At 47.2% G+C, this 57671-nt stretch carries 53 protein-coding genes and 1 pseudogene (1 of these 54 running past the window's edge); 39 read left to right on the top strand and 15 right to left on the bottom strand.

Features of this window, described 5'->3' with window-relative positions; genetic code table 11:
* On the bottom strand, nt 1-362 hold the start of the coding sequence (locus C792_RS0112715) for a TRAP transporter substrate-binding protein (protein WP_017549838.1). The gene continues 649 nt to the left of window position 1, outside the view; 362 of the gene's 1011 nt are visible here — the first part of the coding sequence; it begins with the start codon at nt 360-362; its stop codon lies off the left edge, out of view.
* 22 nt (nt 363-384) lie between these two features.
* Nucleotides 385-1059 (bottom strand): GntR family transcriptional regulator, encoded by a 675-nt coding sequence (locus tag C792_RS0112710; RefSeq protein WP_017549837.1) that lies wholly within the window; start codon nt 1057-1059, stop codon nt 385-387.
* A gap of 87 nt (nt 1060-1146) precedes the next feature.
* Between C792_RS0112710 and allD the strand changes: the two genes are divergently transcribed.
* The 8 genes from allD to C792_RS0112670 all read left to right on the top strand — a co-directional run bounded on the left by allD (nt 1147) and on the right by C792_RS0112670 (nt 10694).
* Nucleotides 1147-2160, top strand: coding sequence for an ureidoglycolate dehydrogenase (allD, locus tag C792_RS0112705; RefSeq protein WP_017549836.1), 1014 nt, complete (start codon nt 1147-1149; stop codon nt 2158-2160).
* Between the two features lie 188 nt (nt 2161-2348).
* Nucleotides 2349-3485 carry a 5-methyltetrahydropteroyltriglutamate--homocysteine S-methyltransferase gene (locus tag C792_RS0112700; protein ID WP_017549835.1) on the top strand — a complete coding sequence of 379 codons (1137 nt, stop codon included), beginning with the start codon at nt 2349-2351 and terminating at the stop codon, nt 3483-3485.
* Between the two features lie 137 nt (nt 3486-3622).
* Complete coding sequence (locus C792_RS0112695) at nt 3623-4663, top strand: M42 family metallopeptidase (protein WP_017549834.1); 1041 nt, start codon at nt 3623-3625, stop codon at nt 4661-4663.
* A 718-nt stretch (nt 4664-5381) separates the two neighbouring features.
* Nucleotides 5382-6734, top strand: a complete 1353-nt coding sequence (locus C792_RS0112690; protein ID WP_017549833.1) for a sodium/glutamate symporter — start codon at nt 5382-5384, stop codon at nt 6732-6734.
* Nucleotides 6735-6750: 16 nt separating this feature from the next.
* A complete protein-coding gene (locus C792_RS0112685) occupies nt 6751-7488 on the top strand; it encodes a FadR/GntR family transcriptional regulator (protein WP_026090357.1) in 738 nt (245 codons plus the stop codon).
* The gene (locus tag C792_RS0112680) at nt 7460-8380 is read left to right on the top strand and encodes an alpha/beta hydrolase (protein ID WP_017549831.1); all 921 of its coding nucleotides are present in this window, start codon (nt 7460-7462) and stop codon (nt 8378-8380) included. The genes C792_RS0112685 and C792_RS0112680 overlap by 29 nt, the downstream gene beginning before the upstream one ends.
* The gene (locus C792_RS0112675; RefSeq protein ID WP_017549830.1) at nt 8380-9258 is read left to right on the top strand and encodes a DUF6282 family protein; all 879 of its coding nucleotides are present in this window, start codon (nt 8380-8382) and stop codon (nt 9256-9258) included. Before C792_RS0112680 ends, C792_RS0112675 begins: the two co-directional genes overlap by 1 nt.
* Nucleotides 9259-9278: 20 nt before the next feature.
* On the top strand, nt 9279-10694 hold the full coding sequence (locus C792_RS0112670) for an FAD-binding oxidoreductase (protein WP_017549829.1): 1416 nt from the start codon (nt 9279-9281) through the stop codon (nt 10692-10694).
* 183 nt (nt 10695-10877) lie between these two features.
* Here C792_RS0112670 and C792_RS0112665 read toward each other — a convergent pair whose 3' ends face one another.
* From C792_RS0112665 to C792_RS0112645, 4 genes are all read right to left on the bottom strand, one after another.
* Nucleotides 10878-12260 (bottom strand): MFS transporter, encoded by a 1383-nt coding sequence (locus tag C792_RS0112665; RefSeq protein WP_017549828.1) that lies wholly within the window; start codon nt 12258-12260, stop codon nt 10878-10880.
* 166 nt (nt 12261-12426) lie between these two features.
* Nucleotides 12427-13614: a cation:proton antiporter gene (locus tag C792_RS0112660; RefSeq protein WP_017549827.1), complete on the bottom strand. Its 1188-nt coding sequence runs from the start codon at nt 13612-13614 to the stop codon at nt 12427-12429.
* 33 nt (nt 13615-13647) lie between these two features.
* Nucleotides 13648-14565, bottom strand: a complete 918-nt coding sequence (locus C792_RS0112655) for a DUF5996 family protein (RefSeq protein WP_017549826.1) — start codon at nt 14563-14565, stop codon at nt 13648-13650.
* A gap of 205 nt (nt 14566-14770) precedes the next feature.
* Entirely contained in the window at nt 14771-15946 is a 1176-nt protein-coding gene (locus C792_RS0112645) for an amidohydrolase (RefSeq protein ID WP_017549824.1), read from the bottom strand.
* A gap of 203 nt (nt 15947-16149) precedes the next feature.
* Here C792_RS0112645 and C792_RS0112640 point away from each other — a divergent pair, with 203 nt between their 5' ends.
* The 7 genes from C792_RS0112640 to C792_RS0112610 all read left to right on the top strand — a co-directional run bounded on the left by C792_RS0112640 (nt 16150) and on the right by C792_RS0112610 (nt 24333).
* The gene (locus C792_RS0112640) at nt 16150-16689 is read left to right on the top strand and encodes a helix-turn-helix domain-containing protein (protein WP_017549823.1); all 540 of its coding nucleotides are present in this window, start codon (nt 16150-16152) and stop codon (nt 16687-16689) included.
* A 12-nt stretch (nt 16690-16701) separates the two neighbouring features.
* A complete protein-coding gene (locus C792_RS0112635; RefSeq protein ID WP_017549822.1) occupies nt 16702-18750 on the top strand; it encodes a hydantoinase/oxoprolinase family protein in 2049 nt (682 codons plus the stop codon).
* The gene (locus C792_RS0112630) at nt 18740-20422 is read left to right on the top strand and encodes a hydantoinase B/oxoprolinase family protein (RefSeq protein ID WP_017549821.1); all 1683 of its coding nucleotides are present in this window, start codon (nt 18740-18742) and stop codon (nt 20420-20422) included. Before C792_RS0112635 ends, C792_RS0112630 begins: the two co-directional genes overlap by 11 nt.
* A 1-nt stretch (nt 20423) precedes the next feature.
* Nucleotides 20424-20750 carry a cupin domain-containing protein gene (locus tag C792_RS14530; protein ID WP_017549820.1) on the top strand — a complete coding sequence of 109 codons (327 nt, stop codon included), beginning with the start codon at nt 20424-20426 and terminating at the stop codon, nt 20748-20750.
* Between the two features lie 11 nt (nt 20751-20761).
* Nucleotides 20762-22078, top strand: a complete 1317-nt coding sequence (locus C792_RS0112620) for a cytosine permease (protein ID WP_017549819.1) — start codon at nt 20762-20764, stop codon at nt 22076-22078.
* Between the two features lie 215 nt (nt 22079-22293).
* Nucleotides 22294-23784: an aldehyde dehydrogenase family protein gene (locus C792_RS0112615; RefSeq protein WP_017549818.1), complete on the top strand. Its 1491-nt coding sequence runs from the start codon at nt 22294-22296 to the stop codon at nt 23782-23784.
* A gap of 18 nt (nt 23785-23802) precedes the next feature.
* On the top strand, nt 23803-24333 hold the full coding sequence (locus C792_RS0112610) for a helix-turn-helix domain-containing protein (RefSeq protein ID WP_017549817.1): 531 nt from the start codon (nt 23803-23805) through the stop codon (nt 24331-24333).
* 32 nt (nt 24334-24365) lie between these two features.
* On the opposite strand, the gene C792_RS0112605 is transcribed toward C792_RS0112610, so the two are convergent.
* Genes C792_RS0112605 through C792_RS0112585 form a run of 5 tightly spaced genes read right to left on the bottom strand, consistent with a single transcriptional unit; the run spans nt 24366 to nt 28692 of the window.
* Nucleotides 24366-25484 carry a M24 family metallopeptidase gene (locus C792_RS0112605; RefSeq protein ID WP_017549816.1) on the bottom strand — a complete coding sequence of 373 codons (1119 nt, stop codon included), beginning with the start codon at nt 25482-25484 and terminating at the stop codon, nt 24366-24368.
* Between the two features lie 9 nt (nt 25485-25493).
* Nucleotides 25494-26678 (bottom strand): NAD(P)/FAD-dependent oxidoreductase, encoded by a 1185-nt coding sequence (locus C792_RS0112600; protein ID WP_017549815.1) that lies wholly within the window; start codon nt 26676-26678, stop codon nt 25494-25496.
* On the bottom strand, nt 26671-27003 hold the full coding sequence (locus C792_RS0112595) for a (2Fe-2S)-binding protein (RefSeq protein WP_017549814.1): 333 nt from the start codon (nt 27001-27003) through the stop codon (nt 26671-26673). Before C792_RS0112595 ends, C792_RS0112600 begins: the two co-directional genes overlap by 8 nt.
* Nucleotides 27000-27275, bottom strand: coding sequence for a (2Fe-2S)-binding protein (locus tag C792_RS0112590; protein WP_017549813.1), 276 nt, complete (start codon nt 27273-27275; stop codon nt 27000-27002). The genes C792_RS0112595 and C792_RS0112590 overlap by 4 nt, the downstream gene beginning before the upstream one ends.
* A 52-nt stretch (nt 27276-27327) precedes the next feature.
* Nucleotides 27328-28692 (bottom strand): sigma-54 interaction domain-containing protein, encoded by a 1365-nt coding sequence (locus tag C792_RS0112585; RefSeq protein ID WP_017549812.1) that lies wholly within the window; start codon nt 28690-28692, stop codon nt 27328-27330.
* Nucleotides 28693-28832: 140 nt separating this feature from the next.
* On the opposite strand from C792_RS0112585, the gene C792_RS0112580 reads away from it, so the two are divergent.
* From C792_RS0112580 to C792_RS0112560, 5 genes are read left to right on the top strand one after another with little or no spacing between them, the layout of a single operon-like run.
* Nucleotides 28833-30011 carry an NAD(P)/FAD-dependent oxidoreductase gene (locus C792_RS0112580; RefSeq protein WP_017549811.1) on the top strand — a complete coding sequence of 393 codons (1179 nt, stop codon included), beginning with the start codon at nt 28833-28835 and terminating at the stop codon, nt 30009-30011.
* Entirely contained in the window at nt 30008-31024 is a 1017-nt protein-coding gene (locus tag C792_RS0112575) for a proline racemase family protein (RefSeq protein ID WP_017549810.1), read from the top strand. The genes C792_RS0112580 and C792_RS0112575 overlap by 4 nt, the downstream gene beginning before the upstream one ends.
* Nucleotides 31021-31767: a hypothetical protein gene (locus C792_RS0112570; RefSeq protein ID WP_017549809.1), complete on the top strand. Its 747-nt coding sequence runs from the start codon at nt 31021-31023 to the stop codon at nt 31765-31767. The genes C792_RS0112575 and C792_RS0112570 overlap by 4 nt, the downstream gene beginning before the upstream one ends.
* Nucleotides 31768-31782: 15 nt before the next feature.
* Complete coding sequence (nhaC, locus tag C792_RS0112565; RefSeq protein ID WP_017549808.1) at nt 31783-33243, top strand: Na+/H+ antiporter NhaC; 1461 nt, start codon at nt 31783-31785, stop codon at nt 33241-33243.
* Nucleotides 33227-34108 (top strand): dihydrodipicolinate synthase family protein, encoded by an 882-nt coding sequence (locus C792_RS0112560; protein WP_017549807.1) that lies wholly within the window; start codon nt 33227-33229, stop codon nt 34106-34108. The genes nhaC and C792_RS0112560 overlap by 17 nt, the downstream gene beginning before the upstream one ends.
* A gap of 57 nt (nt 34109-34165) precedes the next feature.
* Here C792_RS0112560 and C792_RS0112555 read toward each other — a convergent pair whose 3' ends face one another.
* Entirely contained in the window at nt 34166-35362 is a 1197-nt protein-coding gene (locus C792_RS0112555; RefSeq protein ID WP_017549806.1) for an RNA polymerase factor sigma-54, read from the bottom strand.
* A gap of 233 nt (nt 35363-35595) precedes the next feature.
* Here C792_RS0112555 and C792_RS0112550 point away from each other — a divergent pair, with 233 nt between their 5' ends.
* The 8 genes from C792_RS0112550 (at nt 35596) to C792_RS0112515 (ending at nt 43097) form a co-directional block, all read left to right on the top strand.
* Nucleotides 35596-36912: a short-chain fatty acid transporter gene (locus tag C792_RS0112550; protein WP_017549805.1), complete on the top strand. Its 1317-nt coding sequence runs from the start codon at nt 35596-35598 to the stop codon at nt 36910-36912.
* Nucleotides 36913-36934: 22 nt separating this feature from the next.
* Nucleotides 36935-38113, top strand: coding sequence for an acetyl-CoA C-acetyltransferase (locus C792_RS0112545; protein WP_017549804.1), 1179 nt, complete (start codon nt 36935-36937; stop codon nt 38111-38113).
* Between the two features lie 15 nt (nt 38114-38128).
* A complete protein-coding gene (locus C792_RS0112540; protein WP_017549803.1) occupies nt 38129-38827 on the top strand; it encodes a CoA transferase subunit A in 699 nt (232 codons plus the stop codon).
* Complete coding sequence (locus C792_RS0112535; protein ID WP_017549802.1) at nt 38827-39465, top strand: 3-oxoacid CoA-transferase subunit B; 639 nt, start codon at nt 38827-38829, stop codon at nt 39463-39465. Before C792_RS0112540 ends, C792_RS0112535 begins: the two co-directional genes overlap by 1 nt.
* Before the next feature lie 14 nt (nt 39466-39479).
* Entirely contained in the window at nt 39480-40256 is a 777-nt protein-coding gene (locus C792_RS0112530) for a 3-hydroxybutyrate dehydrogenase (protein WP_017549801.1), read from the top strand.
* A gap of 15 nt (nt 40257-40271) precedes the next feature.
* Nucleotides 40272-41555: a GntP family permease gene (locus tag C792_RS0112525; RefSeq protein ID WP_017549800.1), complete on the top strand. Its 1284-nt coding sequence runs from the start codon at nt 40272-40274 to the stop codon at nt 41553-41555.
* A gap of 131 nt (nt 41556-41686) precedes the next feature.
* Nucleotides 41687-42193 carry a helix-turn-helix domain-containing protein gene (locus tag C792_RS0112520; protein ID WP_017549799.1) on the top strand — a complete coding sequence of 169 codons (507 nt, stop codon included), beginning with the start codon at nt 41687-41689 and terminating at the stop codon, nt 42191-42193.
* Nucleotides 42165-43097 (top strand): IS3 family transposase, encoded by a 933-nt coding sequence (locus C792_RS0112515; protein ID WP_017549798.1) that lies wholly within the window; start codon nt 42165-42167, stop codon nt 43095-43097. Before C792_RS0112520 ends, C792_RS0112515 begins: the two co-directional genes overlap by 29 nt.
* 57 nt (nt 43098-43154) lie before the next feature.
* Here the strand turns inward: C792_RS0112515 and C792_RS14525 are convergent, their stop codons facing one another.
* The gene (locus tag C792_RS14525; protein WP_017549797.1) at nt 43155-44336 is read right to left on the bottom strand and encodes an acyl-CoA dehydrogenase family protein; all 1182 of its coding nucleotides are present in this window, start codon (nt 44334-44336) and stop codon (nt 43155-43157) included.
* A 178-nt stretch (nt 44337-44514) separates the two neighbouring features.
* Between C792_RS14525 and C792_RS0112505 the strand changes: the two genes are divergently transcribed.
* From C792_RS0112505 to C792_RS0112490, 4 genes are read left to right on the top strand one after another with little or no spacing between them, the layout of a single operon-like run.
* Nucleotides 44515-45258 (top strand): amino acid ABC transporter ATP-binding protein, encoded by a 744-nt coding sequence (locus C792_RS0112505; protein WP_026090354.1) that lies wholly within the window; start codon nt 44515-44517, stop codon nt 45256-45258.
* 17 nt (nt 45259-45275) lie between these two features.
* Nucleotides 45276-46100 carry a transporter substrate-binding domain-containing protein gene (locus C792_RS0112500; protein WP_017549795.1) on the top strand — a complete coding sequence of 275 codons (825 nt, stop codon included), beginning with the start codon at nt 45276-45278 and terminating at the stop codon, nt 46098-46100.
* Between the two features lie 33 nt (nt 46101-46133).
* Entirely contained in the window at nt 46134-46856 is a 723-nt protein-coding gene (locus tag C792_RS0112495) for an amino acid ABC transporter permease (RefSeq protein WP_017549794.1), read from the top strand.
* Nucleotides 46849-47544 carry an amino acid ABC transporter permease gene (locus tag C792_RS0112490; RefSeq protein WP_017549793.1) on the top strand — a complete coding sequence of 232 codons (696 nt, stop codon included), beginning with the start codon at nt 46849-46851 and terminating at the stop codon, nt 47542-47544. Before C792_RS0112495 ends, C792_RS0112490 begins: the two co-directional genes overlap by 8 nt.
* A gap of 381 nt (nt 47545-47925) precedes the next feature.
* Here the strand turns inward: C792_RS0112490 and C792_RS0112485 are convergent, their stop codons facing one another.
* Nucleotides 47926-49107, bottom strand: a complete 1182-nt coding sequence (locus C792_RS0112485) for a hypothetical protein (protein ID WP_017549792.1) — start codon at nt 49105-49107, stop codon at nt 47926-47928.
* A gap of 218 nt (nt 49108-49325) precedes the next feature.
* Between C792_RS0112485 and C792_RS0112480 the strand changes: the two genes are divergently transcribed.
* The 4 genes from C792_RS0112480 to C792_RS0112465 all read left to right on the top strand — a co-directional run bounded on the left by C792_RS0112480 (nt 49326) and on the right by C792_RS0112465 (nt 53805).
* The gene (locus tag C792_RS0112480; RefSeq protein WP_017549791.1) at nt 49326-50198 is read left to right on the top strand and encodes a hypothetical protein; all 873 of its coding nucleotides are present in this window, start codon (nt 49326-49328) and stop codon (nt 50196-50198) included.
* 390 nt (nt 50199-50588) lie between these two features.
* Nucleotides 50589-51794, top strand: a complete 1206-nt coding sequence (locus C792_RS0112475; RefSeq protein ID WP_017549790.1) for an acyl-CoA dehydrogenase family protein — start codon at nt 50589-50591, stop codon at nt 51792-51794.
* A 67-nt stretch (nt 51795-51861) separates the two neighbouring features.
* Nucleotides 51862-52914: a catechol 2,3-dioxygenase gene (locus C792_RS0112470; protein WP_017549789.1), complete on the top strand. Its 1053-nt coding sequence runs from the start codon at nt 51862-51864 to the stop codon at nt 52912-52914.
* A gap of 78 nt (nt 52915-52992) precedes the next feature.
* Nucleotides 52993-53805: an alpha/beta fold hydrolase gene (locus tag C792_RS0112465; RefSeq protein WP_040608926.1), complete on the top strand. Its 813-nt coding sequence runs from the start codon at nt 52993-52995 to the stop codon at nt 53803-53805.
* A gap of 64 nt (nt 53806-53869) precedes the next feature.
* On the opposite strand, the gene C792_RS0112460 is transcribed toward C792_RS0112465, so the two are convergent.
* Nucleotides 53870-55705, bottom strand: coding sequence for a XylR N-terminal domain-containing protein (locus C792_RS0112460; protein WP_017549787.1), 1836 nt, complete (start codon nt 55703-55705; stop codon nt 53870-53872).
* 348 nt (nt 55706-56053) lie between these two features.
* Here C792_RS0112460 and C792_RS0112455 point away from each other — a divergent pair, with 348 nt between their 5' ends.
* The 3 genes and pseudogenes from C792_RS0112455 to C792_RS0112445 all read left to right on the top strand — a co-directional run.
* Complete coding sequence (locus C792_RS0112455) at nt 56054-56533, top strand: flavin reductase family protein (protein ID WP_026090353.1); 480 nt, start codon at nt 56054-56056, stop codon at nt 56531-56533.
* 41 nt (nt 56534-56574) lie between these two features.
* Entirely contained in the window at nt 56575-57402 is an 828-nt protein-coding gene (locus tag C792_RS0112450) for an FAD synthetase family protein (protein WP_040608908.1), read from the top strand.
* Nucleotides 57403-57413: 11 nt separating this feature from the next.
* Nucleotides 57414-57671 (top strand): annotated as a pseudogene (locus tag C792_RS0112445) (2-keto-4-pentenoate hydratase); the annotation flags it as partial.

The following is a 57671-nucleotide window of genomic DNA, read 5'->3' as shown; positions in this document are numbered from 1 at the left end:
ATATGTTGCTGGTTGTCAAAAGCGTAAGGAACAGCCAGCATGACGGCATTCGGTGACCATACTTCCATGGATTCACCTGTGATGGTAAGATCCGTCGCGCCATAACGTATGGAATTGATGTTATCGACTTCACTGCCCAACTGGCTGTTGGGATAAATTTCAATTTTCACTTTACCGTCTGTCTTCTCTTCAACACGTTCTGCGAACTCGACTGCTGTTCTGTGCCACAGATGGTTGGAATCGGAAATATGCGTCATTTTCCAGGTGGTGACATCCTCTTCATCTGCTGTGGCATCGTCTTGTGAGCAACCGCTTACAAAAATGAGACATAGCAGAACGAATAAAGACCATTTTTTAACCATTCATCTAAACCTCCAGTTCCTATTAATTGAAATAATCAGGATATGATTCCTTCAGTGCTTGCTGGTCGTATATCAAAAGAGCAAGGTGTTCTCTCATGAGCTGTTCAGCCTGATCAGGATCTTTTGCTTTGATGGCTGTAACCATCTCTTCATGCTGATTGACAAGTTTCTTCCAGTTAAGTTTCATTGCCAGGCTGAGTTTTCTCAGACGATTGGAGTGAGTATCCATTTTCTGAATCACTTCCCATACCCTCGTCTTTCCGGCACCTTCAGCAATCAGACGGTGAAATTCCTTGTCCAGTATGAATAATTCGTTTTCATCATCGTTGTCTCTTGCAAATTTCTGGTACTTCACGTTTTTTTCAAGTTTTGATATGTATGCCTCAGAGAAAGATTCACATGCGAGACGGATTATGCCCGCTTCCGCCTGTTCTCTCAGAAAGCGTGCATCTTCAACATGATCCAGATCGATCAAAGATATATATGAGCCTCTCTGTGGGAGAACAGTCAGCAATTCATCCTCAGTCAATCTAAGAAAAGCTTCCCTTACAGGTGTTCTGCTTACCTCCAGTTCTTCTGAGATCTCTTTTTCAGAAATAGTCGCCCCGGGAGGAAGTTCAAGGGATACAATAGCTTCCCGCAATGCTTCATATACAAAATCCCGTGTAGAATTTTTATGTTTGTTCCGATTTAACATGGCGTTGCCCCTTTCTGAAAATTCATTCTACCACACTACCATACAAGTATGCTAGTATAAATTAAAACGCTTACAGGAGGCACGATTATGATCAAAGCTGAAGAACTGCAGGAAATGACCCGCAGTGTATTTGAGGGACATGGCCTATCGAGGGAGATTTCTGAGACAATAGCAGATGTCCTGGTGCATGCAAATTTAAGAGGGGTGGACTCCCACGGGGTACTCAGGGTTGAGCATTACATCAAGAGGATGAAAGAAGGCGGTATAAATCTTGCTCCCGACTTGAAAGAGACGGACAGTTCAGCCTCGACCAGCACCTTTGATGGGGATAACGGCTTTGGCCATCACATATCGAAAAAGGCAATGGAAAGTGCAATAGCTAAAGCGAAAACGGAAGGCATAGGGGCAGTCGCTGTCAAAAACAGCAGTCATTGCGGTGCGCTGTCTTATTTTGTTTCGCAGGCGACAGATGAGAACCTGATAGGGGTGGCAATGACTCACGCAGACAAGATAGTAGTGCCTTTTGGCGGTTCGGAGTCGTTTTTTGGAACAAACCCCATCGCTTTCGGCTTTCCCGCAGATAGGGAAGAACCGGTGATTCTCGATTTTGCGACAAGTACAGTGGCGCTCGGAAAGGTGCTTGATGCAAAAGAAAAGGGAAAGAGTATACCCGGCGGCTGGGGAGTGGATGAGAATGGTGATGACACGAACAATCCTGATGAGGTCGCTGCGCTTACGCCATTCGGGGGGCCGAAGGGTTACGGCCTTGCGATGGTAGTGGAGATCTTCACCGCATTATTGACTGGTGCGGCATTCGGCCCGCATATTTCCAGGATGTATGGAGATTACGATAAAAACCGGGAGCTTGGACATTTCTTCATGGCCATCGATCCAGATAAGTTCGTAGCAATTGAGACATTCACTTCACGGCTGGATCAGATGATCAGAGAGTTGAGGGAGGCGCCCCCTGCAGAAAACGTGGAAAGGATATATGTGCCCGGGGAGATTGAAATGATGACCGTCAAAGACCGGAAAGCCAACGGCATTCCGGTTTCAGATTCCATTATTGAATATTTGAGAAAGGAATCGGGTGGAAAGTGACAACAGGGAAACATTCTTAAAATATGCATGTTTAGACAACGATAAAGAAAAAGTAAGATGTCCAGCCAGTGGATGAACTTTTGCCATAGCCAAAAGCTATAGCGGACCATGAATAATAACAGTTATCTAATGCTTCCGCTTCTGTGCTAGTCTGTAGCTATATCAAATTTCCGAAGGAGTGGTTGGTTATGACAGTAGCTTACGGGGCAGGCAGGCGGACTGAAACGCCATTTAGGTTTGATAACGTTGGGAGTTTTCTGCGTCCGGCAGAGTTGAAGGATGCGCGGAAGCGTTTTGCGGCCGGGGATATTTCCCGGGAAAAACTGAATTCGGTTGAGGATGCATCAATTGAAGAACTGATTTCGAAACAGAAGGAAGTGGGTCTCGGGGCGATTACTGACGGTGAATTCAGACGTTCGTGGTGGCATCTTGACTTCATGTGGGGACTTCATGGTGTAGAGAAAAAGGATATCGATAGCGGTTATCAGTTCAAAGATGAGGAAACGCGTGCGGAAACGGCGCGGCTGTCGGGTAAGATCAGCGGCGATGGCCATCCATTCATCGGGCACTTCCAGTTCGTGAAGCAGTTCGAGGATGATGGCGTGGTTGCACGGCAGACGATACCGGCGCCGGCACAGTTCCTCTCGGAGCTGCAGCGTCCTGAGAACAAGGCATCGACGGATGAGTTCTATCCCGATCAGGACGAGCTGATCGAGGATATTGCGGCAGCATACCGGACATTCATCAAAGAACTGTACGAAGCGGGCTGCCGCAACCTTCAGCTCGATGACTGCACGTGGGGCATGCTTGTCGATGAGAACTATTGGAAGAGCAGGAATGACAACATTTCGGTGGAGGACCTCAGTCGTGCGTTTGTCACACTCAACAACAAGGCGATTGAAGGCCATCCGGAAGACCTCACTATCACTACACATGTATGCCGCGGCAACTACCACTCGACATGGGCATCATCCGGTGCATATGACAAAGTCGCAGAAGTGCTGTTCGGAGAGGAGAATGTAAAGGCATACTACCTCGAGTTTGACACAGAGCGTGCCGGCGGATTCGAATCACTGGCCAAAGTGAGCGACGGGAAATTGGTCGTGCTCGGCCTCTTTTCCTCCAAGTTCCCTGAACTTGAAGACAGGGAGGAAATCAAAGCGCGTATTGGGCAGGCATCGAAATATATTCCGATTGAACGACTGTGCATCAGCCCGCAATGCGGTTTTGCCTCGACTGAAGAGGGCAATATCCTCACAGAGGAAGAACAGTGGAAAAAACTTGCACTCGTCCGGGAAGTGGCTGAGGAAGTGTGGGGTAAATAGAAAGGCAATCGATCAGAAGTGATGGGCGGAAGCCTGTCACTTTTTAAGTATGCAGATGATTGTGATATATTTTATGGTGTAGAATTTTATTATCAGAGGATAAAGAGGGGAGGGAATGGACAAATAGGAATTTGTCCATGCATATCGATATGTTCAAAACTGACGAAACGGTTTCAACCCTGACGGAGCTGCTCAAGATCAACAGTCCGTCGGGGTATACGGAAAACGCGGCGGCCTGGCTTGAAGGGACGGTCCGGGGTATCGGTTATGAAACGGAAATGACGCCGAAGGGCAATCTGGTTGTAAGTGTGGCGGGAAAAGATGAGTCAACGACACGCGGGCTGAGTGCGCATGTGGATACGCTCGGGCTGATGGTGCGCTCGGTGAATGATGACGGTACGCTGTCGCTGACGAAATTGGGCGGTCCCCTGACACCGACGCTTGATGGTGAGTACTGCGATATCATTACACGGCATGACGGAACCTATACAGGCACTATCCTGTCGAAGTCGCCGTCGATCCATGTATACGAGGATGCATCATCGAAAGAGCGGGATATAGATAACCTGGTCGTGAAGATTGATGAACGCGTGAGCAGCCAAGAGGATGTGCGGGACCTGGGTATCCGCAATGGTGACTTTGTTGCCTATGACCCAAAGGTCATGGTCACGGATTCAGGCTTCATCAAATCGAGGTTCCTCGATGACAAGGCATCCGTCGCCATCCTGGTCAGTGTACTGAAGGCACTGAAAGAGGAAGGCATCGTCCCTGAGACGAATCTGAAATTCATCTTCTCGACATATGAGGAAGTGGGACACGGTTCTGCGTGGATCCCCGGGGACATTACGGAGTTCCTTGCGGTAGATATGGGGTGCATCGGCATGGACCTGGAATGTACGGAATTTGACGTTTCCATCTGTGCCAAGGATTCATCAGGTCCGTACGATTATGATATGACAACAGGGCTCATCAATCATGCAGAGCGCAACGATTTAAGTTATGCCGTTGATATATATCCGATGTACGGCAGTGACGCTTCTGCGGCATTGCGTGCCGGTGCGAATATCAAAGCGGCGCTGATAGGGCCCGGGGTGGCCGCAAGCCACGGCATGGAACGCACACATACGGATGCGCTAAAAAATACATTCGAACTGGTAATGGAATATATCCGGAATTGAATTAAGATAAAGTGGTGAAAGTTCTATCCGCTGAGGAAACCGTCAGAGCATATTATCTAAAATATGATATAGAATGCATAGACGAGCTTGTGCTATTTATCTAATGTGAATAATGGAAACTGGCAGCCTTGAGTCTGTGTTCACTCAAGTCTTTGGAGCTTAAAGATAAGAAAGAAACCAAAGGACGTATTGAATAAGTTCCCAAATATGTGTCAAAAAAATTGTGTATCAGACCACAATGTGGTTTTGTATCGAGTGAAGGAGATAACGTCCTTTTGAAATAATTGCAGTAGGATAAATTATGTTTAGTAAAAGCAGCTGCAAAAGGAACATGGAGAAAATAGGATGACGGATAATAAAGAGGTGGTGAACCCGTGAATGGATTCACTGCCTTTTTTGTATGCACACCAGTTATTCATCTGGGATCACCTATATTTTCTATCATGAGAAATGTCGGACTGGACTAGATTATGGATAGACAAGAATGCTCCATAGAGCAGTATAATAAGCTATTTATATCGAATGGCATGAATGAAGCGTGTTGTGTGTTGGTTAGAAGACTATAAAGTAATGGTTATCATTACGTTTTCTCTTACAAATATCAGTTGTTATAAAAATAAAAACTTTCTAAAAAATCCTAATGTAAGGGTTTACATTAGGATTTATAATGTTATATGCTTGTAATACAAATTTTGATATTAAAGAGAGGAGGCCAATTTTGTCTGTTTTCGATTTGACTGTTGATATAGGTTTAATCTCTGTCTTACTACTTATCGGGGTGTTGTTTAGAGCCAAGTTTAGGTTTATACAGAGGTTTTTTATTCCAGCAAGTATGATTGCTGGTTTCATTGGGTTGGCCCTTGGACCAAATGGGGTCGGCTGGTTACCATTATCTGAAGCGATTGCTGATTACCCGACCATCTTAATTGCTGTCATTTTTGGAGCAATCCCGATTGGAGCCGCACAAATAGATTGGAAAAAAGCATTTCACCAAGTTCGGAACATGTGGCTATATTCAATGCTGTTGACGGTTTTTATGTGGGGCGGTGGCGTTATGATTACGTTATTAGTGATAATAAACATCTGGGAAGTTCCGGCTGGTTTTGGTCTAGTTCTTGGTGCCGGGTTCCTGGGAGGTCACGGAACGGCAGCAGCTATTGGTGAAGCATTCGCAAATATGGGTTGGGAAGAAGCTACTTCACTTGGATATACTTCTGCAACAATTGGATTACTTTGTGCGATTGTTGGTGGTTTGATGATTGTCAAACGTCAAGCGAAGAAAAATCAAACCTCTTTTATTTCAGATTTTAAAGATTTACCAGAGGATTTAAGAACTGGCCTAGTGAAAGAGGAAAACCGAGAATGCGCGGGAACAGAAACAATTTCACCTAATTCTGTCGATCCATTATTCTTCCATATAGCAATTATTGGTGTTGTTGTGGTTATTAGCTACTACTTACAGGAGGGGTTGCAGAGTCTTTTCCCCCAAGTCAGTGTACCATTGCTAAGTATTGCATTTATTATAGGGCTACTCATGCAGATGTTATTGAGGAGACTAAAAGCCCATAACTATGTAGATAAACCAACCATCAGCCGTATCAGTGGTACAGCAACCGATTTAACTGTTGTCTTCGGGATCGCTTCTATTAATATAGCTGTGGTCACAAGCTATATTATTCCACTAGTTGCACTATTTGCTTTTGGTGTAATTTGGGCATACCTGATATTCCATTTTATCTCCCCACGCACCTTTCACCAAAATTGGTTTGAAAATGGAATATTTGGTTGGGGATGGAGTACAGGTACAGTAGCGATGGGGATCGCCCTGCTCAAGGTAGTAGACCCGAAAAATCAGGCAACAACACTCGATGATTACGGTCTTGCTTATGTAGGAATGGTACCAATTGAGGTTTTAATTATCACATTTGGGCCATTATTGCTGATGAATGGATTTGGATTTTTATATGTTCTAATCCTTTTCGGAAGTGGGGCTATATTAATCTTTATAGCTGCCAAATCAGGCTGGTTGGTCAACGAAAAATATGTAAAAGAACGACGAAAGATACAATAAGGTGAGATGAATTACTATGAAAATAGAACGAAGGAAAGTTTCGATGCAGGTGTTTGATCATATCAAGAAAATGATAGATGAGAAGGATCTGAAACCCGGGGACAAGCTTCCCACTGAGAGTTATTTCACTGAACTATTCGGTGTAAGCCGAACACCGATTCGTGAAGCACTCAGTGTATTGGAAGCGAGTGGCCTGATTACATCGACTCAAGGGGGTGGGAGTGTCATCCAGACTATCTCTGCTTCCAATCTGATGGAGAAGACCCGCTTCGAGTTTATAGAACCGGAAGAAGTAGTGAATTTATTGGAAACGCGGGTGATTGTTGAGTCAGGAGCTGCTTATTACGCATCACTCCGAAGGTCACAGACGGACCTTGAAAGTATCTATGAGGCCCTTTCACAAATCAGGTACTCACAAACAGTTGATAATATCGGGCATGAAGAAGACATTCTTTTTCATAAACGCATTGTCGAAGCATCACATAACCCTGTTCTAATACAGACAATGGAGAGTATCTCGGGGTTATATGATAAAGCGGTAAAATATTCTTTATCAAAAAACATAGGATGGAAGGAAAAAAGGCAGCAGGTACTCCAAGAGCATAACGAGATTTACGAAGCGATTGAACAAAAAGATTCGACTCGAGCCAGACAGGTAATGATTGAACATCTGGAAAACGCAAAAACTAAACTTGTTAGGAATATCAATAAAGGAGAGAAAAAGTATGATAGAAAAGAATATTCATTTTTATAGTGAAGGTCTCAAGCTGCGGGGAACACTCTATTATCCGGAAAATATTGATGAAAAAGGTACTTCTCCCGCAATTATTGCGAACTCAGGGTATCAGGGATTTAATGAATTTTACCCAAGGATGTTTGCCAAAAAAATGACAGAAGCGGGATATATCTGCTTAGGTTTTGACTACCGTGGATTTGCCGATAGCGAAGGTGAAAAGGGCACGGTGCTTATAGAACAACAAGTAGAGGATATTAATAATGCAGTAACCTTTTTACAGTTCCAAGAAGAGGTCGATCATAACCGAATAGGTCTGATTGGATGGGGAATGGGAGCTGCGAATGTCATTTTGGTAACTGAAAATAATGAGAATGTAGCTGCCGTTGCTTCATTGAATGGATTTTACAACGGGGAACGGTGGCTCAAATCAATCCATTCTTATAAAGAATGGATTCAAATTCTCGAAACGGTGAAGGCGGATCGTATTCAGAGAGTAGTCGAGGGAGAGTCACAACTGGTCGATCCCTTCATACATTATCCATTGGATCCTGCAACTAAAGATTATGTGGAAAAGGAACTTTCCTCTGTTTATGGATTTGGATATAAAACGAGGCTGCAGTTCACAGAATCTATCATCAACTTAAATGCAGAAAGAAGTGTACAGGAAATTGAATCAACACCGTTATTTATCGGTCATGGCGAGGAGAATATACTACACCCTTATGAAGAAGCCTTGGCTTTATACGATTCAGCCTGCTCTCCAAAAACCCTTTTTACTATTAAAGGAAAACATAATGATTTTATGTATAGTGACCATCCTGAGTTTAATCTTCTCTGCAAGCATTTAGTAACATTTTTTGAGAGAGCTTTTGAGCATGAGGATTCTCGTATCAGAAAGGAAAATATGTGATGGTGAAAAAATGGCACCCTTTACTGGAAGGAGCAATAGATCTGCATGCGCATTCTTCACCAAGTATTTTCCCGAGGAAGCAAACTGATTGGGAACTAATTGAGGATGTTTCGCGTGCGAAAATGGCTGGGATTGTATTGAAAGCCCATGAAGGCTCAACATTTGACCGCTCAACCCTTTTACAAGAAAAATATCCGCATCTAAATATTGTTGGCGGCCTTGTTTGTAATTTATTTACAGGAGGGGTTAAAAAAGCACCTGTCGATATGGCACTGAGAATGGGGGCAAAAATTATTTGGATGCCCACCATTTCGGGAGCACAACACAAGCGTTATTTTGCTCAGCACTACAAAGAGAATATTTTTAATAGCGATGAAGAGTTGGACGAACCTGAGTGTGGTCTGACTGTCACAGAAAATGGAGTCATAAAAGAGGAGGTGAAAAAGGTTCTAACTCTTATTGCCCAAAAAGATGCAGTACTAGCCACTGGACATTTGGAGGCAAAAGAGGTGATGATGATTGTGGATGAAGCCAGAAATCAAGGGGTGAAACGAATCTTGATACAGCATGCAGACCTCGGAATCGCCCCTCTCAGTCTTGAACAACAAAAGCAGCTGGCAAGGAAAGGCTGTATTATTGAAAAGTGTTACCTTGCGTGCAGTCAGGATTTTCAGGATATAACAGTTAGAGAGATGGCGCGTTCCATTGAAGAAATCGGGGCTGAGCATTGTGCCTTAGTGACTGATTATGGACAGGCCCATAATATTCCGGTTGTCGAGGCATTAGAGTCATTCATCGTTGAATTGTTAGAGGAAAATATTAGTGAAGAGGAGATTCGACAAATGGTGGTCGATAATCCTCATTCACTTATACAATGAAAAGAGGAAGGGTTAAGATTATGGAACCACGGTGGACAGAAATATTGAAAGAAGAACTAGGTGAAAAAATGGTTCACACTAGTGATGTTGAAATGCAAGATTACAGTAGTAATTCTGCATTTCGTGGTAATATGCCTGAAGCGGTGGTCTATGTCACAAATACAGAAGCTGTCAGTAAAGTATTAAAAATAGCCAATCTTTATAAAGTACCAGTAACACCAAGAGGTATGGGAACTGGCTTGAGTGGTGGAGATATTCCTGTGCATGGTGGTATTATACTCGACATGTGCCAATGGCCATCTGAAGTCATTGTCAATCCCGAGGATTTAATAGTTTCGGTGTCTCCAAGTGTCCTTACGTCTGAAGTACACGCAGAAGCAGAAAGATATGGGCTTATGTACCCGCCGGACCCGAGTAGTTCTAATATCTCCACAATTGGTGGTAATTTAGCAGAAAATGCCGGAGGGCCTCGAGGCTTGAAGTACGGAGTGACCAAAGACTATGTACTTGGTCTTGAAGTAGTCACACCTGAGGGAGAGGTGATGCGTACAGGGGGGAGTACGATTAAAAATGTAACAGGAATCGATTTAACCAAACTCATCGTCGGATCTGAAGGTATCCTTGGTGTAATCACAAGTGCCACTTTAAAATTGATTCCAAAACCTGCCAGTTCTCAAACAGTTATGGCGGCATTTCCCACAATGGAAATGGCGGGGAATGCGGTATCAACAACCCTTACATCAGGCATTCTGCCTGCAAAGATGGAATTTATTGATAAGGAATGCGCCCAGGCCGTTGAACAGTATGCTCCTCAGGGTCTTCCGACAAATGTGGAAGCAATTGTATTAGCTGAATTGGACGGTCACCCATCGACAGTCAAGGAAGAATCAATAGCTCTTAGCACAATCATGGAGAAGCTCGGTGGAACCTTTGTCTCTATCCCTCATACAAAAGAAGAAGCGGTTAACATGTGGAAAGCAAGAAAGTTGGTTTCACCTGCGATTGCAGTCATCAAGCCAACGAAGGCATCGGAAGATGCCACCGTTCCACGAAGTCAAATTCCTGCAATGATGGCCAGTTTGTCAAACATTCGGGATAAGTATAATATCTCACTCGTTGTGTTCGGTCATCTGGGAGATGGTAATCTACACCCAAACATTTTGTGTGATGAGAATGATCAGGAGGAACTTGAAAGGGTGGAGATGGCCATCGAAGAAATATTCAATTCAGCATTGGAGCTGGGAGGCACACTTTCCGGTGAGCACGGCATAGGTACGATGAAGGCACCATTTCTAGAAAAAGAACTGGGAACCGTGGGAGTGGATATGATGAAACGTATTAAACAGGCCTGGGATCCAAACAATATTATGAATCCTGGTAAAGTATTCTTTGATCAGGGACAACGGTTGATTTTAAGCCGTCACTTAGAAAAATAAGAAGGTTTGAAATAGGAGGAGTTATATTGTGAATTTAAATTTATTTCAGATTGTATCTATTCGTTTCTATTTTTATGGTGAATAGCAATATGAGAATGCTCAGTAAGGTGAATTTATGTATAACTGATTATAAAGAACCGTCATCGATATTTTCCGGTGACGGTTCATTTTACAAAACAGATTCTATCCGTATCTGTCCTCCCTGATCAGCATTGTCATCAGGAAGCCGGCAAATGCGAGCACCGCCATGACGGCCAGGGCATAGCTGGTGCCGGTGTATGTGCTCTGTGCCTGCGGCGCATCCATCACGGCGACTGTGATACTGATGATCGATGTCAGGATGATGATGCCGAAAGCCATGGCGAACTGCCGTACCGTGTTTACGATGGCCGAGCCGTGCGGGATGTCTCTATCATCGAGCTCTGACATGCTGACGGTGACGAGCGGCATGAGCGTCAGGCCGAAACCGGTCATGAACAGGCAGAAGTGCACCATGATCCAGTACGGTGAGTCACCCATGCCGACGGTGTTGAGCAGCACGAGGGAGACTGTCGTGCACAAAAAGCCGATGATGGCGATGGTCCTGCCGCCGTAGCAGTCATACAGGCTGCCGGAGATGAAAGTGATGATGGACAGGATGACCGTCCCCGGCACGAGCAGGAAGCCGGACAGGAAGGCGCTTGTCCCGAGTGCGCTCTGCGCGAACATCGGCAGGATCGTCTCCGTCGACAAAAGCAGCATCATGTTGATGAAAATCAGGATGATTGCGAGAGTGAAGGTCCGGTTGCGGAACAGCGTCAGGTTAAGCACCGGTGTGCCGATGTTGAACTGCCGGCGGGTGAAAAGCAGTACACCCAGTATGCCGGCGGTCAGCGGGACATACGACATTGGATCGAGGAATCCGTATACGCTGATGTTGCTGAGCCCGAATATGAATAAAGAGAAACCGGCCGCAGACAGCATGACGGAACGGATGTCAAGCTTTGTCCGCTGCTGCTCGAGTACGTTCTTCATGAAGAAAATGGCCAGGATGAAAGTGATCAGGATGAACGGCAGCAGCACCCAGTGGAGCGACCGCCAGTCGAGGTAGTCGATGATGATCCCGGAGATCGACGGGGCGGAAGCGGGTGCCACATTTGTCACGGCGCCGAGCAGCCCCATCGCAAATCCACGTCTGTCGTATGGAAATACAATCAGCAGAATGGTCTGGATGAGCGGCAGTATGATCCCGGCCCCGATGGCCTGGATGACCCTCGACAGGATCAGTACACCGAAGTTCGGCGACCAGGCGCCGATGATTGTACCGGCGAGCAGGCATGTGATGGCGATGATGACAAGTGTTTTCGATGAATAGGTGGTCGACAGGTAGCCCGACATCGGGATGAAGACAATCGTCGTCAGGATGAATGCAGTCGTCAGCCACTGTACCTGTGTGGCATTGATATCGAACTCCGCCATTATGGTGGGGAATGCTGTAATGAGAAGGAACTGGTTGAACGTCAGTAAAAAAGCTGCGGCAATGATTACCACAACGACGCCTTTGCTCTGCACTTTTTCCTCTGCCATGCGATGCCCCCTCACCAGAGTGATTTCATATACATTGTTGCATACTGGCAGGTTCCGGTCAAAGTGCGCAAGTCCGGGCGTTTTACATCGGAACGGTCACTATTGGTGTCGTAAGATATAGAGGAAGCCCCGGATCAAATGGTCCGGGGCACTGTCGTGAACCTGGCTATTTCACAATTCTTTTTGCCAGCGGTTTGACACCGAGGCTCTGGACGACGAGTGAAATGAGCACGGCGGCGAATGACAGTGAGATGATCATGTCAAGATCACCCGTGTTTTGCGAATAGAGCGTCAGTATCAGGAAGACGGACATCGTCCCTTTCAGACCGGCCCATGCGATGAGGGCTGCCTCCTTCTGGTTGATCTCGTGGCGCCATTTTGGAAATGACTGGGTAGTTCCGGCGACCAGTATATAGCGGATGATCATCGACAGGATGAAGATGATGATGACGAAGGTCCATCCGTCAAAAATCAGGAATTCAGCCGACTCGATGCCGATCAGGAGGAACAGAAGTGACAGAATGCTCGCTTCCGCAATCTCCCAGAAACCATCCAGTGACTCCCTGAAGTGCGCCTCCTTTTCGCTGCTTTCATACTTGAAGGAGAGCATGATTCCGGCAAATACGGTCGCAAGTACGCCGGAAGCCCCGACGTATTCAGTGATGTTGAAGGTCCCGTATGCCAGTATGATGCTCAGCATGACCTGGTATTTTCGGTCATGTGTCACATTGACCACCTTGCCCATCAGCCAGCCGAAAAGTATGCCGAGGCCGGCGCCGCCGATCGACACGAGCAGGAACTCACCCAGGAATGTGCCGATGCTGAAAGTCCGGCTTTCTGCCAGCATGCCGGCCAGGGTCGTGAAAATGACGATGCTTGTACCGTCATTGATCAGGGACTCGCCTTCAACCACATCGGCGATCTTTTCACTGCCGACCGATTTCTTGATGATGGAAACGACAGAGACCGGGTCCGTCGGTGTGAGGATAGCTGCGATGACCAGGGATTCAAGCAGTGAAAGCGGGATGAACGGCCCGCTCAGCATATGAATGGCAGCCCCGAGGGCGGCCACGGTGAACATGATGCCGAAAACTCCCAGGAAGCTGATGATGCCTGCATTCTTTTTCAACCCGGCGGCCGGCATCTGATAGGCGGAAGTGAACAGCAGCGCAGGCAGGAACAGATGATAGATCATGTTGCCCGTCACTTCAACCGATGAAAAGAAAGGTATGAAGGACAGCCCGATGCCAATGAGTACGAGGACGGTCGGCACGGGGAAGTCATCCTGTTTCTGATCGATGGTGAATACGATGTAGCCGATCAGCAGCAAAATCAGTATATGTGAAGTTTCCAATTGCCTCCCCGTCCTTTCCTGTCAGTCTTGAAATCAATCCTGGGCGTCACCGTACTGGTTGTCCCCCATCTTCAGCGGCTCTGTGCAGTGATTGAAGCCTTGCCACTTCAGGTGATCGAATGCGCCCCTGAAGGAGGCTTCGAGGAACTGCTGCACATTTTCAGCTTCCACGCCGTCCATGCCGTTCTTCATTTCGTAGAGATACTCCGCCATATCAGCCGAAAAATAGCTGCCTTCAGGGAAGCTGTCGTCGGTTGCAAGCTCTTCATTATCCACGAAGGGGTAGGGGAGTGTGAAGAATGTCGGATATTCGAAAGTGTCGTCCCCCAGCCAGAAGCCGAATTCGATCATATGCTCGTCGAAAGCGGCGCGCTCGATCACTTTGCTGTCGTCCGGGAAGGGTTCGAATTCATCGTGGATGAGGATGCAGGATACATCGAACGTCCCCCAGAACAGGCCGGGGTGCACTTTCCGGTGACGGAGCGGTGCGAGGAACTGCATCTCAGTATCCCGTGCAAACTGGAACCATTTCAGGACAATGTTCGCGACATGGTCATTATAGTGGTGATGGCCGACGTCATCTTCAAAAGGTGTCTTGAAATCCATTTCCTGGGGCTTCGTATTGATGTAGAGCTTCAGCCCCTCTGCAGCGGCAGTATTGATGATCTCCTGATAATATTCGCTGATCGGTTTACCGCTTGCCATCTCGATGTGCGTATCATGGGTTTCGGTTTTGATGATGATGAGTCCCCGCGACAGGTCCGCTTCGATTTCGAAGTGGGTATCCCCGCGTCTGAGGAGGCCGGTGGAGAACCCACGTGGTGTAATATCCAGTGTTACATGCGCCCACTGGGGTTCCTGCGGTGCATATTCAAGTCTGATCTTGCCGAGAATCTGGGAAATCAGCTGGAGTGTCGTAATCTCATTCTTGTATTCGGTATAGAATCCCATAAAAATTCACCTCTTAGAATCAGAATACCCTTTTGAAGTCACGATATTCTTCCCGAGCACAATAAAAGCCGCCCGGTCTGTCAACAGGCAGACCGGGCGGAAATTCATCAATTTCATTATACGATCCCCTGGATCCTGAGAATAATTTCGGAGACGATTGCAGATCCGAGGTATGTCCCGAGGAGCACCAGCATGCCGATGGCCGTCAGTTGCTCTCCATATATTCAACCGTGGCTTTGGCCAGTATCTTTGCTGCAATCAAAAGAGATTCCTCGTTGATGTCGAACTTTGGATGGTGGTGTGGGAACGGATCCTTAACACCGTCAGGCTGGGCTCCGGTAAAGAAGTACGTACCCTTGACCTCCTGGAGGTAGTAGGCATAATCCTCGCCGCCCATTATTGGATCAATTTCCTTCACTTCATTGACACCCGGTACCGTCTCCGCAATATCCCTGACGAATTCCGTCTCTTCCTTGTGGTTGACCAGCACCGGATAGCCTTTCTTGTACTCATATTCAAAGTCCGCAGCCGACAGGTGGCATGTCCCTTCGACAACACGTCTGATCTCCCGGTCCATATGGTCGCGGACATCCTCCTTCAGAGTCCGCACCGTACCGGAAAGTTTTGCGGAGTTTGCAATGACGTTATACGGTCCCGCCGCCTCGAAGTTGCAGACGGACAGAACTGCAGAATCGAGCGGGTTCACACGACGGCTGACAATCTGCTGGAGATTGTCGACGAGCTGGGAGGCGATCAGGATGCTGTCCTTCGTATCCTGCGGCATCGCACCATGACCTCCCTTGCCCTTGATCGTGATTTCAAATTTGTCCGCCGCAGCCTGAAGCGCATCCGTACGGTAGTTGATCTCGCGGAACGGCGTCTGCGCCTGCAGATGCGTGCCGAAAATCACATCCACACCATCAAGGCATCCGTCCTCGATCATCGCCTTCGCACCACCCGGTGGCAGCTCCTCAGCATGCTGGTGGATGAAGACAACGTTCCCCTTCAGCCCGGCTTTCATACCGTTCAGAACCTTAGCCACACCAAGCAGTGTCGCAGTATGGCCATCATGCCCGCAGGCATGCATCACACCGTCATGTATAGATTGGAAAGGAAGACCCGTCTCCTCCTGGATCGGCAGCGCATCAAAATCCGCACGCAGCGCAACAGTCGGTCCATCCAGAGCACCCTTCAGGTAGGCAACCACACCATTGCCCCCAACACCCGTCTTCACCTCATGACCAAGATCATTGTGGAAATCCGCGATGAATTTCGGTGTCTCGACCTCCTCGAAAGACAATTCAGGGTGCTTATGCAAATGTCTCCTGATATCCACGATCTCATCGTAAAGCTCATCCACTCTCGCAAATAACTGTTCCATGTTTAACGGCCCCTTTATAAATTGATAGTTTGATATAGAGAGTATATATGGAGGAAAAATAATAGTCAAAATATTCTTTTATTTAGAAGGATTTACGAACAGTGATAAAACAAAAATGAATTATCCGAAAATTCTTTCAAATATAATTTTGTTATGTTATAGTGTAAAAAAATACAGTATTACTGTAAAAGGTGGATGCATTCATGAAGGAAGTCTCTGAGAAGATTAAAAACCTAAGGACGGATAATAAGAAGACATTGAAACAGCTAAGTGATGACACGGGGCTCTCAGTCAGTTTTCTGTCGCAGGTTGAAAGAGGGGAATCATCGCTGGCCATAACATCGTTAAATAAGATTGCTGAAGCTTTGGGAGTACATATTACATCTTTCTTCACTCCCCAATATACGGAGGCATTTAAAATTTCACCGGATGCTATGGAACCCTTTACGTTAGAGCATTCAGACCAGGAGTTTCTAAGGGCCTCGAGCGAATTTAAAGATAGGAAACTGGACAATTATATCATCACTGTTTATCCGGGCAATAAAAGTGAGTCTTCCAGCCACGAGGGAGAGGAAATGTATTATGTGCTGGAAGGTGAGATTACATTTTACTTGAATCAGAAGGAATATAATTTAAAAAAGGGAGAAGTGATTCATTATCCATCTTCTATAAATCATTATTATATAAATTCCGGTGGTGAAGCTGCCAGACTTTTTTGTGTACTAACGCCAAAATTATTCTAAGGGGAGATAAAAATGAGAGTTGCTACAGATATCGGAGGTACTTTCACTGATCTAGTTGCAGTTGATGAAGAGGGAAAGATTACTGTTGGTAAGTCAAATACGACACCCTCTAATTTTGAAAAGGGCATTTTTGATGTGATTGAAAAAGCGGATATAAGCTTTAATGATATTGAGATGTTTTTTCATGGAACGACTGTTGTAATCAATGCATTGACTGAAAAACAGGGTGTTAAAACAGGATTGATTACTACTGAAGGTTTTAGGGATGTATTGGAAATCGCACGGGGTAACCGACCGGATCTATTCAATGTTAAATATAAAAAACCAGTTCCAATCATTGAACGTCACTTGAGAAAAGAGGTGTCTGAAAGGTTAAATTACAAGGGAGAAGTGGAAAAAAATCTGGATTTGAAAGAAGTGGATGGAATTCTGGACTACTTCAGATCAGAAGGTGTGGAGGCCATCGCAATCTCTCTGCTTCACAGTTACAAGAATAGTGACCATGAAAAAGAAATTGCAAAGCACATAGAGAGAAATTGGCCGGAAGTCCATGTAACTACATCAAGTGAATTGAGTAAGGAATGGAGAGAATATGAAAGGACCTCGACAGCGGCTTTAAATGCATATGTCAAGCCCATTGCCAATGATTACCTGAATAATTTGGAAGAGAAGCTGAAGGGCAAGGGTGCAGGAAAGAATAATTACATTATGCAGTCAAATGGTGGTACAAGCACATTTGATGTTGCCAAAATGTCACCTATCAATATGGTTGAGTCAGGACCGGTGGCAGGTATTTTTGGTGCGTCTATTCTGGGAGAGATGCTGGGAGAGAAAAATCTTATCGTGTTGGATATAGGTGGAACTACTGCGAAATGTTCCTTGGTTGAAAACAATAATGTGAAGATATCGACCGATTATAATCTTGAGCAGACTCAGCAATATGCAGGCTATCCTTTAAAGGTGCCGGTGGTAGATATAGTCGAAATCGGAAATGGCGGTGGTTCAATTGCCTGGATTGATGACAGTGGCTCTGTAAAGGTTGGGCCAAAATCTGCCGGGGCGGAACCTGGACCGATTTCATATGGTCAGGGCGGTGAGAGTCCGACTACGACAGATGCGAATGTGCTTTTAGGAAGACTGTCATTGGAAAATTTTGAATCAAGTACTGATCTGGAGTCAATCAAAAAATCATTCCAAAGCAAACTGGGGGATGAATTGAATGCCGGTACAGATGATCTGGCGATGGGGATTGTTAAAATCGCAAATTCCAATATGCTGAACGCATTGAAGCTGGTATCGATTCGAAAAGGATATGATCCCAGGGACTTCACCATGGTGGCTATTGGTGGGGGCGGCCCTATGCATTCACAAGATCTAGCCAGGGAACTTGGTGTGAAAAAGGTGGTAATACCATCGACATCTCCTGTTTTCGCCTCTTGGGGGATGTTGATGTCGGACTTGCGGCATGATTATTCGCAAACACTCCTTGCTAAAACTGAAGAATTGAGTTTTGAAAAAATTAATAATGAGTATGAACGGATTATTGAAGATGCTAAAAATACTTTAAGCAAGGAAGGAATGGATGAAAGTAACATCGTAGTCACCAAAAGTCTGGACATGAGATATGTTGGTCAGGAACACACCGTGGAAGTCACAGTTCCTTTTGATGAGATGAATGTAAATAATATAAACGAGGTTATACAAAATTTCCACGAAAACCATGAACGGTTGTATACGTACACATTACCTGAAAACGGAACGGAAATAGTTAATATCAAAGTCAAAGTTCTTGGGAAGATAGAGAAACCGAAAATGTCTAAAGAGAAAAGGGATGTTGGTGAAAAACACCTTGGCAGACGATCTGTGTTTTTTGAAGAATCCGGGTGGATTGAAGTAGATGTCTATGCTAAGGATTTCCTTGATGATACAGATAGAGTGAACGGCCCTGCGATTATTGAAGAGCAGACGTCCTCTACAGTCATCAACAAAGGTGATGTACTGACCAAGGATAGCTATGGCAATATGATTATTGAAATAGGGGGACTTTCCAATGAAATATGATACTGATCCATTCACGTATGAAGTGATTAAAGATTCCTTGATTTCCACGGGGGAAGAAATGTTTATCGCACTGGCAAAAACGTCAATGAGCCCTATCATTTATGAAGTCCTGGATTACGCCTGTGGCCTGACAGACAGGAAAGGAGAACTCGTGACCCAGGGGAATGGTGTGACAGGGTTTATAGGTATGCTTTCGTTCATGGTGAAAGAGACAATAGACAAATATGGTGAGGATATCCATGAAGGAGATGTATTTCTCATTAACGACCCATATAAAGGTGGAGGCTCGCATCTTTGTGATGTGGGTGTTGTGATGCCGGTTTTTCATCAGGGAGAACTTATTTCATTCGTTGCAAATAAAGCGCACTGGACAGAAGTTGGCGGGAAAGACACTGGATCCATGTCAACGAACTCGACTGATATCTTCCAGGAAGGACTGCAATTCCCATGCTTGAGGCTTTTTGATAAAGGTGAAGCCAATGATCAGATCATTGAGTTGATTGAAACGAATGTCCGGTTCCCTGAACTGTCAATCGGTGATCTATGGGCCCAGGTTGCCTCTCTTAGGACCGGAGGAGGACGGTTGAAAGAACTGTGTGACAAATATAGTCGGCAGTCGGTAATTGAAAGTATGGAAAGGTTCCTTGATCAGGGTGAAAAGCTCACGCTTAATGAACTGAAAAAGCTTCCGAAAGGGACATTTGAAGTTGAAGATCTAATTGATGATGATGGAATCACTGAGGAACAACTGAATGTGAAACTTAAACTGACGATTACTGATGATGAATTTATATGTGATTACCGAGGCTCTTCCCCCCAGGTTCAAGGTCCCATCAACAGTTCCTATACTGGGTTGGTATCATCTGTGAGAACTATTTTTCTGGCCATTACTAATTCAAACCAAGATGTAAATGATGGTGCATTCAGGCCATTGAAGATCATCACAGATGAACGCTCTGTTTTCTCAGCACAAAGGCCTGCGCCGGTATCCATGTATTGGGAATCGATGTTATATGGTAATGAACTGATATGGCAAGCGCTTGCGCCACTTTTACCAAATAAACTGTCGGCCGGACATCTTATGTCCGTATGTACTGTAATCATGGGTGGTAAGCATCCGGATAAAGATGAAGATTTCCTGATTGTCGAACCTTCAGTCGGGGGATGGGGAGCAACGAATGAAAGAGATGGAGATACCGGTCAATTTTGTGTGCTGGATGGTGAAACATTCAATGTTCCTGTTGAAGTGGCAGAAACAGCATATGGGATCATGGTGGATGAATATTCCATGAGAACAGATGGAGCAGGTGCCGGGAAACACAGAGGAGGCCCAGGTGTAATCAGAAGTTATAGGTCTCTCACTGATAATCAGTTCTTCACAGCAAGCTTTGGGCGCCACAAAACAAATGCATGGGGAGCAGATGGCGGACATGATGGTTCAAATAATGAATTTTACATTGAAAAGAATGATGGACAAATAGATGGACCATTCGGTAAATATAATCAGTATAAACTGAACAAAGGTGACAGGGTGGTGTTAAAAACAGCGACTGGCGGCGGATATGGTAAGCCAACTGATAGAAACCGTGAAGAGATAGAATTGGATATTAAAAATGGATATATTACCTTAGAACAGGCGAAAAATGACTATAATTATTCAGGAGCAGAATGAGATGGATCAGAATAATATCAGAGATCATGCGGGTACATCACCAATATTTATACTTCCAATGTATGAAAAGTTATTTGCAGAGAAGAATATTGATGCCTCATTCAATTACGTTGAAATTGATGGTGGGATGGTAGTACCTGAGCAGGGTTTCAGCATACACGATTATGATGAACTTTCTTTTGTGATCGAAGGTAGACTGGCGGTCGAGATCGAAGACGAAATATACAATGTGAGGACTGGAGATTATACATTGATTCGTAAAGGTGTTCCACATATATCTAAAAACCTTGAAGAAGATAAATGTAAGATCATTAGTCTCCTTATATAGGAGGTACGGGGATGGGTAAAAACAATGAAGCAAGCGGTATGGGAAATGACAACCCTCTGGAAAGTGTCCCTTTAAGCAAAAGACAGCACTGGACGACTCCGGCTGTCATATTTGGCGGGTTGGAGTTCACTATACCAGTGCTGATGGTAGGTGCAACTCTGGCAGGTGCTTTTGGACTGACTACCATTTTCTGGATTGTCATGTTTAGTATGCTTGTCCTCCAATGGGCAGGTAATGCTGTACAAGGTCATATAGGTGCTAAGACTGGTCGTCCGTCATCTGTGATTGCCAAAAATAGTTTTGGCAATCTTCAAGCGAGAATCATAGCCGGGGGAACGATCTTTTTAGCATCCCTTGGCTGGTGGGCGCTACAGACAGCTGTTGCCGGCAATGCTATTTCTGCAATGCTGGGTATAGATTATGAGACACAATGGGGGATTTGGGCTTTAATTACAATTGTGGCAGGGTTATTGTTCGCCATCCCGTCGATTATCGGTTATAACTCTATGAAATGGACAGATTATCTGGCTGTGCCGGCCGGGCTGCTACTTGTAGTAGTGGGGATATACCTTGCATTAAGAGGTACTGGTTGGACACAGTTGATGGAATGGAACCCTGAGCCGACTATGTCGGTCATCACTGCAATAAGTTTGATAATAGGAGCGAATGTATCGCAATGGGTGATCGCTTCAGATTATACACGTTATGCACAGCCGACTTGGAAAGATAGTATCCTCATCCCTTTGGGAATTGTAGGAGTAGGCATACCGCTGTTCATGGTTGGAGCAATTATGTCTGTTGGAGTCGGAGATGCAGATATTGTAAATGTCATGCTCAACCTGGGCTTCCCGGTATGGGGATTCTTGATTTTATGGTTAGCAACATGGACAAGTCAATTGGTTAATAACTATAGCATGGGTTTGGCATTTTCAAACTTGGTTAATGTAAACAGTAACAGAGGAAGACAAATTTTGACTTTGGTTGGGACACTGATTGCCATAGCTGTAGCACTGGCTGGAATATTGGATTACTTTGAAGACTTTCTTTATATGACCGCCCTTGTCTATCCTGCAATTGCCGGTGTAATGTTTGCAGATTTCTACTTTCTCAGAAATCAAACTTGGAAGAATATCGATAGTTGGAATTATATGGCCACCATAGCAGCGATAATTGGAATTATTCTGGGTTACTATACTCAATATGTAAATTCATGGGGGCTTCCGGCAGTGCAGTCATTAGTTGCAGCCTTTATAGCCTACTATTTGTTGATGTGGGTAAAGGCAAGGATAAAACCAGATGATTTCACACCAGAAAAGTGGTTAAAATAGTGGAGAGTTTAAAGCCATGAGTCCTATCTAAAGCGGGACCATGGCTTTAAACTTTGTAATATACTGGCTCATCCCCCCTATATTTTTTCACACAGTGTGAAAAAATGATTGATTTATCTTGAGACATCATCTAGAATATATTTAACAGAATATTTAAAACTCTATTTGTTAGCGCTTTCTAAAATGGTTACCAATTATACAGAAGGAGATGGATGATGATGGCAATTATGGTTCTGAAACAGCGTGTGAATGAGTTCCTTGATGGTGAAAAGGGATTGTATATAGATGGGGGGTATGTGCAGGCTCATGGCGGCAAGATGTTTGATGTCTTGAATCCTGCAACTGAAGAGGTGATTGCGCAGGTGAGTGAAGCGGATGAGTCTGATATCGATAATGCGGTTCAGGCTGCACGCAAGGCTTTTGATGCGGGTGAATGGACGAAGATGGAACCTGCTGAGCGTTCCCGTCTCATCTATAAATTTGCGGACCTTCTTGAAGAGCACAGGGAGGAGCTGGCCCAGCTTGAGGCACTGGATAATGGCAAGGCATATCAGCAGGCACTTGAGGATGATGTGGACGGTACGGTGCAGCATTTCCGTTACTACGCCGGGTGGGCGACGAAGATTTCGGGCAAGACGCCGAATGTGTCTCCGGATTATGTGACATATACTGTCCATGAACCGGTGGGCGTGGTTGGTCAGATCATCCCATGGAACTACCCGCTGGCGATGGCGGGGTGGAAGCTTGGTGCAGCCCTGGCCGCAGGGTGTACGATTGTGATCAAACCGGCTTCTGAGACGCCGCTGTCGCTGTTGTATGCAGCGAAACTGTTCAAGGAAGCGGGCTTCCCTGATGGGGTGGTGAATGTTGTACCGGGCGCCGGCAGTGTTGCAGGTAATGCTCTGGTCACTCATCCGGGCGTGGATAAGGTGGCATTCACGGGATCAACTAGAACCGGCGGTTCCATCATGAAAAAGGCAGCGGATGACATCAAGAGTGTGACGCTGGAACTTGGCGGTAAATCTCCTGCCATCGTTCTGGAGGATGCGGATCTTGACACGGCACTTGATGGCATCTTCGACGGAACAATGTATAATACAGGTCAGAACTGCAGTGCGACGACGCGTATCTATGTCCACAGAAATCTATATGAGAAAGTGCTTGATGCATTAAAAGATAAGGCTGAAAAAGCTGTCGTCGGACCAGGCCTTGATGAGGCCACGGACATGGGACCGCTTGTTTCTGAAAAACAGCTGGATACCGTACTCGGTTACATTGAGAAGGGAAAGGAAGAAGGTGCAAGGCTGATTACCGGCGGTTCGCGCAAGGGTGATAAAGGGTATTTCGTCGAACCGACAATCTTTGCAGACGTTGAAGATGATATGACGATTGCCCGTGAGGAAATTTTCGGGCCGGTAATGTCGGTATTCGTATTTGACGAAGTCGACGAAGTGATCAGCCGTGCGAATGACAGCGAGTATGGACTTGCTGCCAGTGTCTGGACGGAGAACATCAAGAAAGGTCACTACATCGCCGGAAAACTGGAATCCGGTACTGTGTGGGTGAACGATTTCGGCCTGGAACTGGAGACGATGCCTTTCGGTGGATATAAGAAATCCGGTATCGGCAGGGAGATGGGGGGAGATTACGGAATCTCCAACTATGTCGAAGTGAAGAGTGTGTTTGTCAATATTAAACAGGACTAAAGCTTAAGAAGGTGCAATATGGATGATTCGCTGGGCAGTGAACTGAAGAAGGTACGAAAAGGCAAGAAGATGACTTTGCAGGAATTGAGCGACAGGAGCGGTCTATCAATCAGTTTCCTGTCACAGGTGGAAAGAGGGCTCCGGACGCTGACTTTCACTTCCCTCCGGAAAATATCTGAATCTCTCGAAGTCAACATCAATTTCTTCTTTGACAATGGCGGTACAAGTATAAAAAAGCAAGTCAACAAGACGACGTCAGATTCGGGCAACTTTTCCTATACGAGTCTCGTGGGACGGATGAAAAAACCGGATTTCACCCCTGCAATCATTGAACTGAATGCCGGAGAATCCCAGAAGGTCCCCTATACCCACAGCGGTCAGGAGTTCGTCTACGTATTATCCGGTCAGCTGGAAGTTGAATTGGAAGGGGTCAAAGAGACACTGTACGAAAATGAATCCATCCACATAGACTCGTCGCTGGCCCACCATTGGTACAATGATACCGATGAAGTGACAGTGCTGCTGCTGGTGTCGTCCAATCAAAATTAATTACAGTAAAAAACTAGCGCTCTGTATGAGCGCTAGTTTTTTAAGTTTATGTGCCTAAGTTCCCTCGGGAACGAGGTCAGTACTTCAGCTTCACCATCTTCGTTGATATAGACTTCCTCTTCGATGCGGACACCGCCATAACCGGGTATATAGATGCCGGGTTCTATGGTGAACAGCATGCCTTTTTGGGCGATGTCTTCATTGAGATGATGGATGGATGGTGATTCGTGGACTTCGATGCCGAGCCCATGACCGACACGGTTGTTGAAGTATTCACCGTAGCAATTCTCTTCGATGACATTCCTTGCAGCAATATCGAATTCTTTCAGTGGCACACCGGCCCTGACTGCATCGACACCTGCCTGCGTGGATGCTCTGACGATGTTGTATATCTCTTTTTGTTTTTCGGATGGTTCTCCGATAGTGAATGTCCGTGTGATGTCTGAACAATATCTGTCGTGGGTGATGACACCGAAATCGATGAGCAGGAAGTCTCCGTTCGTAAGCTTCCTGTCCCCGGGTGTGCCATGGGGCAGGGCTGCTTTCTCCCCGGCGAGTACCATGGTAGAAAACGAGGGTCCGGCTGCACCGTGTTTCTTCATCAGATACTCGAACTCAGCCACGAGATCCGCTTCTGTCATTCCTTCTTTGATTGTTTTGAGGCCTTCTTCGAGTACGGTTTCGATGATATTCACTGCTTCCTTCAAACCATCTATCTCTTCCCGGCTCTTGAAAGTCCTCAGGTGATCGATAGCCGGCTGGATGTCGGCGAATTCAGCACCCAAGAAGATATCCTTTAATCCATTGTGATGTGAGACAGTCACTGTATTCATTTCAATACCTATTATATCCGGCATGCCTTTCAATGCTTCCCTGATGATTGTGAAAGGATTCTGTTCATCAGATACGGGGATGATGTTGTCCACTTTGGCGATATCTGCAGCAATTTCCTTGTCCAGAGCCGGCAGGAAAAGGTAAGTCTCTTCATTTTCCGTATCGATGAAAAGTGACATGTACCGCTCATGGGGATCTGCATAGAACCCTGTCATATAATAGATGTTTGAGGGGTCGGTGATTACAATAACTTCTATATTTTCAAGACTCGGATGGTTGGTCAATGCTTTGATTCTTTCAGAGTAATTGATAGACATATGGTCAATTCATTCCGCCTTTCTTTTTTCAATCTCCCTCCACATTGTCTCTACTGTTTCCCGTCCCTGCAAAAGATCTTTGTGGAACTTCACTTTTGCGTTTTTCCTTTCATGTGTGATGGCTGATAATGAGCGCATGGCTGCATCTTCGTCGCCGAGTATTTTATGGGCGGCGAGCTGCCCCTGATACATTGCGACTTTGGCATTTTCTATGCCGGTGACGTTTCCGGCGACGTAGAGGTTTGGAAGCTCGGTCTCCATCATTTCGCTGTGGAGAGGGACGTAGCCGCCAAGGCTTTCTGCATACACATGTTTGAGGTTCAAAAGGGAGCCGATCTCACTGAGCGGCGCGAGTCCGTCTGATATGCACACGAAGTCGCACTTTACTTCCCTGGTCTTGCCGTTCAATGGCTTTCCTTTGGAATCGGTCTTCTGGACGGTGACGGATTCTACCTTTTCCGTGCCGTTTATCCGTATGATCTTCTCCTTGATGGAAATCGGGAGCCCCATGGCCCTGATTCCATTCTTTGGGAACAGCTTTAGTGCTGCGGGGTGAATGGGTTTTGCTTTTCCTGCCAATCCTGCCCCGGTTGAAATGAACCTGGAAGGGGCTGAATGTCCAAGTGACACGAGTGTTTCGAAGGCGTCTTCGGGCTTCTGGGTGCTGAGCAGGTTTTCCGGGGGAAGACATATTTTAGCGACATCGATGTCTGCATAGCCGAGCTCCATCGCGATGACCATGGACAATGGATTGATGCCGACGATGACCCCCTTGTCCCCCGGCCTGACGCGGCTGAAATTGGTGAGCACCTGGGCGGCGCCGACCGTCATTACGCCTGGAAGATCCCACTCTGGAAGAGGGTTGGACTTTTCCCGGGATCCGGTGGCGATGATCAGGTGTCTGGATCTGAAGGTGCCTGATGTCGTATGGACAGTATAGGTGTCATCCAACTCGACATCATATACGGATGTACTCAGGCGGATTTCAGTCTTATCCTGAGTGTCGCTGACCAGCTTCCGGGCAATCTCCAGCCCGTTCCACCATTTTCCCTTTTTCTCTTCGTAGAGCTGTCCGAGAAGTCTGCCCCCTGCATGGAAGTATTCATCGAGGACCAGAACCTTCTGTTTTTCCTGCAGTATTCCGGCGGCGCTGAGTCCGGCCGGCCCCGCGCCGATGATTATCGTATCAAACATGTGCGTCATCACCTTTCACCAGATGGGGAAGTTCTGTCTGCTGTTCGACATCCATCCCTTTTTCAACGGGGGTGAGGCATGCCCTCTGGTTCCTTTCCCCATTTACAGTGACGCGGCACTCTGAGCAGTGGCCGATGTTGCAGTAGATGCCCCTTGGTTTCCCATCTTTTTCATGTCTCCTGAGTGTCCTTATGCCATTTGCGAGCAGTGCGGCTGCGAGGCTTTCTCCTTCTGCGCCATGAATGATTTCCCCATTCCACCTGAAAGGGACGAGTTCGGGCTGGATGGTGCCGAGTATTTTATGGTTCATTATCCTGTCAGTCATGTGTCGCCCTCCCCTGAGAGTTCTTTCATCGAGATGGTCCGGATCGGCGGCTGTGATTTCAGATGGATATAACCTGGTGAATCTTCATGCTGGTCGCCGGTCAGTCTTTCAAGCAGCGGCCCGCATGTACGGGAAGCGCAGAACCCCATGCCTGCCCGCGACTTCAATTTGAGTTCCCTGGAATTGTTCGCTCCATTCTCCATTATATTCAAAAGCTCCGAATAATAGACGTTTTCACATCGGCACACGACGAAATCATCTTCCTGCTTCATATGGGAGCCCTCCTTTCCCCTTTTATCAACAGCCAAGAAAAAAAGATGCCAGCTACAGACCGAATCTCTTAACTTTGGCATAGAGGGTGGGGCGGCTGATGCCGAGTGATCTGCTCGCCTTTTCGATGTTCTGGCCATTGTCCTCGAGGACATGACGGATATAATCCGCCTCCACTTTCTCAACATAATCCTTGAGTTCTAGTTCTTCATCGATGGAGGGGAGGGAAGGCTGCTTTGCATCCTCGCCGACCTCGGTCAAATACTGGTCGAAAATTTCGTTGTTCAGCGCTTCATCGTTTGAGAAGATGACCAGCCTTTCGATGACGTTGATGAGTTCTCTGACATTGCCCGGCCAATGATATGCCTTCAAACGGTTGATGAGCTGCTGGTTGGCGTATTTGACACTGGTCCCATACTTCTCAGACAGGCTGTAGAGGTAGTAGAAGAACAGTGATTCTATGTCATCGGGCCGCTCTCTGAGAGGCGGTACGTGGATGTTGACGACATTGATCCTGTACAGCAGGTCCGACCTGAAATCGTCGGATGCCAGAAGGTCGGAAATCTTCCTGTTGGTGGCCGAGACGAGCCTGAAGTTGGCTGACTTCTCCTTGTTGCCGCCGAGTTTGAAGTACCGTTTTTCCTGAAGCACCCTGAGGAATTTCACCTGCATATCAAGCGGCATGTCCCCCATCTCATCCAGGAACAGGGTCCCGTTCTCAGCAAGTTCGATCTTTCCTCTGTTGCCTTCCCGGTTTGCACCGGTGAATGCCCCTTTTTCATAGCCGAAAAGCTCTGATTCAAACAGGTGGCCTGGGATGGCACCGCAGTTGATCGGGATGAATTCCCCTGATACATCGCTTGTGTCATGGATGGATTTGGCGAATAGTTCCTTGCCTACGCCGGTTTCTCCGGTAATGAGTATATTTGCATTTGTCTTTGCCGCTTTTTCAATCCGGGTTTTGACGTGCTCCATGACAGAGCTCTTATATATGATATTCCTGAAATTGCTGCTTTTCAGCTTTTTCATGTTGTCGGAGAGCACGCTTACTTTATTCTTCAGCGTTTCAATCTGTTCCTGCTGCCGCTTCTGTTCTGTGACATTGACTTCGGAGACGATGGCGCCTGCGATTTCACCATCAATCAGTATGGGCATGGACTTTATATCTACATATATATCGTTCGTCGCCTTATGCTGCTTTTTGACGATTGTCCTATTTTCCCTGAGTGAGGCAAGCATGACCAGGTGCTCTTCTTTAAAGACTTCGGTGATCTTTTTGCCGATTACATATTCATTGCTCATGCCGAAAATTTCTGCCGCCCTGTCGCTCCAGTAGATGACATTCTCCTGTTTATCGATAATCGTGAATGAATGGTTGTGGAAGTTGATCAATTCTTTAATAATGGCTTTCTCCAACATTTTAACGTCCCCTTTTCGTTAAATAACTAATAAGTATTATATGGATTTTTACAAAGTAAAGCAAACTTTCTAAAAATTTAGGTATTCAGAGCTGGCATTCTTTTTTCTTGGGGATTTATAGAAGGAGGTGGTCTGGTTCATTGAACAGAGATATTTATGATGTATTGGTCATAGGCGGGGGAATCATCGGGGCAAGCATCGCTTACTATACTGCGAAAACAGGGCTGAAAGTTGCGCTGCTGGAATCCGGCACCCTCGCCTCAGGTACGAGTTCCAAATGCGACGGGAATGTACTGCTGATTGATAAAGAGCCGGGGTTCGACAGCCGGATGGCGATAAAAAGCCAGGCTCTGATCAAGGAGCTTTCCCATGAACTGGAAATGAAATTCGAATTCCGCCATCCCGGCAGCATTTTCCTGTGTGCGAATGAGGACGAGCTCGAACAGGCATATGAATGGGCGGACCTGCACAACTTCAAAAATGAGGGCCAGGAATTTTTCAGGAAACTGACGAAAGAAGACTTGAAAAATGATTCCAGATACTTTTCAGAGCATCTGACCGGGGGGGTCGAGTGTACGAACGATTCAACGGTTAACCCGTATATGCTCACTTTTTCGTTGGTGCATCAGGCGAAGAAATACGATTTTTCACTATTCGAACACACCCGGGTGACGGATGTCGAACGGGCGGGAGGGGGATACTTCAAAGTGTCTTCCCATGGCGACGTATTTAAAGCCGGCAAGGTCATCAATGCTGCCGGTGTCCAGGCACCGGCAGTGGCGGACATGCTCGGCCTGTATGTACCGATCAAGCCGAGGAAAGGCCATATTCTTGTAGCATCACGATCTGAACTCATGGGAACGCGCAAAATACAGGAATTCGGATACTTGATGACGAAGTTCGGCAGGGAGCGGGAAGCGTCTGAGGAGATGAACGACTACGGCATAGCACTCGTCCATGAGGCAACCGAAAGTCAGAATTTCCTGCTGGGGAGCAGCCGCGAATTTACCGGGTTCGATACCAAGGTGGATCATAAAATCATCCGGCTCATTGCCCGGCGGGCGATCGAGTATTTCCCGCAGATGAAGGACATGGACATCATCCGCAGCTATGCCGGCCTGCGGCCGTGGACGCCGGATCATCTGCCCATCCTGTCCGAAACAAAGGTGCCGGGCTTCTACATTGCAGCGGGGCATGAAGGGGATGGCATAGGGTTGTCGGCAATAACCGGCCTCTGGGTTTCCCAGATGATGACGGATACGCTTGAAGATGACATCAGTCCGCTTGATATCAACAGATTCAGGGAGGTGCACGCATGAACCAGAACAGCAAACAGTTTGTAACGCTGGATACGCATACGGGCGGCAACCCGACCCGGACTGTGTTGTCGGGGATGCCGGCGCTCGCCGGTGATACGATCCAGGAAAAGATGCTCGACATGAAAGAGAACCATGACCACATCAGGAAGTTCCTGGTGAATCCGCCGCGCGGCCATGATGTCATGAGTGGAACAATCCTGCTTCCGCCGCTTGCCCCCGGGGCTGACTACAGTGTGATATTCATAGAGACCGGGGGCTATCTCCCGATGTGTGGGCACGATACCATCGGCACTTGTACGGCTCTGGTTGAGATGGGTTATGTAGAGCCGGTTGAACCCATCACTTCAGTCGTGCTCGATACACCTGCCGGCATCGTTGAAGCGGAATGCAGAGTGGAAGGTGGAAAAGTTTCAGAAGTGACATTCGTCAGTACGGAGTCTTTCCATCTGAAGACAGTGACTGTCCATTTCGAAGGACGTGATGTGCAGTGTGACATTGCATATGGCGGGAACTTCTACGGCATCATCAAAGCGGACGACCTGGGGCTCACCCTTGATACGGACAATTCTGAGGAGATTGTCGCAACTGCGATGGCAGTGCGTGACGCAATCAACGGCTGTCATGAAGTCAGGCACCCTGAATATCCATTCATAAATAAGCTCACGCATATGGAGCTTTACGAAGCGGGGGATGTTGTCAAAAATACTGTAATTGTCCCGCCGGGCGGCATCGATCGCTCGCCGTGCGGTACAGGGACATGTGCCAAAGTCGCCACTCTGTACAAAGAAGGGGGAATTTCCCGGGATGAGACTTTTATCCATGAAAGTATTACAGGGTCACTTTTCAGGGCCCGTCTCCTCAGCACCAGGGAGGAGGACGGCATCATTTTCAACAAGGTGTCCATTACCGGATCAGCATGGATCATGGCCCGGCACGACTTTTATATGAACGGCTCCGATCCCCTGCAGGAAGGCTATCTTCTTATTCCGGAGTTGGCGGAGGTGGAAGTATGATTGTAAAAACAGTGAACAGTTATGACATCCACGTATACGGTCAGGTTCTGAGGGTGGTTGGAAGAAGTGAACTCGAGGCGGGGCCTGATGGTTTTGACGTGGCGGAGCTGATGTTGAATGAGCCGAGGGGGAGCAAATACATGAACCTGTTGACATTTCATGAGAATGACAATGGTTCCTTGGAAATTTCAATCGATTCGGCCAACGGGATTGAGAACCGGGGGATACTGGTGAAGTCTTTCCTGTCGTCCCTGGTCGACAGGGGCAGGATAGCTGTCCGTGGCAGCTACTCCGTAGACATTGAAGGTGAAGTGGTGGTTTATGACCACGAGGGTCTTGAAGAGACACCGTTGTATGATGTCGCTGACGACCGTGGTCTGTATATTGTGAATGGAAAAAGGTTGAAACTGGCAGCAACCGGGATGATTCTGGAGATTCAGAACATCACTGGAATGAAGGAGGAAATTGAAAATCTGAACGATGGAACTTACGATTATCTGGTTTTGCACAACGATGGGAAACACACAGTCGCGAATGAAAGCAATGATATTCTGCCCTATCCGATAATTGAAGTGGTTTCGCTGCTGGATGGCATATCCTGCGGCGGAAGAATGACGACATTGAACGGGGAGGATATCAAAATCCAAAATGGCAGCTTCCCACATCGGTATCAACTGGTTGCCAATTCACAGTTCTACATCGACAGCACGGATATATACAGGGAAGGTTTTGTCATTAAATAAGCAAGGGGGATTCAGATGACAAGGGAGAAAAGACTTCCGGGTCTTGGGGTTCTGCTCACGATACTCGGATTGTTCGTTGTGATAATGTTTGGTTTCATAGTCATTTTAGAATTGCCGATACAGCTGGCACTGCTCACTGTATGGTTCATGATCATGGGATTTGGCCTGTATCTGGGATATGGCTATCTTGAGATGGAGAAAGGATTGCTGAAAGGGATTTACGAAGGAATGGGTGCGATTTTGATACTTATAGCGGTTGGTGCCCTGATCGGGTCCTGGATTGCGGGCGGCGTGGTGCCGACCATGATCTACTACGGACTCAGCATCATCAGTCCGAGCATCTTTCTGATGGCCGCAATGGTCATATGCGCCATCACTGCCATATCCACGGGGACTTCATTCGGTGCCGCAGGAACTGCAGGGATTGCGATGATGGGGATTGGAGAAAGTTTCGGTCTGCCGACTGCGCTTGTTGCCGGGGCGGTCATCTCCGGCTGTTACACAGGCGACAAGATGTCGCCGTTGTCGGATACGACTGTAATGACGGCATCCTTATCCAAAGTGGAACTGTTCAGGCATATACGGTCGATGTCATATGTATCGGTGCCTGCCTTTATAATCGCCGGAATCATGTACTGGATTGCCGGGGCCGTATTCCATGACGGCAGCGGGGATCTTTCCATTGCCCGGAATACGATGGCGGGACTCCAGGAAACATTTGAAATATCATGGGTGATGCTGATTCCTGCCCTCGTAGTCATAGTAATGCTCATATTGAGGATGCCATCTGTACCTGTGATACTTTTCGGTGCCCTGCTGGGCAGCCTGTGGGCAGCCTGGTTCCAGGGGTATGCCTTCATTGAAGCGATACAGACGCTGTATTCCGGAAGCGAGCAGAATACCGGTATTGCATTCATCGACAGTCTGCTTAACCGCGGTGGCATCACATTCATGCTTGAAGTGATCCTGCTGATCATCCTGGCACTTGGCGTGGGTGGTCTTTTGCAGGCGATCGGTGCATTTACAGTAATCGGCAACCTGTTTGCCGGATGGGCGAATAACACCGGCAATTTGACACTCACAACAATGCTTGCATCGTTCTTCGGCGTATTCTTCGGTGGTGCAGCATATGTGTCACTGCTTACGGGTTCCAAGATCACCGAAGAGAACTACGACCGCAAAAATGTGAGCCGCACACTGCTCTCGAGAAATGTCGAAGCCGGTGGGACCGTGACGACCCCGATGGTGCCATGGTCTGACGGCGGTGTATTCATGGCGACTACACTGGGGGTTGCGACACTTGCCTATCTGCCGTTCTTCTGGTACGGGTTCCTGGTCATGATCATTTCGCTGATCTACGGTTATTTTGGTTTGTTCATAATGGAGAAAGACGAATATGAAAAAGCACGTGATAAAGAGGATGACGAAAATAATGAAGAAAATGGAGGATACAAAATCTATGAAAAAACAGTTTGAAGGAGCGTTCCCGGTATTGATTACACCGATGCATGGGGATTACAGCGTCAACTACGAAGGCATGAAAGCGAACGTCCAGTATTATCTGGATCAGCAGGCGGCGGGGATCGTCATCGTGGGCAGCACCGGTGAGTTTGCCTCACTGGATGAAGCGGAGAAGAAAAAGATCGTGGAACTGGTCGGCCCGATGGTGAAGGATACGGACACCGCGCTTCTGGTCGGCATTGCCGACGAACGGACGAGCAAGGTCATCGAGTATGCCCGGCATGCCGAAGCCAACCATGCGGACGGGCTGCTGCTCATCAATTCCTTCTATCAGACACCGACGGAGGAAGAGGCGTTCCATCAGTTCAAGGATGTGAATGATGTAGTGACCCAACCGCTCATGATGTACAATAACCCGTTCACTGCGAACGTGAACCTGGAAGATGCAACCATCTGCCGGATTGACAGGGAGCTGGACAAGGTGCAGTACATCAAGGAGTCGAGCGGGGACATCCGCAAAGTGCGGGCGGTCGCCGACAATACGGATCTCGTATTGTTCTGCGGTTCCGATGACCTGGCATTTGAGTCCTTCGTACAGGGGGCAACCGGCTGGGTGTCGGTGGCGGCCAACATCGCCCCGAACAGCGCGGCACAGCTGTATGAACTGGTGAAGGCGGGCAAGTATGATGAAGCCAAAACGCTCAACAAAGATCTGCTGCCGCTGTGTGAATTCCTCGAGGACTCCGGCAAATACGTCCAGATCGTCAAAAAGGCGATGGATCTGAAAGGGCTGGCCGGCGGGCCGTCCCGTAAACCGAGACTGGGGCTCACCGATGACGAGGTCAGTCAGCTGAAGTCCCTGATGGAAAAACTGGATTAGCAATGTACGCTGTTTATCCCCGATCACATAGAGAAAGGATTAGTCCGTTCCCTTGGACTAATCCTTTAATTTTTGGCTTAATATCTGATTTTTATATTTGTTTACGGTCCTTCTGGAGAGATTCACGCCAAGTTCTCCGAGTTTGCTTGAAATTTTACTGTCCGGCATTTTTTCAAATCCTGAAAAGCTTTGGATCAGGTGCATCGCATAGCTGACGGAGGCACCGTTGCAGCATTTCTTCGACAACAGGGATTTGACCGGCAGGCTCCCTTTCGGTGTGGCGATGAATTTGTTGGCGAGCAGCCTGCTGATTGTAGCAGGGCTGAGGGAAGTTGCATCGGCCAGATCATTCTGGTCCAATGGATTGAGGAAATCTGTCTCGCCCAGCAGAAATGACTTCTGTGTGTTCGCAATGATTGTCAATACACTGCTCAGATACATTTTTCTGGCATTCAGAATCGAAGAAAGTTCCTCGTAATCCTGCCTGTATTTCTCCATCTTCTTTTTGAAATCCTTGTCATCCGGCTGGACTTCAAAGGGTTCGAATGTGATGCAGTCAGACAGGTAATCGTTGATGGTGATATTGAAGGTATTTCTGTCGATGGAGATTGTGGCATCCGGTTCCAGATATTCGGTTTCTCCTCCATCAATCGGAGAGAGGGTGCAGGATTCAGTGATAAGCTTCACATATCCCAGCAGTTCATTTCTGGCGGCCTCCCCGAGGAAATCAAGATTGCCCCTGTTAATGTCTTCAAGGTTCGACATGAATAAACTGAATAGACCTTTGTCGTATATACCTTGATTTTTTAATTGAAAAGCCAGGAAATCACAGACATCTGTGCATCCGATCCCCTTATCCTCGTATGCTTTCAGCAGCTCCAGCAGTTCATCTACTTCTCCGGGAGGCGCACCGGAGATGCCAGAAACCTCATTTGGATGCGCTTCCAAAAAACCGGATGGACTCAGAGAATGCAGAATGAATTGCATTGTTTCCCTCCTGCGGTCATCGAGCGTACAGTTGAAATGGGTGGACAGTTCGGAGAGGATGCCCGGGGAGTCTTCGCTTCTGGATGGGATGGCGGAGAGCGGAAGTTTATCTTCATCTATGTAGACCAGCGGATTTTCATCACATTTGTTTATAATGTAATCATTCAATTCACGCCTGTCGTACTTGAAAACGCTGATGGAATTATAAATGAAATTATTCAATGAAATACCGAGTTCATTTGCAACAAATGTATCCAGATTTATCATTTTGAATGCCCCCTTTGCGCTGTATGAAGTGTTTTATACATAGTAGCACAGGCATGTCAAACATTCTATATTATTAAACAGATTATACAAAACGTTACATATTGTAAAAAAGAGCATAAGAAATAAAGGGCCACTTCAATTGTTGTAATCGTTTCCAATGCCAGGATAATATGATAACTTTATTATAGAACTATATCTTTTTAGATGTGCTTAAATCAAACAAGGGGGAAGAGATGAAAACTTTAACTAAATTATCCACGCGGCTGATGGAGAAGTATTTGCCGGATCCGTTCATTTTCGTCATTCTGCTGAGTCTGGTCGTTTTTGTGCTCAGCATGATCACGACCGGCAGTTCGCCGCTCCAGATGACATCGTTTTTCGGTGAGGGCTTCTGGAGTCTCATGGAATTCACCGTCCAGATGTCAATGGTGCTGTTGACCGGGCATGTGATGGCGAAGAGTACGCCGTTTAAGAATCTGCTGTCCAGGCTTGGGTCCGTTCCGAATACGGCCGGTCAGGCGATTGTGCTTGTTTCTGTCGTGGCGGCGCTGGCCTGTTTCATCAACTGGGGATTCGGGCTTGTGCTCGGGGTACTCTTTGCCAAGGAGGTTGCGCGCCAGAGGGATGACACGGACTACCGCCTGCTGATTGCCAGCGGCTACTCGGGGTTCCTGGTATGGCACGGAGGTTTTTCTGGATCGATACCTCTCACTGTGGCGACTGAAGGCCACCCGTTTGTGGAGCAGATCGGCATCATTCCGATAACGGATACGGTGTTCACTTTCGGCAACCTGCTGATCGTGGCGTTGCTGGTCGTGACCATACCGATCCTGAACTATTTCATGCATCCGGAAAAATCGGAAAGGTACATAATCGACCCCGAACTGCTTGCCGAGCCGGGACCGGAGCCGAAGCCTGAGAATATGACGCCGGCCGAACGGCTTGAAAACAGCAGGGTGCTGAATTATATTATCGGTGCCATTGGTATCGTCTATGTCATCTACCATTTCTCTGTGAACGGCCTTGATCTCAATTTGAACATCGTGAACTTTATCTTCCTGTTCACGGGACTGATCCTGCACGGTACGCCGAGAAACTACATCGAAGCGGTGTTCGAGGCGGTCAGGGGTGTGGGTCCGATACTCATCCAGTTCCCGTTCTATGCCGGGCTGATGGGCATGATGGTGGAATCGGGATTTGCGTCACAGATTACAGAGATATTTGTAAGCGTGTCCAATGAAGTCACGTTCCCGCTCTTTGCTTTTCTGAGCGCCGGGGTTGTCAACTTCTTCGTGCCGAGTGGCGGCGGACAATGGGCGGTCCAGGCACCGGTGATGATCGGTGCTGCGATGGAGCTCGGGATCGAGCAGTCCAAAATGGCGGTGGCGATTGCCTGGGGAGATGCCTGGACGAATATGATCCAGCCGTTCTGGGCACTGCCGGCGCTTGCGATCGCAGGGCTCAGGGCAAGGGACATAATGGGCTTTTGTGTCTGGGCGCTTGTCGTATCAGGTTTCATCATAGGAATGATAATGTTGATCATATTCTAAATTTACAAATAGGAGGAGAATCATGAAAAAAGTAGTGATTGCAGATGCACGTCGTACCGCAATAGGAGCGTTTGGCGGAAGTCTTAAGGGGATTTCGGCCACCGATCTTGGAGCGAAGGTGATACGGAGCATTATCGAAGAGAACGGGATAGAAGGGGAAGATGTCGATGAGGTCATCATGGGCAATGTGCTCCAGGCCGGCCTCGGACAGAACCCGGCAAGGATTGCGGGGGTAGGTGCGGGCCTGCCGGCCTCTGTCCCCGCAACGACCATCAATAAAGTCTGCGGTTCCGGCCTGAAGAGTGTCCAGCTGGCTTACCAGTCCATTGCGCTGGGGGATGCGGATATTGTGCTGGCCGGCGGGATGGAGAACATGTCCCGGGCACCGATGCTACTTGAGAACGGGCGTTTCGGTTTCAAGATGGGCGACCAGAACCTCAAGGACTCCATGCTCTACGACGGTCTTACTTGTACATTCAACCAGTATCATATGGGGGTTACGGCCGAGAACCTGTGCGACAGGTATGACATCGGCCGTGAATCGCAGGATGAACTGTCGGCACAGTCCCAGAACAAGGCGGTTGAAGCCATCCGGTCCGGAAGGTTCGAAAAGGAGATCGTGCCGGTGGAAATTCCGCAGCATAAAAAAGACCCTGTCGTCTTCGACACGGATGAGTTTCCGAGGGAGGGCGTCACGGCCGGGAAACTGGGGAATCTGAAGCCCGCCTTCAAAAAAGATGGCAGTGTGACCGCGGGGAATTCCTCGGGTATCAATGACGGTGCAGCATGTACGCTGGTGATGAGTGAGGAGAAGGCGAAGGAACTGGGGCTCAGGATTATGGCCTACATTGACGGTTTCGGCACGAGCGGTGTCGATCCGAGCATCATGGGCATCGGCCCGGTCGGTGCGGTGAAATCGATGATCAAAAAAGTCGGGACACCGCTTGAGGATTACGATCTCATCGAAGCGAACGAAGCGTTTGCCGCGCAGGCGCTCGCAGTCGGTCAGGAACTTGGCTTCAACCAGGATATCGTCAATGTGAACGGCGGGGCAATCGCCCTCGGCCATCCGATAGGTGCCTCGGGGGCACGCATCCTCGTGACACTGCTCCATGAGATGAAGAAGCGGGACAGCCAAAAAGGACTGGCCACGCTGTGCATCGGCGGAGGCCAGGGGATTGCGATTTCAGTAAGCAAATAAAAGGAGGAATTTTTGATGTCGAAAGTAATACAGGATCTGAGTGAAGGGCTGAAAAGCCTGGAAGATGGGATGACACTGCTGGTCGGAGGCTTCGGGCTGAGCGGCATACCGGAACATTCCATCGAGGAAGTCAGGAAGAAGGGGACGAAGGATCTGACAGTGGTCAGTAACAACTGTGGTGTGGATGACTTCGGACTCGGAGTCCTGCTGAAGGATAAGCAGGTTAAGAAGATGGTCTCTTCCTATGTAGGGGAGAATAAGACTTTCATGCAGCAGTTCATCGACGGGGAGCTGGAAGTGGACCTTACGCCGCAGGGTACGCTGGCTGAAAAAATGAGGGCCGGCGGTGCGGGGATTCCGGCATTCTATACAAAGACCGGTGTCGGCACGAGAGTGGCCGAAGGCAAGGAGACGAAAGAGTTCGGCGGTGAGGAATACCTCATGGAAGAGGCGATTACCGGGGATTATGCCCTTGTGAAGGCGCAGAAAGCTGACACATACGGCAACCTGATCTTCAATAAGACGGCCAGGAACTTCAATCCCCAGTGTGCAACCGCGGCAAAGACGACGATTGTCGAAGTTGAAGAACTCGTTGAGGTCGGGGAACTGGATCCGGATGCCATCCATCTGTCCGGCATCTATGTCGATTATGTATATGTCGGTGAACATTTTGAAAAACGCATCGAAAAGAGAACTGTCAAGGAGGAATCATAATGAAGGAGCACAGAGTCAGGATCATCAAAAGGGCCGGCCAGGAGATCAAAAGTGACATGAACATCAACCTGGGCATCGGCATGCCGACACTTGTCGCCAATGAAATTCGGAACGATGTTGAAAATGTTTATTTCCAGTCGGAGAACGGCCTGCTCGGCATCGGTCCCTATCCCACCGAAGATGAACTGGACCCGGATCTCATCAATGCCGGCAAGGAGACGGTGACGGCGGCAAAGGGCGCTTCATTCTTCGATACAGCCGATTCGTTCGGCATGATCCGCGGCGGCCATATCGATCTTGCGATCCTCGGCGGGATGGAAGTGTCCAAAACGGGGGATCTCGCAAACTATATGATTCCCGGCGTGCTGGTAAAAGGCATGGGCGGTGCCATGGATCTCGTGGCAGGTGCCAAGAAGGTCGTTGTCATCATGGACCATGTCAATAAGCACGGAGATGCGAAGATCAAGAAGGAGTGCGAACTGCCTCTTACAGGGGAACAGGTGGTGGACCGCCTCATCACTGATCTCGCAGTGTTCGATTTCGAGGGCGGTACCATGAAACTCGTGGAGCTGCAGGACGGTGTAACAGTCGAAGAAGTCAAAGAGAAAACAGAAGCTGAATTCGAAGTGGCTCTATAGGAAGGGAGATATGCATGGTGAAGGATAAAGTGACAATAATTACAGGGGCTGCGAGCGGGCTCGGGCTCGAGATCAGCAAAGTGTTTTTGAAGAATGGCGCGAAAGTGGTACTGTCCGACATCAATCAGGAGAAGCTGGATGAAATCGTCGAAGATCTGAAGGCAAAGGCGTATGACTGCCTGGGCATCCGTGCTGACGTGACCAGTGAGGATGATATAGAGAATCTGATTGACAGGACGAAAGAGGAGTACGGGCGCATCGATGTGCTGTTCAATAACGCAGGGTTGCAGCATGTGTCGGATATAGAGGAGTTCCCGACGGATAAATTCAGGCAGATGATCGATATCATGCTTGTGGCGCCGTTCATCGGAACGAAGCACGTGATGCCAATCATGAAAGAGCAGGGCAGCGGGACGATTCTCAACATGGCTTCCATCAACGGCGTCATCGGTTTTGCCGGGAAAGCGGCATATAACAGTGCCAAGCACGGTGTCATCGGCCTGACGAAGGTGGCAGCCCTGGAAGCGGCCGAACATGGCATCACGGTCAATGCAATCTGTCCGGGCTATGTGGACACGCCGCTTGTCCGCGGCCAGATGGAAGACCTGGCCCAGTCAAGGGGCGTGGCAGCGGACAAGGTGATCGAAGAAGTGCTGTTCCCTCTGATTCCACAGAAACGGCTGATTGAAATCGGGGAAATCGCCGACTATGCGATGTTCCTGACGAGCGACAGTGCGAAAGGAGTTACTGGCCAGGCCGTCCTGATCGACGGCGGATATACTGTCCAATAACGAGGGGGTATTCTTTTGCTGGGTATTTTTCTTGGACTTTTAACGATCATTGTACTTGCCTATCTCGGGTGGTCGATCATCTGGGTGGCACCGATTGCCGCCGGAATCGTTGCACTCACCGGCGGGCTCGATCTGCTTGAAGCCTATACGGGACCTTATATGCAAGGCTTCGTGGACTTTGCGAAAACATGGTTCCCGGTGTTCATGCTGGGGGCGGTGTTCGGTAAACTTATGGATGCGACCGGCATGGCGAATTCCGTGGCGGTCAATATCACCAAACTGATCGGGACCAAGCGTGCGATACTGGGCGTCGTCATCGCCGCCTCTGTCCTGACTTACGGCGGTGTCAGCCTTTTCGTCGTCGTATTCGCCATCTATCCACTGGCTCTGTCCCTCTTCAGGGAAGCGGAGATACCGAGGCGGCTCATGCCGGCAACGGTGGCCCTGGGTGCATTCACATTCACCATGACCGCAATCCCGGGCACACCCCAGATACAGAACCTGATTCCGATGGAATATTTCGGGACCACACCGATGGCGGCTCCTGTGATGGGTATCGTCGCGGCCGTAGTCATGTTTTTCGGCGGTTACTGGTATCTGATATACAGGGAAAGGAAACTGAAGGCGGCGGGGGAAGTGTTCGATGAACCGACAGACAAGGTCGATGAAACGCAGGATGAAAAGCTGCCGAACATTGTACTGTCAATCATTCCGTTGATCGCAGTGCTTGTTGCGCTCAATGTGTTCGGCCTTCATATCATCACTTCACTGATCATCGGCATCCTGCTGATACTTATATTCAACATCCATAAATACAAAAAATTCGTTAATGCCATCAATGAAGGGGCGGTCGGTTCAATCACCGCCATCATCAACACCTGTGCGGCAGTCGGTTTCGGGACTGTCGTCAAAAGTGTCGAAGGGTTCGGTGACCTGACGCAGCTCATGACAGGCATCAAGGGCAGCCCGCTCATTTCCGAGGCCATCGCCGTCAATATACTTGCTGGGGCAACCGGCAGCGCCTCAGGCGGTATGGCGATTGTGCTCGAAGCACTGGGAGAACATTTCAGGGAATCGGCGGAGACCAGCGGAATCGGCGTCGAGGCATTCCACAGGATCGCCTCTCTGTCATCTGGCGGTCTGGATGTTCTGCCCCACAACGGTGCGGTGCTGACACTGCTTGCAGTTACAGGGATGACCCATAAGAAAAGTTACGCGGATATCGCCGTTGTGGCCATAGTCATCCCCGTCATCGCAATCGCAGTATGTATACTGCTCAACATGATCGGACTTGTCTAATTCGTATGCTGGCATCCGATCTTCCGGGTGCCTTTATGATTCAATGGAGAGATGGAAAATAACCTGGAAACGGTTCTTGAGGTGCACCCCTAAAGTTGAACTCCAAAATTCAACTTTAGGGGTGCTTTTATATGTACAGAAAACATGCAATAGATTTTAAGCTGAAGATGATTCATGAATATTTAAAAGGGAATCTGGGTTACGATAAATTATCGGAAAAGTATAAAATAGATACTAAATTACTCAGAACGTGGATTAATCAATTTAACCAAAACGGTGTGCAAGGGATGACAGTTGGGATGACAAGGTCAACCTATTCGAAATCATTTAAACTCGATGTCCTCCAGTACCGTATAGAACACCAGTTATCATACAGGGAAACGGCAAATGCATTTAACATCCCCAATCCTTCACTGATTGCACAGTGGCAGAGCAAGTATAACCAATATGGTATTCTGGGTTTAGAAACCAAACCGAAAGGCAGGTCGTCTAAACCGATGAATCAGAAACAATCCAAGAAGAAACAAGATGAGAAGGCACCATTGAACGAAACGGAACGGGAAGAACTGGCGTGTTTAAGGGTAGAAAAACGTCAGTTGGAGGTCGCCATTGCCCTGGGAAAAAGTTACAATCCTTAGCTCGAGACAAACGAACAAAGAAATAGTTAGAGCGATAATAGAGTTAAGGGAAACCGGTCTCTATCAGCTTAAAGAGCTGCTTGAGGCCGCAAAGATCGCTAAAAGTGTATTTAAGTACTGGAATGATCGGTTGCCTGAGGAAGATCATAAAGAAACTGAAATCGTCCAATCCATCAAGGAAATTGTGACTGAAAGTAAGGAAAGATACGGCTACCGTCGGGTCTGTTTGGCCTTGAAAAATAGAGGGTTTGTCGTGAATCACAAGAAAGTACTGCGTTTGATGCGGAAATATCAATTGCTTTGCGTCAAATTTAAACATAGAAACCGTCAATATAAGTCATATAAAGGCAAAGTCGGTAAAGTGGCTAAGAACACACTGAGCCGCCGGTTTAAAACAGATCGCCCGTATCAAAAAGTATTGACGGATGTCACTCAATTCAACATTTCAGCCTCTGGAGAAAAGCTTTACTTGTCACCGTTCATGGATGCGTTCAGCGGAGAGATATGTACTTATAAAATCAGTCGTTCCCCGACGCTCGACATCGCAATCGATCCTTTAAAAGAATTGATTGAACACCGACCGGCATTGGACTATCGAATGACGCTCCACTCGGATCAGGGCTGGCACTATCAGCATAAAAAGTGGGTCAAATACCTTAAGCGGAATAAGACCTTCCAAAGTATGTCCAGAAAAGGAAATTGTCTGGATAATTCACCGATGGAGAACTTCTTTGGGCTGCTTAAACAGGAAATGTTTTATGGCGAACAGTTCACGACCTATACAGAACTGGCGTCTGCGATTCATCAATATATCGATTTTTATAACCATGATAGAATTAAAACAAAATTAAAAGGCATGTCTCCTGTGAATTACAGAAGACATACCTTTAATAAAATGGCTTAACCAAAAGTTCAACTTTTAGGGTTCACTTCATCTCCGTTTCCAGGTTATTTACGTGCATCATATACCGCTCGCTTCTCTTTCCGTGTCCCTGATCCGCTCAATCGACTCCTTGGCGAGGCCGATGACGACCATGTCGTCCATCGGCGGGTTGTGGAGTCCTGCCCGGACGTTCCGGTAGTGCCGCTGAAGTTCATTGTCTGCAGAGAGGCTTTTCGCTCCGACGACTCTCATGGATAGATCGACGGCTTCGACCGCCTTATTGACGATGGATGTCTTGACGGCACCGAGTTCGCCGCCCATCTGCTGCCTTGCATCTTCGTCACTTTCGTCCCATTTCCTTGCTACGGAGTAAAGGAAGTGTTCCGCCTCGAGGAGCATCAGTTCGATGCGTCCGAGCTTTTCCTGTACATTGGGCAGTTCGGAAATGGTCCCTTTGATGCTGTTGGGGGAATAGACTGATGCAAACCTCACAGCAGCTTCCTGTGCTGCGCGTGCAATGCCGAGGTAGCATACCGGTATGTGCAGCAGCCACCCCGCCGGTGATTTCCTACCGGGTGTCCTGAAGGAGACGAGGTCTTCTTCCTCCACCTCGACATCATCCATTATGAAATCATGGCTGCCGGAGGCCCGCATGGCGACTGAGTTCCATGTTTCATCGACATGTACGCCTTTGAGATCGGTATCCACGACGAAATTTCCGACTTCACCCGTCTCTTCGATGGTGGCACTGACGACAGCGTATTTAAGGATGGGGGACAGTGTGGCAAATGTCTTTTTGCCATTGAGGATATATTTGCCGCCATCCTTCCGGGCGGACGTTTCAGGTCTGCCCCCCCTGGTCGGGCTCCCTGTTGCGGGTTCCGTCGCAAGATTATTGATGAGTGCCCCGTTTTCAATCACATCCTCCGCAACTTTCCGGTATTTTTCCTCATCCCAGGACTTTTTCTCTCCAAGGTCCATGATGATGCCCATATGCCAGCCGATCGACAGGGCAGTCGCCCCGTCATACTTGGCGATGATCTCCTGATGTTTCAGCATTTCCCATAAAGAGATGCCGCCACCGCCGTACTCTTTCGGGATGGTCACCTGCGGATAGCCGATTTTCTTCAAGGCTTCGAAATTCTCGAAGGGGAAGGTGACATTCTCATCATGCTCCCTCGAAGTATCACTGAATCTGCTGGCTGTCTCCTCCATGAGTTCCAGCCGTTCTTTCATATCAATTTCCTGTAATGTACCCACATTATGACTCCTCTCAAAAAACCCACAATTATACTATGAATTATTCTATTATTACATTATTCGACATATGATTTCAATAGACGGGGCTTGATCAATCCCTACTTGACAAGTAGGTTATAGCGTTTATAATGAAGCGTATATTTAAATTGTTCAGAATACATATACAGCGGGTGACATTATGCTTAGTTTAAGAAATCTGAAATTGTCATTTGATGGCAGTCAGGTACTGGATGATATCAATCTTGATGTGAAAAAGGGTGAAGTCGTTACACTGATCGGCCCCAGCGGCACAGGGAAAACGAGTCTGCTCCGGTGCATCAACCTTCTTGAAAGGCCGGACAGCGGATTTATCTCCCTTGGTGGCCTGGACTATGATTACAGCAGGATCAGTAAAAAGGAGGCGCTGAACCTCAGAAGGAAAACAGCGATGGTATTCCAGCAATACAACCTTTTTAAAAATAAGACGGCGATTGAAAACGTGATGGATGCCCAGATGGTTGTGCAGAAAAAATCCAGGAAGGAAGCCTATGAAAAAAGCATGCAAGAATTGAAGAGGGTGGGACTCGAAGCAAAAGTGGATGCGTATCCCAGCCAGCTGTCCGGTGGACAGCAGCAGCGTGTCAGCATTGCCAGGGCGCTTGCAGTGGAACCTGAAGTCATACTTTTTGATGAACCGACTTCAGCGCTGGACCCTGAACTGGTCGGCGAAGTGTTGAAATCCATCGAGGAAGTGGCGAAATCAGGCATGACCATAATGCTGGTGACGCATGAAATGTCGTTTGCACGGGATATATCAGACAAGATTGTGTTCATGGATAAGGGCCGGATTGCTGAATCGGGCACCCCGGAAGAAATCTTCAGTCAATCGACTAACACCAGGACACAGCAGTTTTTGAATAAATTCTATACAGCAGTTCATTAAGGACGGGAGAATAGATGATGAAAAAATTATTATTGTTTACAGTATTCGCAGGAGCCGCTCTTGCCGGCTGCGGCAGTGGGGCTGAAGAAAATGCCACAGCCGACGAAAATGGAACAAGAACAGTGGAAGTGGCTGTGCCTTCGTCATCGAAACCACTCAGCTATACGGGTGAAGACGGTGAACTGACCGGCTATGAAGTTGAAATCTTAAAAGAAGTCGACGAGAAGCTGGAAGACTATGAATTCAATATACAGGGCACGAGTGACAGTGCAGCAGAAATCGGTCTGGATACCGGGCAATATGACATGATTGCACAGGGGCTGATCCTGTCTGAAGAGCGTGAAGACAGTTATCTGATTCCATCTGAACATAACGGCTTCAGCCTTATGAAAATCTATGCGACCGGTAACATGGACGGTGAGATTGAAACACTTGATGATCTTGCAGGGAAAAAAGTGGCACCTGTGACACCGACGGGAGGGGTCTTCAACTTGTTGACAGCCTACAACGAGGCGCATCCGGATAATCAGATTGATTTCGAAACGTCCGACGGCGGCATTCCGACTTCCGACCGGCTGAAGGAAGTCGATACGGGTACATATGATGCATTCGTCAATCCTTCCAACCTCGGGCAGGGTGAAATTATCGAGGAGGGTGGACTGGACATACATATAACCGAACCCGTTGAAGTGAATCCGACCTATTTCATGATTCACGATTCCGATGAAAATGCCGAACTGAACGAACAGGTCGGGGAAGCTCTGGCGGAACTGAAAGGTGATGGGATATTGTCCGATATTTCCAATGAGTTTTACGGAGAGGACATCTTCCAGTACGAATAATTTATGGACGGCGCATGGATAGGAGGGTGAATAGTGGATCTTCAATATATGATCGGAATCCTGCCGGAATTTCTATCGGTCATCCCGGTGACACTGCTCATCGTAGTGGTCTCAGCAGTTGCCGGATTTTTATTGAGCATATTTGTGGCGGCAGTGAGGATAAAGAAAGTGCCCGTGCTTAATTTCATGACCGACCTGTATATATCGTTTACAAGAAGCATCCCCATTCTGCTGCAGCTGTTCCTGTTCTTTTTCGGGATTCCGGTGTTCCTCCAGATGCTTGGATTCAATGTAAGCAATATAAGTGCGGTGACGGCTGCAATCGTCTGCCTGATAATATATAACGGCGCATATATGTCGGAAGTGATCAGGCCGGCATACATGGCAATAGAAAAAGGTCAGCATGAAGCGGCGGACAGCCTTGGATACAATGGACTTCAGAAATTCACGAGAATAATCCTTCCGCAGATGACGCCCATTGCTCTGCCGGGTCTGGGTAACGCACTCATCCATCTGATCCATGACAGTTCCCTTGTGTTCGCCATCGGTGTCGTGGACATCATGGGACTTGCAACTATCATCAGTTCCGGGTCATTCGGCATGCAGCAGGTGGAGGTCTTTCTGACAGTGGCATTCGTCTATTGGGGCATATCATTCGCATCAGAGCAGCTCATCAGATATTTGGAAAGAAGGAAGAGGCGAGTGCTCAGAAGGACAGGTTATGATATGACGAGGGAGGCAGGATACAATGTTTGATATCATGACAGTCTTTGAAAGTCTGATTGAAATCATCAGGGTCGTACCCAAAACACTGCTTCTGGCATTGATCATTCTCCTATTGTCATTCATGCTGGGTGCTGTACTCACTTATATCCAGAGCCTGAACATCCCTGTCATCAAACAGATCCTCGATGTGCTGCAGTCATTCCTGAGAGGAACGCCGAATGTGGTGCTTCTATATCTGGTGTATTATTCGCTGCCGCTTGCCATTTCATATTTCCTGTCTTTATTCGGAGTGCCTTTCGACCCGGCATCTCTGAACTCCGCCGCTGTCGTCATCGTGACCTTCAGCATCTGCTATTCAGTATTCCAATCGGAGATTATCAGAGGTGCCCTGCACTCGCTGGATAAAGACCAGATAGAAGCGGCACAGTCGCTCGGATACAGTACGACACAGACCTTGAGGAAAGTCATCGTGCCGCAGGTGATGACAGAGGCCTTGCCCGACACCATGAACGCATTTCTGATCATCATCAAAGCATTGTCACTTGCATTCCTGGTGACCGTGGTCGACATCTTCGCCCAGGCAAGGCTCGTCGGGGCGCAGACATTCAGCTATCTGGAAGCCTTTGTCGCCGCCGCACTCGTGTACTGGGCAATCTGCGGACTGCTGACTTATCTGATGAACAAAGTGGAGAACAGAATGAGAAGAGGATATGTGTAGGAACATGATTGGAAAACCCGGGACTTGATCCCGGGTTTTTTCGTGTCTTTTGGAAGCCGTGTAATAATAATTGAATTATAAACATCTTCAGCTGATACCAACTCGTCCCTATTGAGTTTTCCGTATGATTTCACAGTAACATTCCGCTGGAACAGTGTTTGAACACTAATCTGTAAAACATCGATAGTTGATGGTTAAAGAACAAGGGTGCCGAACATCTTCAGCATCCCAAAGTTCGTCTTTAAATTGTATGAAATGGAGGTGCCATGAGATTGCTTTGGTACTTCCCCTGGATTTTAATTACTCTTTTCATAATAAGTGCCGCCAGATATAGCCCACTCCAATTACATATTTACAGTTACGTTAATTTCTTCACTCTTTTCACCCATCATCCGATTCCGCTTCCCGCTCGATCTGGCGTATCGTTTCCCTGCGCTGCTGCTGCCGATAGCCATATGTGCTGTTTAGCAGGATGTCTTCTTTATCAAATGCAGTACCGAGGGCACCGATTATGATGGAGAGGCTTGTTCCTATCCAAGTGGTGAAGAGGTAATCGGTGAGATGTGCGGACTGCCCGGATATATTTGACGCTACCTGGGTGGGAGGTATGAGCAATAGTGCGATTGTTGTAAACATGATGAAGAGCAGCACATAGTACATCAGTACCGTCAGAAGCAGTGTGGAAAATGTCGCTGTGTTATACAGTCTGCGGATGAACGGCTGATCTTCATCCATACTCTTTTCCCAGAGGTTGTTGGAAATGATGATCCAGGCAACAAGGGCCGTAATAGAAACCATTGTCATCAGCGCAGCACGGCCGATGCTGTAGTTGGTACTGATTTCCCAGAGTGTGGGGAACACAAGAGCATATGAGCCGGTGGTGAAGGCGATGATGATGATTTTAAGAAACGCCCTGAAAAGCTTCAATGGACGATTCGCATTGACCATTCCGGAAATGATCCGGATGTACCCGCTGATGTGTGACTTCACGGTGAAGCGCGCGTGGAGCTCTGTATCCCGGTCCTCAGGAGTTTCACGGCTCAGCGGGAAAAGTATTTCAAAGGGTCTTTTGCCGATGAGACGTCTGGAGTTCTTGTTTTTCAGCCTGTCATACCGATCCTCTTTCGAGCGTATTTTCTCTTCCGCTTCCTCACGGTCTGTTTCTGAGCTCCCGAAATACATCTCGTTCATCAGCTGCAGTATGGATTCACGCACCCGCTTGTACATTGGCGCCAGCCCAAACCCGGGCAGACTGATGAATGCAACATTATCCTCGCTCCTTACCTCGGCAGTGACTGGTTTTCTATTGTGGAATAGGGGAAGATCGGTCAGAGCGATGGCATAGTCCCACCCTTTCTCCGTCTTTTTATCATGCGTCCATTTCAACGCTTTGTCTGAACGGTTCGTAGCTCCTGTAAGACTGTCCACATAATATTCGATATCCCAGTCAATATGTTCATGGATATAATAATCCATGAGCTCAGGGAGTTCTTGCTTGAGTTTTTCTATGATTTCCTCTGCGTATCCTGGCGCTGTAATAAGGCCAAGCGTTCTGGCAGTCATGTTGAGCCCTCCCTGTGAAAAATATGATGTACTCCCCTCTATAACCTGTTACCCTCATTGTCATGCATTCTCTTCAATAATTTTAGAATATGAAAAAACTAACTGATGCCGCTTAACAGAAATTTCATTAGAAAAGTTGTACTGGTTAATTTAACAATATATGGTATAATTACATAAAAGTACATAGGTTACTAAAATATATTAGAGAGGGTTGTTTCATGAAAGAAAAATTGGGTGCCATAATCCGCTTTTGGAAAAGCAGATGGGGAAGAATAGCAGTTATTACATCAGGCATATTTATGATAATTCTAATTGTCAGCCTGTTGTTTAATATTTCAAATTCAAACCAATTGGCAACTGCCAAAAGTGAAACCTACAGTTTAGAGTCGGAAAATGGAAAAATTAAAGAGGAACTTGAAACTAACAAAACCGAATTGGAAAATGTACAGCAGGAACTGCAGGAAGTGGAAGAGGCTTTTGAATCTTATAAAGAAGAAATGAAACCTTATGAAGATATGGAAGAAGCGGAAGCTGAGAACAGAGAACATGAAGCTCAGCTGGAAAAAGAAGAAAGAGAAAAAGCCGAAGAGGAGAAAAAGGCGCAGGAGGAAGCTGAACGTAAGAAGGCAGAGGAAGAGGCTGCAAAGCAGAAAGAAAAGGAAGAAAAAGCCGAAGAGGAGAAAAAGGCGCAGGAGGAAGCTGAACGTAAGAAAGCAGAGGAAGAGGCTGCAAAGCAGAAAGAAAAAGAAGAAAAAGAAAAACTGGAACAGGGCTACGAAACGGGGATTTCCTATGAAGATCTGGCCAGAAATCCAGATGAATTCACAGGGGAAAAAGTCAAATTCAGCGGTAAAATCATACAGGTTATGGACGGTGATGATTACAGTCAAATGCGGCTTGCTGTGAATGATGACTATAATAAAGTTATATATATTGAGGTAGCCAAGGATTTAATGGAAGATGGTCGTATACTGGAAGATGACTATATAACAGTAATGGGTGTCTCGTTCGGTTTGCTTGATTATGAATCTACGCTGGGAGGCCAAATAACAGTGCCTGCGATTGTGGTGGATGATTTCGAGTTGCAGTAAAGTTGAACTTTCAAAGTATATGGGTGAAGCCTGAAAAGGTGTGCAGAATGCTCTGCACACCTTTTTTATATCAGTGTTTCTTCAAATATTCATTGATTTCCCGCTGGAAAATCTGCTAGCTGCAGGCATCCTGTTGATGTAATCAGGTCCCGGTGCTGAGGTACCATGCCCGCAACCACCTGTGAATGTGCTGCGTATAATAATAGTGGATGAGTTTCCAACCATCATTTGAAAGCGTTTTAGTATATATCATCTTAAAAAAGAAAGAATTTTCATATAATTTATAGGTATCAAAGTTCTGCGCTGCTGAATATACTGTATTCATAACCTATCAAATCAATCGAAGTCATTTGATAGCGCTTACAGATATGGAAAGGGGAATCGTAAGTCATGAAAGAAACGGATGTGCTTCAAAAACCAGTAGAACGTGAAGAGTTGTTAAGAAGGGCGAAGGAGCTTGGGGAACTCGCAGAAAAGCACTCATTGCAGGCGGACAAGGATGGGAAATTGCCGGATGAAGTGATTGAAAAGATGAAAGCGGCTGAATTCCATAAACTGCACAGACCTAAAGCATTCGGAGGTCAGGATCTTGACTTCAAAACTTTCGGGGATATCATTCGGACTGTTGCATATCACAGCGTACCTGCAGCCTGGATCACTTATTTTGGAATAATTCATGAGACGTGGCCGGCATTCCTGCCAAAAGAAGGCCGTGAAGATCTTTTCGGAGACGGTGAACTGATGGCGGATGTCTTTGCGCCGGTCGGTGAAGTGGAAGATGCAGATGACGATGATGGATACATCGTCAGCGGTACCTGGAACTTCTGCAGCGGGGTCCTTTGGTGTGACTGGATTGCCCTCGGTGCCATCCATAAGATGCGCGATGGGGAAGAGCCTGAACTGAGCCTGTTCATTGTTCATAAGGATGATGCGGAAATCATCAAAAACTGGGACACGATGGGGCTGAGGGGTACAGGCAGTAACGCGGTTAAACTGGACAGGGTCTATGTGCCGACGAAATATGTATTCCCGATCAGCAGGGTGGTACAGGGTGATGCGGCGCCGGACGGCAATTATGAAGAGGATTATCTGCTGTTCAATGTTCCTTACCTTGCATACTTCCTCTCCGGATTCGCACAGATTGCGATTGGTGGTCTGAACCGGCTGGTCGACGACTATACGGAAAAGACGAAAAGTCGTGTGAGGATCTACAACAACAAGAAGAACGAAAAGGACGGCAGCAGCGGCCAGCGTACACTGGGGGAAATCACAATGGAATACAATGCATTGAAGAATGTTGCTGATCAGATTCTAGAGAAACTGCAGGGGTATGCTGATAACGGTGTGAGGGTGCTGGAAGAGGAAGAGCGTGAAAAACTTTTCGCAATGCGGGGTTATGTTGCAAAGAATTCAGCAGAACTTGCGACACGCATCATCATCAACCTCGGCGGTAATGCACTGTACAGGGAAGGACAGTCCGAAAGGTTCGTGCGTGACCTGATTGCAGTTTCAGCCCATCCGACACATCTGTATGAAGATGCGATGGTCGGTTATGGAAAATCCATACTTGGATTCGACGGCCACCCAATGTGGTAGGATACACCGTTTGGGAAGATAGTCAAAAATATAGACCAAATCATATAAACAATTGGGGGAAAACAAAATGAAAAGAGAAGAACCGCTATTCGATGTAGGACAGCTTGCGCACCTTGAGATCTATAGCCCGAAACTTGAGGAATCCGTTGAATTCTTCAAAGAGATTCTGGGAATGTCGGAAGTTGAGCGCAAAGGGAAGTCTGTATACATGCGCGCGTATGAAGACCACTATCATAATACACTGATTATCACAGACCATCATGAAGCCGGGGTTGCGCATATCGGTCTCAGGGCCACATCCCAAAATGCCCTGAAACGCCGGGCGTCCGAGCTTGAAAAGAATGGTTTTGGCATCGGCTGGATCGACGGTGATGTGGGCCATGGTCCTGCATACCGATTCCGTACACCGGATGGCCATAATATGGAGGTATTCTATGAAGTTGAATATTACCAGGCGCCGGAAGACCAGAAAACTGCTCTTCTGAACCGTCCACAAAAGCGTCCGAATAAGGGTGTGCCGGTAAGGCGCCTGGATCACGTCAACCTGCTTGCCAGTAATGTGAGGAAGAATGCTGAGTTCCTGGATGACAACCTCGGTTTCAATGTCCGTGAGCGTATACTGGATGATGATAACGATGATATCGCTGTATGGACAAGTGTGAGCAATCTGGCGCACGATATTGCAATAATGGGTGATGCACTTGGTGAAAAAGGCCGTCTGCACCATATCTGCTACTGGTATGGCTACCCGCAACACCTGACGGATGTAGCGGATCTGCTCGTCGAAGGTGGATACGAAATCGAGGCGGGGCCATTGAAGCATGGTGTTTCTCAGGCTTCGTGCCTGTATGTATTCGAACCGGGCGGCAACCGTGTGGAACTGTTCGGAGATGCAGGATATCTTATCTTTGATCCGGACTGGAGAACTGTCGAGTGGAAAGGCGAAGATATCCAGCAGGCGATCATCTGGCATGGCGAGGAACTGCCGGCTGACTTCTTCAAGTATGGTACACCTGTCCGTGAAGAACAGGTGCCGCAAATTGCGGAACAGGCTCCGATTGAAGAAGAGACGGAAGAAGTCAGGGCTGAAAATGTAAAGGAAGCAAAGACGGAAGCATAAAATCGCCCTCTTTTAGAATGGGATACCGCAAGAAGAATAGAAGGAGGACTTCACTTGACAGCAACTGATAACAAAGAAATGATTGAAAAAAGCATGAAAGTCAATGGCATCGGGACCAATTATCTTGAGGCGGGCTCCGGCAAGGAAACCATGATTCTGATTCATGGTTCCGGTCCGGGAGTCTCCGCTTACGCCAACTGGCGTCTGGTAATTCCGCGCCTGAGTGAATCATTGCATGTTTTCGCGCCGGACGTCGTCGGCTTCGGAAAAACAGATAAGGTCGGCAAAGAGGAGTACACCCTGGATAAATGGGTCGATCATCTGATCGGCTTCATCGAGGAAGTCTCAGACGGCCCCGTATATCTCGTCGGAAATTCATTCGGCGGAGCAATGGCGCTCCATATCGCCCACAGGAGACCTGATCTCGTCAACAAACTGATACTCATGGGAACCGTTGGTGTTGAGCATAAGCTTTCATATGGACTTGACAGAGTGTGGGGGTATGATCCGGGCATTGAAAACATGAGGGAACTGATTCAGCTCTTCTCACATGATGAAGGGGCAGCGAAGAATGAAGAACTGGTCAGGCTGCGTTATGAAGCAAGCACAGAAACTGAATCAGAAGAGGCATTCCGTGCAATGTTCTATGATAACCGTCAGAAGCGTCTCGATGAGCTGGCACTGCCGGATGAAACACTCAAGAACATCGAAACGGAAACACTGCTCTTCCATGGTCTGGAGGATCAGGTCATTCCATTTGAAGAGACGAGCTACAAGCTGATGCAGCTTTTACCTCATGCCGAACTGCACCTGTTCAATGAATGCGGACATTGGACACAGATCGAAAAGACAAACCCGTTCATCGACCATATCCTTGCATTTATCGAATAATAAAATACAGCATATAAAAGATGATCATTTTCAATTTGAAAATGATCATCTTTTGCATTGTGGATTATAGATCATGCCTGCCCTTTGCTTTCAGAACATTCAAAGCCATGTAGACCGAGAACAGGCTCTTGGTATCGTCGAGTTCGACTCCAAGGAGGTCACTGACTTTGGTCAGCCTGTATCTCAGACCACTGATCGACATTGAAATCGCCTTTGCCGTTGCATTGATATTCATGCCGTTTTCAATATAATCTTTCAATGTCGATATCAGTTCCTGGCTTTTATCGTCCTGAAGGAGCTCCCCGAGCTGGTTCTCTACAAACCGGTCCAGTATCTGATTGTCCGATATTTGGAAAAGGATGCTCTCCACTCCAAGGTCATTATAATATAATATGTGTTTCTCATCGCTTTTGACGTTTAAAGCAGTCAAAGTCTCTCTGTAAAGATTGGGCAGTTCATTGATTGTGTCTGAAACAGAGCTTACTCCGACGAAAAACGTATGATTATTGAGGCGGGAACTGCAGTCTTTCAAAATCTTTTCGATAAATGCCCGTTGATCGGGATAGACGGCTTTGAGGCTTGAGTGATCGATGACTGTAATGATCTGTCCTGACTTTTGTGAAGCAAATCCATTGATCCTGCGTTCCTGCAGGAAAAAATTGATGAAGCGCAGGAATTTTTCATTCAGCTCCACTTCATAACTCAATTCATCCTCATCGATGGCGCGTTCAAAGGTGAGCATCAAATAGTCCGATTCCGGTTCAAATTCAAGATAGCTTGCCACTTTATATAGTTCTTCCTTATCCAATCTGTTATCCAGAATATCATTGAGGAATCCGCGTCTGATATTCTGTGATGTCTGAATTTTGATATTTTCATTCAGGAGGACGATTGAAGCTGTCAGGGAAGCCTGATCGATGACCATGAACTCCAAATCATTTGGCTGCATGCTTCCTCTATAGATGAACGAACAGTAGCCTTTTATTTTATTTTCGAAAAGTATGGGCGTTCTCAGCATGGCGGTGTCCTCGGAAATTTTGCAAAAGGAGGTCGTTTCAGTGTCGAACGAGCTCAAATCGAAATCGATTTCCACTTCTGCAGACTGTGCCATGATCCGGTGCTTGTCATTTTCGATGAAAGTTGGGAGACCGGTAGTGTCATACAGCAGATCAATGATCTTCTGTAATTCCTGTTTTGACAGAAGTTCCTCAATCAATTGCTTATGGACATCATGCGCTTTGTTCAGATAATCCCTTTCCTCCTTGAGTTTTGCTGTTACTGCATCCAGTTCTTCAATCATGCTGGAGGATTGGTAATATTTGTGTTCATCCCTGTCCTCCCCGCCCCATTTTTCAAGCGGCATACAGACGATTTCACAATGGTCATGGCCCATTGCTTCGCATTTGGTCTCCTTTACGAGTATCGTTCTCTGCAGGGCAGTGGAAAGATACCCACTGGCATATCCACATAAGGTATGGCAGACCGGTTTATCCGTAACCACGTTTTTCTGTTTATACTTCTCCACTTCGTATGATCTGTACCATAGAGCCTTGATGAAATCGGTGTGGCCCTCATCATCAAACTGTATATCATCGATAACGACTTTTTCGACGTGTCCATGCATCACATGGAATTTAGGGCCGGCTTCAACCAATTCGGTTTCATCCTGCCATTCAAAATTCCTGACTTTTTCTCCTTCGCTGACATCGGTATGCCAGCCATATCTTATGAACACCCCTTTGGAGCGTTCTTCCCCTATACTTGCAATCAATTCGCGCTTTAAATCTGACAGGGCAGGGACCGGTATGCTGACCATCCGGTCGTGGAACATCTTCATTGTCTGTTCCTTCGGCATCTCAAAGACATCGCGTAATCTGTTTTTCTTCGGTATCATACTCATCCCCATGCACTCCTTAGGTTTGAAATAGTCCATGAATCATCCGAAAATTCGGAAAAATAGCATATTTCATACTAATAATTATCATAATTTGCTATTTATCATAGGTTATAAATAACGCAGCCGGATGATAGCATTTAGTTAACCTATTCAGAAGTGCTTCAGTCACAGTACCTTAAACATCATTCATTTTGGCAGCGATTTCATTATAAGAGTTCAGCGCATTTTTTGCAAACAATTATCTGGAAATTCAGAATAATGGTGTTGGATTACATGATTGGCAGCACGGAAACTGAATGGATTCATATGACGTCCGGAAACCGGGCACTCAATAGTAAGGGGGAAATTATAATGGATGATCGTCAGTTCAGGAATGCAATGGGGAAATTCGCAACAGGCGTGAACGTTATCGCAGCAGAGGTGGAAGGTGAAGTGTATGGCATGACTGCCAATGCATTCATGTCGGTGTCACTGGACCCGAAGCTTATCGTCATTTCAATCGGGGACCAGGCGAAAATGCTGGACAGGATCCGTCAGAGCGGAAGGTTCTCGGTCAACGTCCTGTCCTGTGAGCAGCAGGAGGAATCCATGCGGTTTGCCGGACAGAAGGAGTTTGAAGATCAATTTGAATTCGACCGCCTGGGTGAGGCGCCGGTCATAAAAGATGCACTGTGCCAGCTGTCATGCGAAGTGTACAATGAGCACACGGAAGGGGATCATGTGCTGTTCATCGGCAAAGTGAACGATCTCGTACTGAAAGAGGGGGAGCCGCTCATCTTCAACTGCGGCAAGTACAGAAGGCTCGAAGCGCTGGAAGCAGTGGCGAAATAACGCCGGATATGCAGGAATTCCTCAAAGGGGAGGCGGATCAGATGGAAATCATTTATGTTGATGATATGAATTTGAAGGCATGGCAGCGTAAATCCAGTAAAAACGTGATGGCACTCGGTTTTTTTGACGGGGTGCACCGGGGACATCAGAAAGTGATCGCAGAGGCAAAGCGGCAAGCAGAAAAACATGATGCTTCACTTGATGTGATGAGTTTCTTCCCGCATCCGAAGACCGTCATTTCAAATGGAAAAAAGCGTGTCGACTATCTGATGCCGCTTGAGGAAAAGGCGCGTGTGCTTGAGAAGATGGGTGTCGACCGTTTCTATATCGTAAAGTTTACGAAGGCATTCGCTTCCATGGAACCTCATGAATATGTAGAAGAGTACCTGGAAAAGCTCGGGACCATCCAAGCGGTGGCTGGTTATGATTTCTCCTATGGGTTCAAAGGTGAGGGAAACATGGACAGGCTGGCGGCCGATTCAGGTTTCAGTATCGGAGCAACAAAGGTGGATAAAGTGACCCATATGGGCAGCAAGATAAGTTCCACCTGTATCAGGAGTGCGATTTTGGAAGGCAGAATTTCTGAGTTGAGGGAGCTTCTGGGCAGGAATTATTCAACAAAAGCCCGTGTGACGGATGGTTATCTGTCTTTGAATGATTACTACATGCTTCCGCAGGACGGAATATATAATGTGACGATTGAGGCGGGGTTCAAACGGTATGAAGCGCAGATATACGTAGATAACGATGCACAGAAGATTTCGTTTACGCAAAAGTGCCTGATGGATAAGATAAATAGGTTTGAGATTGCCATTACATGGGAGAGAAGGATAGCGTCCTATACCCTGTATCAGATGGTGGCACAATAGGAGGGGTATGTATGACCATTACTTGTGATCTTGGAGATTATATATACGATGCTGAAAAAAATATGAAACCTGTTGAACCATTCACAGAATGTTTTCCGGATATTTCTGTGGACGAGGCTTACGGGGCACAGCTCCAATATGTACAAAAGCGTATTGCGGACGGGGCTGTCGTGAAGGGTAAAAAAATCGGTCTTACAAGTAAAGCCATGCAGGAGATGCTGGGGGTGGACCGCCCCGATTACGGGCATATATTTGATGATATGATCCAT

The sequence above is a fragment of the Salinicoccus carnicancri Crm genome, assembly GCF_000330705.1.
Taxonomy (GTDB): Bacteria; Bacillota; Bacilli; order Staphylococcales; family Salinicoccaceae; genus Salinicoccus; species Salinicoccus carnicancri.
The sequence above is the reverse complement of the archived record's forward strand: the minus strand, read 5'-3'. Positions and strand labels throughout refer to the sequence as shown.

What these genes read in the sequence shown, in the direction of transcription:
- C792_RS0112575 (WP_017549810.1), top strand. Translation starts at nt 30,008, where the DNA reads ATGAACCAGAACAGCAAACAGTTTGTAACGCTGGATACGCATACGGGC.
- C792_RS0112545 (WP_017549804.1), top strand. Translation starts at nt 36,935, where the DNA reads ATGAAAAAAGTAGTGATTGCAGATGCACGTCGTACCGCAATAGGAGCG.
- C792_RS0112570 (WP_017549809.1), top strand. Translation starts at nt 31,021, where the DNA reads ATGATTGTAAAAACAGTGAACAGTTATGACATCCACGTATACGGTCAG.
- C792_RS0112655 (WP_017549826.1), bottom strand. Translation starts at nt 14,565, where the DNA reads ATGGGATTCTATACCGAATACAAGAATGAGATTACGACACTCCAGCTG.
- C792_RS0112465 (WP_040608926.1), top strand. Translation starts at nt 52,993, where the DNA reads ATGATTGAAAAAAGCATGAAAGTCAATGGCATCGGGACCAATTATCTT.
- C792_RS0112680 (WP_017549831.1), top strand. Translation starts at nt 7,460, where the DNA reads ATGATAGAAAAGAATATTCATTTTTATAGTGAAGGTCTCAAGCTGCGG.
- allD (WP_017549836.1), top strand. Translation starts at nt 1,147, where the DNA reads ATGATCAAAGCTGAAGAACTGCAGGAAATGACCCGCAGTGTATTTGAG.
- C792_RS0112590 (WP_017549813.1), bottom strand. Translation starts at nt 27,275, where the DNA reads ATGAAGCAGGAAGATGATTTCGTCGTGTGCCGATGTGAAAACGTCTAT.
- C792_RS0112695 (WP_017549834.1), top strand. Translation starts at nt 3,623, where the DNA reads ATGCATATCGATATGTTCAAAACTGACGAAACGGTTTCAACCCTGACG.
- C792_RS0112450 (WP_040608908.1), top strand. Translation starts at nt 56,575, where the DNA reads ATGGAAATCATTTATGTTGATGATATGAATTTGAAGGCATGGCAGCGT.
- C792_RS0112685 (WP_026090357.1), top strand. Translation starts at nt 6,751, where the DNA reads ATGAAAATAGAACGAAGGAAAGTTTCGATGCAGGTGTTTGATCATATC.
- C792_RS0112560 (WP_017549807.1), top strand. Translation starts at nt 33,227, where the DNA reads ATGAAAAAACAGTTTGAAGGAGCGTTCCCGGTATTGATTACACCGATG.
- C792_RS0112615 (WP_017549818.1), top strand. Translation starts at nt 22,294, where the DNA reads ATGATGGCAATTATGGTTCTGAAACAGCGTGTGAATGAGTTCCTTGAT.
- C792_RS0112480 (WP_017549791.1), top strand. Translation starts at nt 49,326, where the DNA reads ATGAAAGAAAAATTGGGTGCCATAATCCGCTTTTGGAAAAGCAGATGG.
- C792_RS0112485 (WP_017549792.1), bottom strand. Translation starts at nt 49,107, where the DNA reads ATGACTGCCAGAACGCTTGGCCTTATTACAGCGCCAGGATACGCAGAG.
- C792_RS0112675 (WP_017549830.1), top strand. Translation starts at nt 8,380, where the DNA reads ATGGTGAAAAAATGGCACCCTTTACTGGAAGGAGCAATAGATCTGCAT.
- C792_RS0112595 (WP_017549814.1), bottom strand. Translation starts at nt 27,003, where the DNA reads ATGACTGACAGGATAATGAACCATAAAATACTCGGCACCATCCAGCCC.
- C792_RS0112600 (WP_017549815.1), bottom strand. Translation starts at nt 26,678, where the DNA reads ATGTTTGATACGATAATCATCGGCGCGGGGCCGGCCGGACTCAGCGCC.
- C792_RS0112550 (WP_017549805.1), top strand. Translation starts at nt 35,596, where the DNA reads ATGAAAACTTTAACTAAATTATCCACGCGGCTGATGGAGAAGTATTTG.
- nhaC (WP_017549808.1), top strand. Translation starts at nt 31,783, where the DNA reads ATGACAAGGGAGAAAAGACTTCCGGGTCTTGGGGTTCTGCTCACGATA.
- C792_RS0112455 (WP_026090353.1), top strand. Translation starts at nt 56,054, where the DNA reads ATGGATGATCGTCAGTTCAGGAATGCAATGGGGAAATTCGCAACAGGC.
- C792_RS0112645 (WP_017549824.1), bottom strand. Translation starts at nt 15,946, where the DNA reads ATGGAACAGTTATTTGCGAGAGTGGATGAGCTTTACGATGAGATCGTG.
- C792_RS0112610 (WP_017549817.1), top strand. Translation starts at nt 23,803, where the DNA reads ATGGATGATTCGCTGGGCAGTGAACTGAAGAAGGTACGAAAAGGCAAG.
- C792_RS0112605 (WP_017549816.1), bottom strand. Translation starts at nt 25,484, where the DNA reads ATGTCTATCAATTACTCTGAAAGAATCAAAGCATTGACCAACCATCCG.
- C792_RS0112530 (WP_017549801.1), top strand. Translation starts at nt 39,480, where the DNA reads ATGGTGAAGGATAAAGTGACAATAATTACAGGGGCTGCGAGCGGGCTC.
- C792_RS0112535 (WP_017549802.1), top strand. Translation starts at nt 38,827, where the DNA reads ATGAAGGAGCACAGAGTCAGGATCATCAAAAGGGCCGGCCAGGAGATC.
- C792_RS0112555 (WP_017549806.1), bottom strand. Translation starts at nt 35,362, where the DNA reads ATGATAAATCTGGATACATTTGTTGCAAATGAACTCGGTATTTCATTG.
- C792_RS0112500 (WP_017549795.1), top strand. Translation starts at nt 45,276, where the DNA reads ATGAAAAAATTATTATTGTTTACAGTATTCGCAGGAGCCGCTCTTGCC.
- C792_RS0112700 (WP_017549835.1), top strand. Translation starts at nt 2,349, where the DNA reads ATGACAGTAGCTTACGGGGCAGGCAGGCGGACTGAAACGCCATTTAGG.
- C792_RS0112490 (WP_017549793.1), top strand. Translation starts at nt 46,849, where the DNA reads ATGTTTGATATCATGACAGTCTTTGAAAGTCTGATTGAAATCATCAGG.
- C792_RS0112460 (WP_017549787.1), bottom strand. Translation starts at nt 55,705, where the DNA reads ATGAGTATGATACCGAAGAAAAACAGATTACGCGATGTCTTTGAGATG.
- C792_RS0112585 (WP_017549812.1), bottom strand. Translation starts at nt 28,692, where the DNA reads ATGTTGGAGAAAGCCATTATTAAAGAATTGATCAACTTCCACAACCAT.
- C792_RS0112630 (WP_017549821.1), top strand. Translation starts at nt 18,740, where the DNA reads ATGAAATATGATACTGATCCATTCACGTATGAAGTGATTAAAGATTCC.
- C792_RS0112670 (WP_017549829.1), top strand. Translation starts at nt 9,279, where the DNA reads ATGGAACCACGGTGGACAGAAATATTGAAAGAAGAACTAGGTGAAAAA.
- C792_RS0112640 (WP_017549823.1), top strand. Translation starts at nt 16,150, where the DNA reads ATGAAGGAAGTCTCTGAGAAGATTAAAAACCTAAGGACGGATAATAAG.
- C792_RS0112540 (WP_017549803.1), top strand. Translation starts at nt 38,129, where the DNA reads ATGTCGAAAGTAATACAGGATCTGAGTGAAGGGCTGAAAAGCCTGGAA.
- C792_RS0112710 (WP_017549837.1), bottom strand. Translation starts at nt 1,059, where the DNA reads ATGTTAAATCGGAACAAACATAAAAATTCTACACGGGATTTTGTATAT.
- C792_RS0112505 (WP_026090354.1), top strand. Translation starts at nt 44,515, where the DNA reads ATGCTTAGTTTAAGAAATCTGAAATTGTCATTTGATGGCAGTCAGGTA.
- C792_RS0112520 (WP_017549799.1), top strand. Translation starts at nt 41,687, where the DNA reads ATGTACAGAAAACATGCAATAGATTTTAAGCTGAAGATGATTCATGAA.
- C792_RS0112475 (WP_017549790.1), top strand. Translation starts at nt 50,589, where the DNA reads ATGAAAGAAACGGATGTGCTTCAAAAACCAGTAGAACGTGAAGAGTTG.
- C792_RS0112665 (WP_017549828.1), bottom strand. Translation starts at nt 12,260, where the DNA reads ATGGCAGAGGAAAAAGTGCAGAGCAAAGGCGTCGTTGTGGTAATCATT.
- C792_RS0112620 (WP_017549819.1), top strand. Translation starts at nt 20,762, where the DNA reads ATGGGTAAAAACAATGAAGCAAGCGGTATGGGAAATGACAACCCTCTG.
- C792_RS0112470 (WP_017549789.1), top strand. Translation starts at nt 51,862, where the DNA reads ATGAAAAGAGAAGAACCGCTATTCGATGTAGGACAGCTTGCGCACCTT.
- C792_RS0112635 (WP_017549822.1), top strand. Translation starts at nt 16,702, where the DNA reads ATGAGAGTTGCTACAGATATCGGAGGTACTTTCACTGATCTAGTTGCA.
- C792_RS14530 (WP_017549820.1), top strand. Translation starts at nt 20,424, where the DNA reads ATGGATCAGAATAATATCAGAGATCATGCGGGTACATCACCAATATTT.